Below are 57,671 nucleotides of genomic sequence, written 5' to 3' on the forward strand. Positions count from 1 at the left end.
GTGCCCCGTGTCGGTGGATGCGCATTATAGGGAAATCGAAACCCAGCGCAACCCCTTTTTTGAAGAAAAGTGAGAAAAACAGTGCGTTCGGACAAAAATAAGGCAAGATGCTCATTTATACACCTTTACTTATGTGTATTTCCTGATTTTCTGTACAAGCTCACTCTTTTTATAGAGAATTCCCGCCGAGTTATTTGATTAAAATAGGTAAATCATGAAAAAGTTCAGTTTGGCTGTATTGGCTGCACTCTCTACAACCACGTATGCATCAGAAGACATCACAAACCCACTATCCTTCTCAGCAATCGCTGGTTATACCTTCGGTGGTGACACACTAGGGACATTGGTGTACGAAGATGATAGTGACAACAGCGTAAAAGCAGGATCTGGATTAATTCTTGGTGGCGGATTCAACTATGCACTTAGCCAGACGTTCGATATTCGTCTGAATGCATCTATTCATCTTGATTCTGCAGACGCAGAAAATGGCGATCTCACATTTAGTCGCTTTGCATGGGAAGCTATCCCTTACTATAAAGCAAATGAACAAATCAAACTGGGGCTCGGTGTAGGCATAGATTCATCAGTTGAGCTAGAAAATGACTTCGGCAATGATATTGAATTTGACAATGCGGGTAAGTTCATCGTGTCAGGTATGTACACATTCGAAAACTGGAGTGCCAGCCTTGAATTAAGATACAGCGTAGTCGAATATGAAGTCTCAAAGATCGGCCGCTATTCTGTTGCAAACGAACTTGCACATGCCAACAAGATTGATGCGAATCACGTTGGTATTTTATTTCACTGGAACTTCTAAGTCAGTGGATAAGTCTGGTGAAATACTTTTCACCAGACGTAGAAAAGCCGGGCAATGCCCGGCTTTTCTGTGTCTTAACTAGTAAGACTTACTCTGCAGACTGCGCGTCTTCTTGAACTTCTTCAGTCGCAACTGGGCGATCTAGTAGTTCAATGTAAGCCATTGGCGCGTTGTCACCTGCACGGAAGCCACACTTCAGAATACGAGTGTAACCACCTGGACGATCCGCGAAACGAGGACCGATCTCAGAGAACAACTTACCAACTACTTCTTTATCACGCGTGCGAGCAAACGCTAAACGACGGTTTGCTACGCTGTCAGTCTTAGCCAGTGTGATTAAAGGCTCAATTACACGGCGCAACTCTTTCGCTTTAGGCAAAGTTGTTTTGATGATTTCGTGCTTCACCAAAGAACCAGCCATGTTGCTGAACATCGCTTTGCGATGGCTGCTGTTACGGTTTAATTGACGACCACTCTTACGATGGCGCATGACCCTATCCTTCTAACTAAACTAATATAGTAACTTAGATTACTCAGCCAGACTTGCAGGTGGCCAGTTTTCCAGGCGCATGCCCAGAGAAAGACCACGTGAAGCTAGCACGTCTTTAATTTCAGTCAGAGACTTCTTACCAAGGTTTGGTGTTTTCAGAAGCTCAACTTCAGTACGCTGTACTAAGTCACCGATATATTGAATTTGCTCGGCTTTCAGACAGTTCGCAGAACGTACAGTTAGCTCTAAGTCATCGACTGGACGAAGCAGAATAGGATCGAACTCTGGCTTCTCTTCTTTTTCTTCCGGCTCAGAAACATCACGTAGATCTACGAATGCTTCCAATTGCTCAGCAAGAATAGTAGACGCACGACGGATCGCTTCTTCAGGATCCAAAGTGCCGTTCGTTTCCATATCGATGATTAGTTTGTCTAAGTCTGTGCGTTGCTCAACACGAGCTGACTCAACCGAGTACGCAATACGCTCAACCGGGCTGAATGATGCATCAAGCAGCAAACGACCGATTGGGCGCTCATCGTCATCAGAGGATAAACGACTAGACGCCGGTACATAACCGCGACCACGCTCAACGCGAATGCGCATACTGATCTCACTATTGTCAGCCGTAAGGTGACAGATCACATGCTCAGGGTTGGCAATAGTCACGTCTCCGTCGTGCTGGATATCAGCCGCAGTCACAGGGCCTACACCAGACTTAGTCAGGGTAAGGAAAACTTCATCTTTACCTTCTAGAGATACTGCCAGACCTTTTAGGTTCAACAGGATTTCAATGATGTCTTCTTGTACGCCTTCTTTCGCGCTGTACTCGTGCAACACACCGTCAATTTCAACTTCTGTCACAGCACAACCAGGCATAGATGAAAGAAGTATACGACGTAGAGCATTGCCTAGTGTGTGGCCGAAACCACGCTCCAGAGGCTCTAAAACTACTTTAGAACGCGTTGAGCTTACAGCGTCGATATCGACTAATCTTGGTTTTAGGAATTCGGTTACAGAACCCTGCATTTTATCCTCTCTTAACTCTTAACTTTACTTCGAGTAAAGTTCGACGATTAGTTGTTCGTTAATGTCCGCAGACAGATCAGAACGCTCTGGTAGGCGCTTGAAAGTACCTTCCATTTTTGAACCGTCAACTTCAATCCAAGTTGGCTTTTCGCGTTGCTCAGCCAACTCTAGAGCAGCGATGATACGCGCTTGCTTTTTAGACTTCTCGCGAATTACTACCACGTCTTCTGGAGTAACTACGAAAGAAGGGATATTAACAACACGACCATTAACCATAATCGCTTTGTGGCTTACTAGCTGACGTGCTTCAGCACGTGTGCTTGCAAAACCCATGCGATATACAACATTGTCCAGACGTTGCTCTAGAAGCTGAAGCAGGTTTTCACCTGTGTTGCCTTTAAGGCGAGCAGCTTCTTTGTAGTAGTTACGGAATTGCTTTTCAAGTACACCGTAGATACGACGAACTTTTTGCTTTTCACGTAGCTGTAGACCGTAGTCAGATAGACGACCTTTACGTGCGCCGTGCTGACCAGGTGCTGTTTCTAGTTTACACTTAGAGTCAATTGCTCTTACGCCGCTTTTAAGGAACAGGTCAGTACCTTCACGACGACTCAGCTTGAGCTTAGGGCCCAAATATCTTGCCATGTTCTTTCTCCTAACCTATTAATTATACGCGACGTTTCTTCGGTGGACGACAACCATTATGTGGGATTGGCGTCACGTCAGTGATGTTTGTGATACGGAAACCAGCAGCATTCAATGCACGAACAGCAGACTCACGGCCTGGACCTGGACCTTTGATGAATACTTCTAGGTTCTTAAGACCGTACTCTTGAGCAGCAGTACCTGCGCGCTCTGCAGCAACCTGTGCAGCGAAAGGAGTAGACTTACGAGAACCACGGAAACCTGAACCACCTGCAGTCGCCCAAGAAAGAGCATTGCCTTGACGGTCAGTGATGGTCACAATCGTGTTGTTGAAAGATGCATGAACGTGAGCCATGCCGTCAACAACCTGCTTTTTGACCTTTTTACGACGAATTGGTGCTTTTGCCATAACTTACCCCACCTTATTTCTTGATAGGCTTGCGAGGACCCTTGCGAGTACGCGCGTTAGTCTTAGTACGCTGACCACGTAGTGGAAGCGAACGACGGTGACGTAAGCCACGGAAACAACCAAGGTCCATAAGACGCTTGATGTTTAGTGTAACTTCACGACGAAGATCACCTTCAACGGTGTACTTGCCAACTTCTTCACGAAGAATATCAAGAGTTTCGTCGTTTAAATCGCCGATTTTAGTAGTTTCAGCGATACCAGTCGCAGCTAAGATAGCCTTAGCGCGAGTTTTACCTACACCATAGATGCTTGTTAAACCGATAACAGCATGCTTATGATCAGGAACGTTAATGCCTGCGATACGGGCCACTAACATATCTCCTATAAATAAACCTGATTATCATCTTGCTGGAAAGCCCGTATAGGATACCCAACCGACATTCAGGTTTTACCAATGAAACAGGCTAAGTAAACTACTTAGCCTGCACGACTAGATTTCTTAGCCTTGCCTTTGCTTGTGCTTAGGCTCACTGCAGATCACACGTACCACACCGGCACGTTTGATAACTTTACAGTTACGGCAGATTTTCTTAACGGAAGCACGTACTTTCATTACTCAACTCCGTAAACAGACCTTAGCGGCCGTAGCCTTTAAGGTTCGCTTTTTTCAGCACAGAATCATACTGATGAGACATCAGATGGGTCTGTACTTGTGCCATAAAGTCCATGATAACCACAACGATAATCAAGATTGATGTACCGCCGAAGTAGAACGGCGTTTGCCACGCCATGGTCATAAACTCGGGCACCAGACAGATAAAGGTAATATACAACGCACCGGCCAAAGTCAGGCGTGTCATTACTTTATCAATGTATTTAGATGTCTGCTCACCTGGGCGAATGCCTGGAATAAATGCGCCAGATTTCTTCAGGTTGTCTGCTGTCTCACGCGGGTTAAATACCAACGCAGTGTAGAAAAAGCAGAAGAAGATAATCGCTGCTGCAAGTACCATCGCATACAGAGGTTGACCGGGAGTCAACACTGCAGAGACAGCCTGCAAGAAGTCAGCAACTGGACCTTCACCTTGACCGAACCAGCTTGCAATTGTACCAGGGAACAAAATGATGCTGCTAGCAAAGATTGGTGGAATAACACCCGCCATGTTAACTTTCAATGGTAAATGCGTGCTCTGCGCTGCGAAGACCTGACGACCTTGCTGACGTTTTGCGTAGTTAACAACGATACGACGCTGACCACGCTCAAAGAACACTACCAAATAAGTAACTGCGAATACGATTACCGAAATTACAACCAAAGCTAATACATTCAGATCACCTTGACGCGCCATTTCTGCTGTCGAACCGATTGCAGACGGCAGGTTAGCTACAATACCAACAAAAATCAGAACAGAGATACCGTTACCAATACCACGCTCTGTGATTTGTTCGCCCAGCCACATCAGGAACATAGTACCGGTCACTAAACTCACCACAGCGGTGAAGTAGAAACCGAAACCAGGATTGACGACCAACCCATCCATCATATTAGGAAGGTTAGTTGCAATACCGATAGACTGGAATGTAGCAAGCACAAGCGTACCATAACGCGTGTACTGACTGATCTTCTTACGACCTTGCTCACCTTCTTTCTTAAGCTCTATCATCGCAGGATGTATGTGCGTTAATAGCTGCATAATAATTGAAGCTGAGATATAGGGCATAATACCCAGCGCGAGTACCGAGGCACGCTCAAGCGCACCACCGCTGAACATGTTGAACATTTCAACAATGGTGCCCTTTTGTTGCTCGAAGAATTCGGCAAGTACGGCGGCATCAATCCCAGGGATCGGCACGAACGAACCTAAACGGTAAATAATGATAGCACCCAATACGAACAGTAGTCGGCGCTTCAGTTCCGCTAGCCCACTCTGTGCGCTTTGCATATCTTGACCTGGTTTAGCCATAGTGTACTTCCTTAGTCTTCTACCTTGCCTCCGGCAGCTTCGATAGCTTCGCGAGCACCTTTAGACACTTTAATGCCTTTAACGGTAACTGCGCGTGAAACTTCGCCAGATTTAACAACTTTTACGAACTGGATGTTCTTTTTAACAATACCAGCTGCTTGTAACGCGCTTACATCTACCGTATCGCCTTCAACTTTAGCGATTTCGTACAGGTTTACTTCAGCAGATACTAGAGATTTGCGAGAAGTGAAACCGAACTTAGGCAGACGACGTTGCATAGGCATTTGACCGCCTTCGAAACCAACGCGTACTTTACCGCCTGAGCGTGATTTTTGACCTTTGTGACCACGACCACCAGTCTTACCAAGACCAGAACCGATACCACGGCCAACACGCTTACCAGCTGTCTTTGCACCAGCAGCAGGTGAAAGTGTATTCAAATGCATCGAATTAACCCTCTACCTTAACCATGTAAGAAACTTGGTTGATCATACCGCGAACTGCTGGCGTATCTTCTAGCTCAACAGTGTGGTTGATACGACGTAAACCAAGGCCACGTAATGTAGCTTTATGCTTCGGTAAACGACCGATTGAGCTACGTACTTGAGTTACTTTTACTGTGTTTGCCATGGTGTCTTACCCCAAAATTTCGTCAACGCTAAGACCACGTTTAGCAGCAATACCCTCTGGAGAATTCATGTTCTCTAGAGCTGAAACTGTTGCACGAACGATGTTGATCGGGTTAGTAGAACCGTATGCTTTTGAAAGTACGTTCTGTACACCAGCAACTTCTAGTACTGCACGCATCGCACCACCGGCGATGATACCTGTACCTTCTGATGCAGGCTGCATGTATACTTTAGAACCAGCATGGCGACCCTTGATAGGGTGCTGCAAAGTATGACCGTTAAGGTCTACTGAGATCATGTTACGACGTGCTTTTTCCATTGCTTTTTGAATAGCAGCTGGAACTTCACGTGCTTTACCGTAACCGAAACCTACTTTACCTGCGCCGTCACCAACTACAGTCAGTGCTGTGAAGCTAAAGATACGACCACCTTTAACTACTTTAGACACACGGTTTACCGCGATTAGCTTTTCAGCCAATTCAGGCTGTTGTGCTTTTGCTTCTACGTTAGCCATTGTCTACTCCTAGAATTGCAGACCGGCTTCACGCGCTGCATCAGCAAGCGCCTTCACACGGCCGTGATATTTAAAGCCACTGCGATCAAAAGCGATTTTTTCAACGCCTTTGTCAGCTACGCGCTCAGCGATTGCTTTACCAACTGCTTGAGCCGCTTCGATGTTGCCTGTGCCTTTAACTGTTTCAGCAATTGCTTTTTCAACAGTAGAAGCAGCAGCCAGTACACTACCCTCAGCGTTGATCACTTGAGCGTAAATGTGACGTGGCGTGCGGTGGATAACAAGGCGAGTTGTGCCCTGTTCGATAATATTTCTACGAGTGCGCTTAGCACGACGTAGACGAGCTGTTTTCTTATCCATCGTCTTACCTTACTTCTTCTTAGCCTCTTTACGACGCACGTATTCGTCAGCATAACGTACACCTTTACCTTTATAAGGCTCTGGCTCACGGTATGAACGAATGTTCGCAGCAGTTTGACCAACAAGCTGCTTGTCTGCGCCCTTAACAACAATTTCAGTTTGGCTTGGAGCTTCGATAGTGATACCCGCTGGGATCTCGAAGTTCACTGGGTGAGAGAAGCCAAGAGTCAAGTCTAATACTTTACCCTTAACTGCTGCACGGTAACCAACACCTACTAGTTGTAGTTTCTTCTCAAAACCTTCGTTAGCACCAATGATCATGTTATTGATCAACGCACGTGCAGTACCCGCTTGAGCCCAAGCGTTAGCAACTTCACGTGGAGTTGTAGTGATAACGTTGTCGTTAAGTGAAACTTCAACCGCAGCATTGATAGTGCGCGTTAATTCACCGTTTTTGCCTTTAACTTTGATGTCCTGGCCGTTAACTGTAACTTCAACACCGGCAGGAACAGTAATAGGAGCCTTCGCTATACGAGACATAGTTCCCCTCCGATTAAGCTACAAAGCCAATGATTTCACCACCAACACCAGCGTTACGCGCAGCGCGGTCTGTCATCAGGCCTTTAGAAGTTGATACGATAGCGATACCTAGACCACCCATTACCTTTGGTAATTCGTCACGTCTCTTATAGATACGTAGACCAGGGCGGCTAACACGCTGGATGTTTTCGATAACAGCTTTGCCTTCGAAGTACTTAAGTTCGATAGTCAATTCTGCTTTAACGTCACCAGATACTGCGAAGTCACCGATGTAACCTTCGTCTTTTAGTACCTTAGCAATAGCTACTTTCAGCTTTGAAGTTGGCATAGTTACAGATACCTTCTTCGCAGTCTGACCGTTACGGATGCGTGTAAACAAATCCGCAATTGGATCTTGCAAGCTCATGTCTTACTCCCGTGATTCTATTACCAACTAGCCTTTTTAAGGCCAGGAATTTCACCGCGCATAGCAGCTTCGCGAACTTTGATACGGCTCATGCCGAACTTGCGAAGGTAACCATGTGGGCGGCCCGTGATGTTACAACGATTACGTTGACGTGAAGGGCTAGAATCGCGTGGTAAAGACTGTAGCTTTAACACTGCATCCCAACGCTCATCATCAGATGCGTTAACATCGCTGATGATAGCTTTTAACGCAGCACGCTTTTCAGCATACTGAGCAACTAATTTAGCACGTTTTACGTCACGTGCTTTCATTGAATTCTTTGCCATAACCCTACCCTTACTTTTTGAATGGGAAGTTGAACGCTTCTAACAACGCACGGCCTTCGTCATCTGTTTTCGCAGAAGTAGTGATTGTGATGTCCATACCGCGAACACGGTCGACTTTATCATAATCGATTTCTGGGAAGATGATTTGCTCACGTACGCCCATAGAATAGTTACCGCGACCGTCGAAAGACTTTGCGCTAACACCGCGGAAGTCACGAATACGTGGCATCGCGATAGAGACTAGACGCTCTAGGAAATCCCACATACGCTCGCCGCGTAGGGTTACTTTACAGCCAATTGGGTAACCTTCACGGATCTTAAAGCCAGCAACAGATTTGCGTGCTTTAGTTACCAGAGGCTTCTGACCAGAGATAGCTTCCAGATCTGCTACTGCATTCTCTAGAATTTTCTTGTCAGCTAGGGCTTCGCCCACACCCATGTTTAGTGTGATCTTTTCGATCTGAGGGACTTGCATGACAGAGCTGTAACCGAACTTTTCGAAAAGTTCTTTTACTACTTTGTCTTTGTACACTTCATGCAGTTTCGCCATCGTCTACTCCAACTATTAGATAGTTTTACCAGTAGACTTGAAGAAACGGACTTTTTTACCGTCTTCAAATCTAAAACCTACACGATCTGCTTTGCCAGTTTCGGCATTAAAGATCGCGACATTAGATACGTCGATAGACGCTTCTTTCTCAACAATGCCGCCAGCTTGCTGTAGTTGTGGTACAGGCTTCTGGTGCTTTTTGATGATATTGATGCCTTCGACAAATACTCGACCAGTTTCAGTTACAAGTGAAAGCACTTTACCGCGCTTACCTTTGTCTTTACCGGCTAGTACGATTACTTCGTCATCACGACGGATTTTTGCTGCCATGATCGACTCCTTATAGTACTTCTGGTGCTAGTGAAACGATCTTCATGAACTTTTCGTTACGTAGTTCACGAGTCACAGGGCCGAAGATACGAGTTCCGATCGGCTGTAGGCTATCGTTAAGGATAACAGCAGCATTACTGTCGAAACGGATCAAAGAACCGTCTGGACGACGAACGCCTTTTTTGGTGCGCACAACTACTGCGTTTTTAACATCACCTTTCTTCACTTTACCGCGAGGAATCGCTTCTTTAACAGAAACTTTAATGATGTCGCCAACCGCTGCGTAGCGACGGTGCGAACCACCTAAGACTTTAATACACTGCACTTTGCGAGCGCCGCTGTTATCAGCAACGTCCAGCTGAGTTTGCATTTGGATCATCTTGATGAGCTCCGGTGTAATATACAACACGCCTAGATTTTGTTTAAAACCCAAGCATTTAGATTAATTTCCACTCAAATTACGAACGTGTCGTGCTTCAAGGGCGGGCAATTGTAACAGCAAAGCAGCGCTAAAGATAGTTCAATTTTTAATTAATTTGAGCAGGCTGCTGTGCCGAACTTGCTGTAAAACAGGGATATGGGGACAAACCAAATCTTCACAAGTCACACTGCCAAACTAATTATGCAAAACGATTACAAAGGCTATCTACATAACCTCTTATCTGCGAACAAAAAATAGACTAACCAGGTCGTTTGCGATGCATTTTTATGTAACTGGCGACCTTTTCGACAGTGTCTACCCAATAACCGTTTTCAGGTGTATTTAAATATTGAATTAATTGTGACAGCACCCTCGCATCGACACTGTAACGGCCGTTTTCGCCCACCTCGTGTCCAGCCAGGATAATCCATTTGTTGTTTTCCCGCAGCGCTTCGAGGGTTGCTTTTAGCTCCTCAAAGGTCAGTCCATCCATTCTTATCCCGGTGAGTTGAGCGAAATCGGTATAAACGGGGTTGTTTGCAGTTTCATCCAGCCAGGTGCGGCCAGTCTCAAAATGCCGGGCAATCAGCGGGACATAGCTTTTTACCTGTGCGCCCCGGCCAACAAAGGTATTACCACATGGGTAGGCAAAGCTCTTAGGCTCAACACCCAGCTGGGTTTTCAGATACTGGTTGGTGGTTAGAATATCCTGTTCCAGCCAGGCAAGATTAACCTGCTCCAGCCCCTTATCCTGTGCTCTCAGCCAGTCGAAGTTACCGGTGCACAAATGAGACAACGTGTGATTGCCCAGCTCATGGCCCATTTTCACCACCTTGCGCCAGTCCTTAAGGCGTGCCCCCACCGGTTCTGGCATCACGTAGAAAGTCGCTTTAATACCGTATTGGTCAAGAATAGGGACGCCCACATCGAGTTGGCTCTCTCTGGCGTCATCAAAGGTCAGACTAACGGCATTACGTGCGCCGTGCGGGTATGGAAAAGTCGTCATGTGCATCTGCTCAGTCGCACTGTGTGTGTCTGCCAGGGCGCACGCATGGCTCAGTATGCCGCATAGCAAGATAACAAGTTGTCGCTTATTTATCATATATCACTCCGGGTAAAAGGATCAGGCTCTCGACGAGTTTGATGTGAGTGTGGCAAAGCCGCGTGTGTGGTGGGACTGAAGGTTTTCTGAAGGATGCTTATGAAAGTGTTAAGGTTATGAATTAATAGCATAATACACCGGGCAGCAAGGCCCGATGTATTACCTGTGTGAGCGAGACTATCCGCCAAAAAAGCCCTTTAACTTGTCTTTGAGCTTCTCTTTCACTGCATCTTTGGCCTTGTCTTTGGCCGCACCACTTAAATCCAGCTTAGTCTCCACTTGATGGAATGGCCCCTTAATTCTGACCGGTATTTTAAAGCCCGTGCTGTCATCCTGACTCTGCTGGCCTTCAATAGTATCTACAATGCCAGTCACGACCCGATAGTTGACGTACGTTTTAGGCAAATCGACTTCACCTTCTCCGGTAATGCGGATTAACGGACTTGCCAGATTCAGGTCGCGGTTACGACCAACCCCGTTAAGGAACTGAAAACTTCCGGTCAACGCAGAGAAGTCTGTTTTCTGATCCGGGTCAAAATCGGCGTTCACCCCCTCAGAAACAGAAGAAAAATTCCCTTTGAGCATTTCTTTTCCTTTGCGCACCATCTCCGCCAGGTTCGCTCCTTTTACGCCACCATCTTTAAATTCAAACGCCAATTCGCCCGCCAGTGCCGCAACAAATTGTTTCTGACTGACACCTCGGGTTTCGAGATCCCAGTTCAGGCTCCCCTTACCCAATACCTTGTCAAACCCTATTGCATCGGTCAAAAGCGGCTCGGCATTAATGCCATTCAGGGCAAAATTGGTGGTCACCTGATAAGGTTTAGACGCGGCATTAACATGCACAACCCCTTTGCCCTGCCCTTCATAGGCTGCAAACTTATCCATCGACAGTTTTGCTTTACCTTTGTTGAGCGCGACTGAGAACTGATTAGCACCCAGTTTAATTTCTCTGGCACGTAAACCACTGGAGCGGATCACAACGTTGGCATCCAGCATATTCAACGCCGACAGATCAATTTCACTGTCATCCCAGACAATGGGCTGTGGTTCACCCGGTGCGCTTTTAGGCTGCTCAGGTGCCTCAACCGGCTCTGGTAAATACGGGTTGAGGTCCAGCATCCCTAAATCCACATCCGCATTCACACTCAGGCGTTCGCCTAATGTGATCTCACTGCGTCCCTGAACATCCAGCTTGTCCAGTTTGGCTTTTAAAGACTGCAGTGCAAATACGTTATTGGCAAAACGCATTTCTCCGGCTACTTCAAACTGATTAAACGCTTGAGGCTTCGCTTTCAGGTCAACCTTTTGCCACTGGGCAATGTCTTTCACTGAATCGCCAGATAACGTCAGTGCCCCGCCGAACACTTTGCCCTGCTCAGTGATCTGGCCATCAAAGGTCAGATTCACCAGGCGCGACTCCAACGCTTGAGAAAAGCTAAAGTCTTTACTTTCTATGGCTTTCGCGGGCGTATCTACCGTCATATTGAGCGCAAACGTTTCTCCCTGAAAGGCCACCTTGCCATTTAACTCCAGCGCCTTATACAAGGAGGGAAGTGTGATGGTCAGTGCCAGGTCTGAGACTGCGTGCCGTGTACCTGATGTGGCATCGGCGTAAATCAGCTCTCCCCCATAAATAGCAACCTCACCCAGCGCAATATCGAATCCTGTTGGCAGTACCACAGGACCCGACGCGCTCGGAGCCTGCTCTGCTGGCGCATCTGATGCGGTTCCTTTGCCTAACGCCATGACCCAGTTGGCCTGACCCGCAGCGTTCTTTTCAAGCAGAATTTTTGGGTTGCGGATCACAAACTGCTCTAACTGGAACTCCCCTGAAAACAGAGAAACCCAGGGAATGTGCACAGCCAACTGGTCCATCGTCAGCATATGTGGCTGACTGCCCCCAGGCATGTTCTCAAAGCGAACATCGTTGAGGACAATATTCAGGCGCGGCAGAATACTGAGCTCACTGTCGCCTGCAATGTCGAGCTTACGCCCGGTATTTGCTTCGACCTGTTGCTCCAGCTGCGCAATAATGGTCGAGGTCGGGATCAGCATAGGGGCGACCACAACAGCAATCACCAACACAAGTATCAGTGCGCCGACCAATTTGAGCACGCGTTTCATATCTCTTCCTTTATAAATCATCTATGACTCATTCTATGATAGCGATTTGGTTGATAAATTCACCTTCACCCCGGAAGATTTTTCAATCCGCCATATCTCGCATTGCACTTGTTGGAGATCCCGGTATGATCCACGCCCTTGTCAGTTTTACCGACCTTTCGCTAAACTGAATAGTCTGAATTAACCCTCTAGTTGGAGAACCGCTGCGACATGAAGAAGCTGCTCATTTCACCGTCGAATATGGCTTTGGGCGAACAAGAAAGTCAGATTTACCAGAACATCCTGAAACAGGCGACCGAGATCAGTCTCAACCTGATGGCCGTTAAGGTTGAAAATCATCCAGAAGACTTTCTGGGATGGTGCTATGAGCTATTGGATGTAGCTAAGAACCGCATTAATTTTGAGCTGCTGGACGATCATCAGTTGCCTATTGTGAAAAAACTTCAGGACATGCTGATCAGCGCTATCAGCTTTTTGCAGCTAAAAACACTGCGTATTGCGCCCTGGCCGATGATCTGCGAATTCATTCGTCAGCGAGAATCAGAGCTGGCACTGACAGAACAGCTCAAGCTCATTGACTACCTGGCTCCGTTACGTGCTACGCCGTTGCAGGATATGATCAACGAAGACCGCCTAGCATTCAGTGGTAAACATGCTGCCAGCCTGGATACCGGTGTATATCAATTCGATGTGGAGTGGTTTGCCTCAACCAAAAGTGCCAAAGGATTCCATCAACTCCTGGCTGACTTGCCCGGTGAGTTTGATACGGCACTGGCTCATATTCCGCTCGAAGGCGAAGTCACTCAGCAGCACTATCAGGAGTTTGTACTGGCTTACCTGATGGCATTCAGTCACAGCGACGAAAAACCGACTCTGGCGCCTGCCACTCGCCTGCTTGCGATGTGCCGCCCGGATGTATTTACTCCGCTGGTTAACAGCAAACTGGACGCCCTGTGTCAGGCGCTCGGCATTGCTAAGCTAACAAACCGAGATTTCGAACGTTACTGGCAGGATATTGTCGTGACCATTAATAAGATGCCTTGGTTTGCAACGGGCAATGCTGCAGACGAGTTTGAAGCCAGGTTGCGCGCCATTAAAGCCTTATTGCCATGCTTCTTTTTCTATGCGGACAAAGACACGCCACAAAGCTCCAACTACTATAAGCTGTTAAATAAGCCAAAACGGACAAGTTCTGGCAGCACCACCAGAACCACCCGCCGCAGCAAAGAGTCAGCAGAGACCTTAGTCGATCGGGCTCTGAGTGACGACAGCATTCCTGAACATATTCGTGCCAAGCGCGACTCTATCATCGCTGAAGTAGAAAAAGGCCGTAGCGTCGACGAAACCATTTCACTAATGCGTGCAATTTTCGGGTAACCGAACAATTTGTCCCTATGATCAGGTAGTTATAACCTGCCTGATCATTGTGCAACGGCGAACAAAAATGCACCAGCGGCGTGCATCCAGCCTTTTTCCCCTTATCTAAGCACGCTGCCTGCTTGAAAATATATTCATTTAAATCAAGACAGTAAATTAGAACTTCGCCTTTTCTTCAAGGCTGGCTTAGCCATTGCAACCTCCCGGGCGACAACCACTTTGTGCTCCAGAGGACTCTACATGAACAATAAATACTCATTAATCTGTGCAATCTCACTGCTACTCGCTCACCCACTGGCATTGGCCGATACGTCAGCTTCCGTTAGCGCCAATGTGGCCGCCAGCTCCAATTATTTCTGGCGCGGGATCACCCAATCGGATGATGGTGCCGCCGTCTCTGGCGGGCTGGACTATGACAGCGGGAAAGGATTTTATCTTGGTGCCTGGGCGTCCAACGTGGACTTTGGCGATACAGCCAGTACCAGCTATGAGCTGGATCTCTACGCGGGCTTCAGCGGCGAATTCAAACAGCTCAGTTATGATCTGGGTTACATTCATTATGCCTATCCGGATGCAGCTGGCGATATCGACTTTGGTGAACTCTATGCCTCGGTTGGCTGGCAGTATTTCACTGTCAAACTCAGTCACCTGACCACTGCACAGAGCGACTCAAGCACGGAAGAGGATATGCTATATCTGGAACTCAACGCGGCGTTTGCGGTGTTTTCTGAATCTGAATTGGGCTTACACCTCGGCCGTTCAAGTGGCGATACTGTCATGGAATGGACGGGTGAGGATGACAGCTACATGGATTATGGCGTCAGCCTGAGCACGGGCGGACTCACGCTGGGACTGGTGAAGACAGACCTTGATGCCGATGATGACATCAAGGCGTATGTGAGTTATGCGCTGGACTTTACACTCTAAGTCCGGCGATCTAACTCATTAAGGTACACTATGACCGGTCGATGCCTGCCAAATGCGATACCATTGCTCACGGGATAACGTCAACGTACGTGCCGCCACAGCGGTGCGCACTCGTTCGATGTTGCCGGTACCCAGCACCACGGACGGTTTGCTTGGGTGCATCAGCAACCAGGCATAGATCACCGCATCAATGCCGCTGGCCCCCACTTCCTCAGCCACTTCACTCAGGCACTCACGCAATCGCAGCGCTTTGGCATCTGCCTCGGCAAATATACGTCCGCCTGCCAGCGGTGACCACAGCATAGGATGTATACGCAACTGCTGACACTGGTCTAAAGTACCATCATCCAGTGCTTTCATTTCATAAGGTGAAAACTCGATCTGATTGGTCACAAGCTCAAAATCGAGACGAGACTGCAACAGGCTCAGCTGAGAAGGCGTAAAATTCGACACCCCAAAATGCAATACATCACCATTTTGTTTAAGCCGGGTAAACGCCTCAGCCACTTCATCGGCATCCATCAGATAATCCGGACGGTGGATCAACAAGGTATCAATGCGATCGGTGCCAAAATGCTGCAAAGACTGCTGCACTGAGGTGATAATGTGGGCCTGACTTGAGTCATAGTGATTCGCCTTACCCGCAAGCCCTTTGCTGGCAAGCGCAGGTCGAATACCGCATTTGGTGATGATGCTGATCTGATCCCGAACCGACGGCTGCAACGCCAGTGCACGGCCAAAAGCCGCTTCACATTCATACTGGCCGTAAATGTCAGCATGATCGGTATCTCGTACACCCAGCTCTGTCAGTTGCTTTACAAAATCCAGAGTCTGGGCTGGGCCTTGCTGCCAGTCCAGTAAACGCCAGAACCCGGCGACCAGATCGCCCATTACCTTGTTTGTCATAAAATCGTGCCTATGGTTGAACTTACTCTTTTTGCTTTCTCTACAGCCAGATCACAACTTGCATCGCGCGCCAGCGCCACACCCATCCGACGTTGACCCACCACTTCAGGTTTGCCAAATAAACGCAGGTCGGTATTTGTTTCACTCAACGCTTCGGCAACCTGAGTGAAGCTAAGCTGCTGTGATGTACCGTTGACCAGTATAACACTGGATGCCGAGGGGCCGTGACAATGAATGTTGGGAATTGGCAAGCCCAGGATCGCCCGCACATGTAAGGCAAATTCACTGAGGTCCTGAGAGATCAGGGTCACCATGCCAGTATCATGAGGCCGCGGTGAGACTTCGCTAAAATACACATCATCGTTTTTGATAAACAGTTCGACCCCAAACAGCCCGCGTCCGCCGAGTGCTTCTGTGATCTGCTCTGCCATCGCTTTGGCTCGCGACAATGCCACCTCAGACATTGCCTGTGGTTGCCAACTTTGCTGATAATCTCCGCCTTCCTGCACATGCCCAATCGGCTCACAGAAACTGGTGCCATCAATATGGCGAATTGTCAGCAGGGTAATTTCGTAGTCAAAATCAACAAACCCCTCCACAATCACCCTGCCCTGACCTGCGCGTCCACCTTGCTGCGCATAGGTCCAGGCGGCTTCCAGATCAGCCTCACTACGCACCACACTTTGCCCTTTGCCCGAGGAGCTCATAATAGGTTTAATAACACAGGGCATGCCAATCTCGGCAACAGCATGGACAAACTCCTGCTGTGTGTCGACAAATCGATACGGCGAAGTTGCCAGACCCAGTTCTTCGGCAGCAAGACGACGGATCCCTTCCCGGTTCATAGTGAGCTGTGTCGCTTTTGCAGAAGGCACCACAGTAAACCCCTGTTGCTCGAGCGCCACTAATGTATCGGTCGCAATTGCTTCGATCTCTGGCACAATATAGTCTGGTTGCTCCTGCTCAATAATTGCAGCCAGTTGATTACCGTCCAGCATAGATAAAGTGTAACTGCGATCAGCCACTTGCATCGCTGGCGCATTATCATACCTATCTAACACCACCACTTCTGCGCCCAGACGTTTGAACTCAATCACCACCTCTTTACCCAGCTCTCCGCCGCCACATAACAGCACCTTACACGCAGTCGCACTAAATGGCGTGCCCAATCGCTTAATTTTCATGATTTATTCCTAAGTAACGATGAATATCAAAAGTGACCGACAAAATAACACAAATTGCAATACCGCCAGCATAAAAAAAAGCGTCAAAATATCCAAAAAAAAACAATAAAGACACAATTTGTACACAGTTGGTGTACATAATTCACACGCAACCAAGTTGAACATGTTAGCGAAGGACTAGAAGACGTGAACACGAAGCATTTTTCAGACCGTGGTATGCCACCACTGGCGAAGACTCTCTCACAAGTTTATGGCAAATATGCGAATCGAACTGCGCTTATTTATGAAAATAATCATATCAGCTATCAGGAATTAGCACAGCGGGTTACTTTCCTTGCTGGGCACATTCGTCTGCAACTGTGTGAACAGGCAGAAACAGCCCCTTCTTCTCAATACATTGCACTTTATCACGAGCGCGGCATTGATATGGTTGTCAGTATGCTGGCGGCTGCGCATTGCGGGCTTGGCTATATTCCCATTTCTACCGATGCACCGGCGCAACGGACCCAGTTTATTTTACAAGATAGCCAGCCAGCTTTGATCCTAACCCACAGTCACCTCAGTAAGGTTGACGCCATTGCGGGTCGCCCGCAGCTGTGCGTGGACACCCTCAGCCCCCGTGAGGCACTCGACACAGCCCCCGCACAAACGCAAGACGCGATAGGGTACGTGATTTATACCTCAGGAACAACCGGGCAACCCAAAGGCGTGCAGATCCCGGCGCAAAATATTTTACACCTCGCTGACACCCATATTGACGCGTTCAACACGCCACAGTATCAGCGCGCCTTGCTATTTGCCTCTTACATTTTTGATGCCAGCGTATTCGAACTGTTCGTCCATTTATTACTAGGCCAAAGCGTGTATATTGCCAGCGAGCATGAGCGTAAAGATGCGCAAGCCTTGAGCACACTGGTACAGCAAAATGACATCGAGTTTGCCTCTATTCCGCCTGCACTGCTGGCATTAATTCCACCACAACAACTCAGCGCACTCAAATGTCTGATCGTGGCCGGTGAGACACCCAACGTAGCCATGCTCGAAGCTTACAGCCAGGTCACCGCGATCTATAATGGGTATGGCCCGACAGAAAACACCGTTGCAACCAGCTTGCATCGCTTTTCACCACAAGACAGTGAGCTGAATATTGGCCAGCCGCTCAATGATACGCGCTTATATGTGCTGGATCCCCAGCTTAATCCCTGTCCACCAAGTGAGGTCGGTGAATTATATATTAGTAGCCCGCGCCTGGCACTCGGGTATCTCAACCGTGATGAGCTGACCCAAAGTCGCTTTATCGCCAACCCGTTTTATGACCCCCAGTCCGATGCCAGCGGTTTCAGCCGCTTATATAAAACAGGCGACTTAGCCTCCTTTGATGGTCAGGAGTACCATTTTGCCGGCCGTGACGATGGTCAGGTCAAGCTACGCGGTTTTCGTATCGAGCTCGAGGAAATCGAACAAACCATCGCCACTTTAGACACAGTCAAACTGGTCAGTTGCGTTATCAAACAACAGGGCAATCGTCGCTTACTCGCTGCCTATGTCGTGACACAGCACGATGAAGCAACTCAGACTCAGGACATCGCCAACCACCTTAGCCGCACTCTGCCAGATTATATGCAGCCCGATCTGATCGTTCTGCTCAGTCAGCTGCCGATGACAGAAAATGGCAAAACGGACAAACGCGCACTGGCAGCATTACCTATTGAAGTTGAACACACCCATCAGGATGCTCAGTTATCGCATACGCAGCACGCCTTTTTGACCCTGATGCAGGGCTATTGCCCGGCAGAGCTACACTGGCACAGTGATTACTTTGAACAAGGCGGTGACTCCATCTCTGCTATCCGTATCGCCAATGAAGTTCAGCAACAGCTTAAATTGCATCTGGATACCCAACTGATTTACCGCTTGCGTACCCCGGCGCAGATCTGGCAGGCGTTACTGACTCACAACACCCGTCCGCCCGTCGACATTGCTCCGCGCGCAGCGCACTATCAACACACGGCGCCTCTGTCTGCACAACAAAGTGGGCTGTGGTTTTTAGCACGCCAGGCACCCGATAATCTCGCCTATCACTCGGTCAGCCGCCTGACGCTGAGCGGTGTACTAGACCCGGCGGCACTACAAGGTGCACTCAGTGCGTTAGTTCAGCGCCACGAAATTTATCGAACGTCATTTGACCTGCACGAGCCGCTTCAGCATATCCACCCGCATTGTGTCCCTGAACTGCCAGTCTTAGATTACAGCGATCTGAGTGAACAGGACGCCCAGGCGAAGATCACCCAGCATTTGGCCCGGCTTAATGCCCCATTCAAGCTAGACAGCCTGCCACTGGCACGCTGGACACTGGTTAAACTGGATACTGAAAAGCACGTCTTGCTGCAAGTAGAGCACCATTTGATCCATGACGGCTGGTCAGCCAATCAGTTTGCAACACAATTACTGGCCCTGTATGCCCAGCTCAACAATGGCGAATCTCTTGCCACAATGCCCGATGTCATCCAATATGCCGACTATGCCTGCCACCAGGCGCAGTGGCTGGACAGCGAGCAGGCACAGCAGCAACGTTTGTACTGGCAGGCTCAGTTACAATCCGCTTCGCCGCGTATCAATTTACCTGTTTCACAGCTAGCACAAGATGTGCCCGTCAGCGCCGATACCTTTCGTCTTGAACTACCCAGACGTGTCTGGCAACAGCTTCAGCAATTTTGTCAGCGCAATCAGATAACCCCCTTTTCGGCTACGTTGGCCACATTATATGTCGTACTGTCGCGCTTCAGTGGAGATGAGGATATCTGTATTGGTTCAGCCATGGCCAATCGCAACCACCCTCAGCTTGAAACCACCATGGGTATGCTGGTGAATACGGTGGTACACCGCTTACAAAGTGATCCGCAGACCACCATCAATGAACTTATCCAGCAGAGCTTTGAGGTATGCGCAGAAGCACAAGCGAACCAGGCTTTCCCCTTCCCGGCGCTGGTTGATGCACTCAATGTGCCACGTATTCCCGGCGTAAACCCGCTGTTTCAGGTATGTTTTACCTTCCAGGACACGCCACTGCCCGCAACCCCCCAGGATACATTCAAGGACATTCAACTTGATCAGGGGGCACCAGCACAGGATGCTAAATTCGAGCTGAATATTGCGATGCTGGACATGCACAGTCAGGATCCGGACCGCCCAGTCGTCATGCAATGGGAATATGACCGCAGTCGCTATGATCTGTGGTTTATTGAGTCTATGGCCAACAATTTTGCTCACCTGTTAGCGCAACTGGTGACATGCACGTCTCCATCCGCACTGTCTCAACCTTTGGCTGCACTGGCACCCGCGGCAACGCAGCCTGAACCGCTCACTACTCCGTTGCACTCCAGTGAAAGTCTGACTGCCTTATTCGAGCAACAGGCACAGCGCCAACCCGGCAATACCGCCTTGTTCACCTCAACAGGCTCCATGAGTTACGATCAGCTGACGCGTCGTGCGAACCGGCTGGCACACTGGTTGATGGCCCAAAATGTGGCTGGTCAGTTTGTCGGACTATATTTACCGCCGGGCCCGGATACCCTGATTGCGATTCTCGGCGTACTAAAAGCGGGGGCTGCCTATGTGCCGCTGTCTACACGTGCGCCCGTCAGTCGTAATGGCTTTATTCTCGAGGATGCTCAGGTACAGGTCGTTATCAGCTATCGTGAACTCATTGATGACCTGAATACACCGCAGCTGACTCCCCTTTTCCTTGAGGATGAGGCAACCCTGCTCAGCTATCCGGACACATCGCCCACCAGCTCCATCACAGGCGTAGATCCAGCCTATGTCATCTATACCTCTGGCACCACAGGCAAGCCCAAAGGCGTGGTTCAGACCCATGGCAATGTCGCCCGTTTGCTAAGCGCAGCCGAACAGCATTTTAGCTTTTCAACACAAGATACCTGGGTGCTATACCACGACTATATCTTTGATTTCAGTGTCTGGGAGATCTGGGGCGCACTGGCCTATGGTGGCAAGCTGTTTATTCCGGACTATCTGGAGATCCGCGACAGTATGCAATTTGTCGAGCAATGTCAGCAATTTGGCGTCACCGTACTCAACCAGACGCCCAGTGCGTTTTATACTTTTGCCGACATCGCCAGCACCGCTCAGATGCCGCTCAACACATTGCGCTATGTCATTTTTGGCGGTGAGCAACTGAACTATAGCAAGCTGGCGCCCTGGTGGCAGCAATATGGTGACCGCATCACTTTGGTCAATATGTATGGTATCACCGAGACCACAGTACACGTCACCGCGCTGACTCTGAGCGCTACTATGCCACGTCACATTGCCGACATCGGTCAGCCGCTTGCCGACATGCAGGCGCTGGTGCTGGACGAGCAACATCGCCCTGTCCCTGTAGGTTGCCCGGGTGAGCTCTATATCACCGGCGCAGGCCTGGCAGCGGGTTACTTGAACCGTGATACGCTAAGCGCAGAGCGCTTCTTTACCCTGACCCTGGGCGAGCGTGAATGTCGGGTGTACCGCACCGGTGACAAAGCACGCCAGCTCCCAACCGGACATCTGGAATATCTGGGTAGGCTGGACGATCAGGTCAAGATCCGGGGTCACCGGATAGAGCTGGGTGAGATAGAAACGCAGTTACTGACCTTCGGCGAAATTTCAAAAGCCTGCGTACTGACTTATGACAATCAGGGGCAAACAGCACTGGTGGGATACATAGTTCCTGCCGTGCATACCAGTGAGTGCGAAGCGCTGCGTCAACGCCTGGCGACACGTCTGCCTAATTATATGATCCCGGACCAGCTGATTGCGCTGGACGCATTTCCGCTCACCGTCAATGGCAAACTGGATAAAAAAGCATTGCCGGCGCCCAGCCTGACCAGTCAGAGTAACTATGTCGCCCCTCAGACACCATTACAACGGCAGCTTTGCCAGCTCTGGCAACAGATCCTGGGGGTGAGTCAGGTGGGGATCCAGGATGACTTTTTCCAGCTAGGTGGGAACTCTATTCTGGCCGTCAAGCTGGTACGCGAAGCGCAGGAGTCTATGCAGCTGGCAATGCCGCTATCAGCCCTGCTGAATTACCCAAATATTGCCACCCTGGCTGAGCACCTGAGCAGCACTCAGGTAAATACCATCGTTCGTTCACAGCGTGCAACACAGACCAGCGCAAAGCAGGTCATGGAGCTTTAATATGTTATCTTTTGTTCAAAAACTACATGCGCAAGGCCTGCGGGTCTGGCTGGGTGACAACAATTCGCTGGCACTGGGATATGAGGAAACCGTCGCAGCAGAATTGATTGCCGAGTTGAAAGCCAACAAGCCTTGCTTGCTGGCTTTGCTTGAAGAGCATCAGATACATTCGGAGCAGGCCTTTTTAAACTGGTCTGTGTTGCAGCTGTCTTCATTGTCGAATGCCCAGGCAAGACTCTTATTTGTTGACCGAATGCAGCCACAGCGCTGTGCCTATCATATTCCGATGCTGGTTGAGCACACGCATCCCGTTGATATTGCAGCACTGGATAACGCGATTCAATCCTTGACGGTGCGTCATCCGATCTTAAACAGCCAGATTGTAGAGCATGACGACCTGCTCTATTGCCAGCCTCGTAGCACGATATGGCGCTCAGAGCAGCATGAATGCGCAGATCACCAGACACTCAAAGCAGAGGTGAAAGCTCAGGTGCTGACACCGTTTGATCTAACTCAGGACGCCCCCATGCGAGTGGTGCATTATCACTGTGTATCAACCACTTACACGTTGTTTTTATGGCATCACATTGCCTTTGATGGCTGGTCAATGCAGCTGTTTTTTGCTGAGCTGGGCCAGGCCCTGGGTGATCCCCTATGGGCTGTGCAACAAACGTCACCCTTATCGTACTTTGACTACGCGGCCTGGCACCGAGATCTGGACCAACAAAAAGCCCATGATTACTGGCAAACATACTTAAAAGGCGCGCTACCAACCCGACTGCCAAAGACGCTGAGTGAGCCGCTGAGTACACCACTGACACGCGGCAGCAACCTATACTTCACTCTGCCCGACTCACTCGGCACGCAGATCCGTCAGCTGGCCAGCAACCTCAGTGCAACGCCATTTAGTGTGTTGCTCAGTGCCTATTATTACACTCTGATGCTCTTCACCAATCAGAATGATGTGCTGCTTGGCGTTCCATCTGACAACCGGGATCATCCTCAGACGCAGGATATTATTGGTTTTTTTGTCAACACCCTGGCCTTGCGGGCACAACTGGATAAACAAGCCAGCTTCGCGCAGCTGGTCTCGCAGGTGAAAGAAAACCTGCATCAGGCCAAGCAACATCAAGATCTGCCATTTGACGAAGTGGTTCAATATTTTGCCCAGGACGACCGCGAGCAAAGTGCGCTGCAAATCATGTTCAGTGTGCAAAAGCTGGCCAGTCAGCTCGACCCCGCGCTGTCATTGCCCTTTGCGCTCAGCCCGCTACTCAGTGATGAAGAATTGTATCAGCCTATTAAGGTTGACCTGTTGCTGGCATTGGATGACAGCGAAGAGATTATCTCAGGTCAGATTGATTACAACCCAAACCGCTTCAGTCATGCTTACATTGATGCCTTTCGTCAAACCTTTATTCACTTGCTTGAATCCTGTGTGGCCGCGCCCCACCAGCCTTTGCAGTTACACAATTATGTACCTGAGGCACAATCCATAAGCAACGTATTGAGTGCTGAAAAGCCGGTGTATGAGCACCTGTATGAACGCTTTATCGAGCAAGCAGAAAAGACCCCGGATGCCACAGCACTTATCTACCAGGAACAAACGGTGAGCTATCGAGCATTGGCTCGGGAAGTCAGGATATTGGCCACTCATCTGCGCGCTCAGATTGCCCATCATGACGACCCCAAAGTCGCGCTGATGTTTGTCCGTGGCCCACAGATGGTCATCGCTATTTTAGCCACCCTCGCCGCAGGCGCAGCGTATGTCCCCCTGAGCCCAACCCAGGCCAGTAGCCGTAATCAGTTTATTCTCAGCGACTGTGGCGCGGCGTTGCTACTGACACTTCCCCACCTGGCCACACAGGCACAGCAATTGGCGCAGCCGAGTGCCTTGCCTGTGGTCACAACAGAGGCCTTGCTAACAGGTCCGGCAGATGATGCGTTACCGCACCGCTGTACTGAGCAACTCGCCTATGTCATTTATACCTCAGGCAGTACCGGACAACCCAAGGGCGTCATGGTTGAGCATGGCCATGTTGACGCACTGGTGCGCAGTATCTCAGAGGTCTATCAATTTGACACAGACGAGCGGACCTATTGGTTACCGCCTTACTTTTTTGATGCCTCGGTCGAACCCCTATTTATGACTCTGCTCAATGGCGCCTGCCTGATCATTCCCAGCGAACGCAGCTGTAACGACCCGCTGGCAATGCGAGAAGAAATTCTCGACCGGGAAGTCACCCACCTGGTAGCGTCGCCATCGCATTTACAGACCATAGGTCACTGCGGTAAGGCCAGCGCCATCCGGCGTGTGATTTTTGGTGGAGAGTCTTGTAGTCAAAGTCTGATCGATACCTGGCAGCAGCGCTTGTTCAGTGAATATGGCCCCACTGAAGCCACGGTAACAGCAACAGTCCATACCCAGTTTGCCCAACAGCAAAACCTCAAAGCCATTGGCAAGCCCCTCGGCCATGTCACCATCGACATCGTCGATGACACTTTAAGTGCGCTGCCAGTGGGCTGTCCTGGTGAGATACTCATTTGGGGCCACAGTATTGCCCGCGGCTATCTCAATCTGCCAGAACAAACCGAAGCACGTTTTATCACCACCGCGGCCGGACGTGCCTACCGCACTGGTGATATGGCGCGTCGTCTGCCTTGTGGCAACCTCGAATTTATGGGCCGTAATGATGCGCAGGTCAAACTCCGGGGATATCGAATCGAGCTCAACGAAATTGAAGCCGTGCTGCTAAAACATGGCGACATTGAACAAGCCTGTGTGAAAGTACAGACACTGGCTCAGGGACCTGCACTGGTTGCGTATCTCGGCACCAACAGCACCCTAACGCTCGAGCAGTTATTACCCTGGCTGAGTGAGCGCCTGCCAGACTATATGCACCCGGCGGCAATACAATGTAGTGCGACCTTACCTCTGCTGCCATCTGGTAAAGTCGATGCCCGAGCCCTCACGCCACTGGACGTCAGCATCAGCACCACCTATGTCGCGCCGCAAAGCCCGCTGGAAAAAGATCTGTGTGCACTGTGGGCTGAGCATCTGGGAGTGGAGCAAGTGGGGATGTATGACAGCTTTTTTGCTCTGGGTGGCAATTCACTCAGTGCGATGACGCTGGTTGCCAAAATGCAGCGTACCTTATCACTGCCGGTCACACTCAAAGCACTGTTTACCCATAAGACACCCGCTGCGCTGCTGGCTAACTTGGATTCTCAACATAATATTGAGCCAATCCCCGTGCTCACTGATCCTACTGTGCGCGTCGCCGTCACCCCGCAACAGCAGGCCATGTTACTAAGTGAGCGCCTTGCCACCACCGCCGGTGCCTATCATATCCCACTCATGCTGGGTTGCGACTCCCTCGCTCATCAGCAGGCCCTGATGGAGGGGGTACAACAGGTGATCAGCCGACATTTGGTGTTACAACAAGGCTACGAACAGGATGAGCAAGGGCACTGGTACATTAGCCAAACTCGCTATCCCATCCCCTGTCAGGTACTGGCTGTGAGCGGCAATGATGACAGAGGGTTGCAGGAATTTGTCAATGCACCGTTTGCACTGGACACTTCTGCTCCGGTGAAAGTGGCACAGTTACGCGTTGGGCCTTTGCCTAGCTACAGACTGCTACTGGTGTTTCATCATATCGCCTTTGACGGCTGGTCAGTCGAACGCTTTATTCATGAGCTGGATCAGCAAATGGCTGGCAAAGTTATCACGCCTCCAGCACTGACCTATCGGGATTACGCGCACTGGCGCAGTCAACAAGATGAAAGCACTGAGCTGGCTTACTGGCAGCAGGCGTTTGCCGGTATAGACCTGACTCCCTGGGAAAGCGACTTTAGCCGCAGTGCCAGTTATGATCCGCAAGGCCGGGCGCTGACCTTCACATTACCCGATATCCTGACCCAGTCATTACGCACTCTGGCACAACAACAGGGCGTAAGTCTGTATGCGACACTGCTTAGCAGTTTTCAGCTCGCTGCTTGCTTCTGGGCTGACCGGGATGACATTGTCATTGGCACCCCCAGCGACAACCGCGCCCATCCGGATAGTCATGAGCTGATGGGCTACTTTGTTAATACCCTGGCGCTGCCTCTGCGCTTGGACAGCACGCTCAGCTTTACCGCACTCATGACACAAGTGCAGGGACAGGTTCATGAAGCCAAAAGTCATCAGGGTGTGTCAGCGGATGTATTGGCAGACGCACTGAACGTTGAACGACAAAGTGGCTTATCGCCGCTCTTCCAGCTGTTCTTCACTCTGGACCAGTTCAATCCCATGGATCAGGCATTTAATGGCTTTGAAGTGATCCAGGAAAACCCAGAGGATTACGCCTATACCCCGGCCAAGTTTGAATGGAATATGGTCTTTAAAGACGACGGCACTCAGCTGCAAGGGCAGTTCACCTATGCCACGACCCGCTTTGATGCTACTCGTTGCGAGCAATTCCTGACATTCTACCAGGTACTGTTAGAGAACCTGGTGAGTGCACCGGAACGCGCGGTGCGCGACTGTCCACTACTGAGTGACATACAGTTTCAGGCACTCGTTGCCCAACAGGCTCAGCAGTACAGTGAATCACAGACAAACTGGTTAGCCTGCTTTGCACAAGCCTGCCAACGTGCACCACACAACATCGCCCTGTCATTTGAAGACCAGCAACTGAGTTATGCTGAGCTGGATAGCTTGTCGTCACAACTGGCCGCTACACTGCATCAGCGTCTGGGTACACCGGGTGTTGAGCCAGCCCATGTCGCGCTGCATTTTCACAAAGGCTGCGATATGATCATCGCCATGCTGGCCACACTCAAGGCAGGTGCGGCATTCGTCGCGCTATCGCCTAATCACCCACAATCCCGGCGCGAAACCCTGTTGGAGCAGGCACAGTGTGCACTACTACTCAGTGATGATGCATTAAGCTGGTCAACGGTGCCCACTTTGCTGTATCACTGGCGTGACTGGCCAGAAACGCAATCCGACTCTTATTGTATCGACTTTAACCACAACGCTGATCGCCTCGCTTATCTCATTTATACCTCAGGTACTACTGGCACACCTAAAGGGGCCATGCTCAGCCATCGCGGCTTGATCAATCTCTCAGAACATATGATGTACAGCCACCGCTTAATTGGTCGATCACGTCAGGTGATTGCCAGCCAGTATGCAGAATACGTCTTCGATGCGTCCATCATAGAGATATTTCCTGCGCTTGCTGCAGGCGCGAGACTCGAGATCATGCCTGAGGCGATCCGTCGTGACGTGCCCAGATTATGTGATTTCCTGCGTCGTCAGCAGGTCGATGTCGCGTTCGTGCCCACCGTACTGGTCAATCAATTTCCGGATCTGCTGGCGGCGTGCGAGTTAGACGTGCTGTTTGTCGGCGGCGCGCCACTGAATCCGGTGCACATACCGCTGGCAAAAACCTTGTACAACGAATACGGACTCAGTGAAACCAGTGTCTGTATCAGCCAGGCCGAGGTGCTCCCGCAGCAGCCTGTCACTATAGGACGTGCTATTCGCAACAGCCGTTTGTATGTACTGGACAAATACCAGCGACCTGTGCCACCAGGTGGCAGTGGCGAGCTGCACAGTGCAGGGAGTAGTACCGGACTGGGTTACTGGCAAAATGCCGATAAAACAGCGGCTCACTTCTTCGAACTCACACTGCACCACGACTCACAACGCCTCCATGAGCAGGTGTATCGGACCGGTGATTTAGTACGCCGGGTCGATAAAGACACCCTGCAGTTTGTGGCACGTACCGATCAGCAGTTGGAGATTAATGGCTACCGCATAGAGCCGGGCGAGATTGAAGCAAAACTGCTGGCGCATCCCGATATAGCTCAGGCCGTCGTCTGTCAGGTGCAAGGTCATGCACAACAACTGATCGCTTACTGTGTGTTGAATCAGGACGACACAGTACAAGTGGCAGAGTCACAGTCTCGCACCTTGCTCAACTGGCTGAACGCACAGCTGCCGCCTTATATGCGACCAAAACACCTGCTGTTTGTGAGTCACTTCCCGCTGACCTTAAATGGCAAGCTGGATCTGAAACAACTGCCACAACCTGAACTGGATCAGTTTCAGGTCGAACAACGGGCACCACAAACCCCAACAGAGCAAACCGTGCTCGAACTCTGCCAGCGACTGCTCGGCGTGTCTGAGCTGAATATCAATCATGACTTTTTCGAGCTAGGTGGCTCTTCCGTACAAGCTGCCCGATTAATCGCCGAGTGCGAAAAAGCATTTGTGGTCAGTATTGAACTGGCCACCCTACTGACGCATCCGGTGCTGGCCGAATTTGCCGCCGCCGTAGATCGGCTGCTGGCTGAACAAGCCATCCCTGACGCCGAATTTGAAATGGAATTATAATGAGGTTCTCCATGCACCAGTTAATGTACACCCTGAAAAGCCAACAGATCAGCGTCTGGCAAGACCAGGGCAAGCTAAAACTTGCCAGCCAGAGTGATGTAAGCCAGTCGGACATAGTTGCGACAATCCGCGCTCATAAAACCCAGTTGCTGGACTATTTGCAACGCCATAACATCAACAGCAGACTGTGCTTTGAGCAAACACAGATCTTTGCAGCCGAAAGCCACGCTGCGCCGCTGACGCTGGGACAGACACAAATGATGTTTTCTCAGCAAATCAGCGAGCAAACCCATACCTATCATATTCCCTGCTTGTTGAAGCTCGCCAAAGACTGCGACAGAGACGCGATGGAGCAAGCGTTACAGCGTCTGAGTCAACGACACAGTGCACTCAGTGTCTGCTTTGTCTCCAATGCACAAGGTCAGATACAGCAACAGCGGGTTGATACTCCTTTTGAACTGACACAGCAAGACTGCGATGAGGCCACGCTGGATGAAACCTGTCAGCAGCTATTTACCCGGCCTTTTGCACTGAGCGAGGAACGCCCGTTTCGTGCCACCTGGCTGAGCACAGAATCAGACAGTTATCTTTATCTATTGTGGCACCACATTGCCTTTGACGGCTGGTCTTTGGGTGTGTTCTTAACTGAATTGCAGGCCAGTTATCAGGATACGGCGCTTGCCCCTGCATTACAGTTTAATGATTACGCTCACTGGCAGGCACAACGCCTGAGTGCACAGCGTATTGCGACACTGAAAGACTACTGGCTAACCCAACTTGATGCCCATTCTGCGTTACATTTACCCTGCGCCCACACCAGACCCAAAGTGTTTGACCACACTGGGGCTAATGCCACGCTGACCCTGCCTGACGGCAGCAGCGAACAACTTCAGGCCCTGGCAAAACGTCACAAGATCAGCACCAATACGCTGGGACTGGCAGCCTGGTTCCATACTCTGAGCTTATACAGCGGCCAGCAGGATCTGACCATAGGATTACCCAGCGACAACCGCCCTAATCAGGCTTGTCAGCAGATCCTGGGTTACTTTGTAAACTCTTTGCCAATCCGCCTTCAGACTGAGCTGAGCCACACGCTGGCCGACTGGCTGGCGTTGGTACAACGTCAGGTGAATGAAGCAAAGGCGCATCAGGATTTACCTTTTGAGGAAATTAAATCTGCACTGGATGTGACCATGGACACCAGTCGTCACCCGGTATTTCAGACCATGTTTACCTCCAGTCAGTTTCAGCACGCCACTGAACATGCGTTGTGGCAGCAGCATATGACCGACACAAATGCACATGTAACCGCTAAGTTTGACCTGACTATGCATTTGGAACTGGCCCCTGATCAAGCTCAGGTCAACCTCAACTATGCCAGCGCACTATATAGTAAAGAGCATGCCCAGCGTATCGCTGCACTCTATACCCAGATCTTAACCGCCTATGCACAGAGTATGGAGACAGAACGCGATACGCTATTTAGCTTACCGCTACTTAGCCAGTCAGATTTAGACGTACAACACCTGCTCAGTGGTCATTCTGACGCCTTCCCACCTCCCCTGACTATCACGGAACGATTTGCGCACATCGCTGCCAAATACCCGCAACACATCGCCCTGCAAAGCGCCGAACGACACTGGACCTATCAGCAGCTAGATCAGGAAACCAACCGTCTGGCAGCCCAAATCCAGGCATTTGCCCCGGGCGTTCAGGTAGTTGCACTACATTTGCCCGGAAATGCTCCGTTAGTCATCGCCATGCTGGCGACCCTTAAGGCTGGTGCAGCGTACACCACTTTGCCGTATAAAGACCCGCTGCCACGGCGGGCCTATCAGCTTGAAGACAGTCAGGCAGAGCTGCTACTGACGCAAAACAGTTTAATTGAAGAAGCCGGGATCCTGGCTGACTCTGCGCAATTGCCACTGCTTAATGTCGATGACATCCTGGGTAATACATCTTTGAGTACTGAGCCCGTGCAATGTGAAACGACCCCACACAGCCCGGCCAATATCATCTATACCTCAGGGACAACCGGCAAACCAAAAGGCGCCTTACTGACGCATTACGGCTGCACGTCTTTCACGGCTGATTGTCAGTACATCAAAATCACGTCTCAATCACGCATGATGCAGCTGGCCAATCCCGCTTTTGATGCCACGACCATTGAGACCTGGATGTGTTTACTCAATGGTGCAACCCTCTATTGCGGTTACAGCGACTTACTCAGTCAGATCACTGAGTTCAAAAAGATGTTGTGTGAGGAGCAGATCTCAACCTTGTTCCTGACCCGGGCATTATTCGACACCCTGTTCCAGCAAGACCCCACACTGTTTGCTTCTTTGGAGCATCTGCTTTCGGGCGGGGAAGCACTGACCCCGGAGCTGGTTAATCAGCTGGTCAATTCACAGTACGCACCTAAACACTTTTATAACCTCTATGGCCCGACGGAATGCTCCAGTTGTACAACCAGTCATGAGATCACTGGTCAGGATACCCGTATCCCCATAGGCAAACCCATCCAGGGCCGGGCCGTTGCTGTCATTGGTCAATATGGCCAGCTGCTGCCGCTGGGCTGTCCCGGCGAATTGTACATTGGCGGCGCAGGCCTCGCGCTGGGGTATTTGAATCGCGATACACTCAGTGCTGAAAAATTCGTCACGCTCAAAGTGTTTGGTCAACCTCAGTCTTATTACCGAAGCGGAGATCTGGTTTACTGGCAACCAGATGGCACACTGGCTTATCTTGGCCGCAATGATGAGCAGGTCAAGATCCGCGGTCACCGCGTTGAACTAGGAGAAATCGAACAACATCTCAATGCCCTCCCCGAAGTCAGCAATTGTGCCTTAGTGGTACGCAAACACCAAGGCCACAGCCAGCTTGATGGCTATGTGGTGCTGGCAGAGGCAGGTGACATCAACACGCAGCTTGATACACTACGCGATACACTCAATCAGCGGCTGCCCGACTATATGCAGCCACATACCTTAAGCGCCATCGAGCAGCTGCCACTGACCACCAGCGGGAAACTCGACAAGCGTCGATTACCTGAGCCGCAACGGGTGTCGGATACCGTGGTAGAACCTGAGAGCGCAACAGAGAGAAAGCTCTTGGCACTGTGGCAATCCCTGCTGGGCATCGACAGCATGTGTGTCACGCAACCTGTGATGCATTATGGCGCTGACTCTATTCGACTGTTGCACTTTTGCAGTGCAGCAAGCAAAGAAGGTTGGCAGCTGACGCCTAAACTCTTGATAGAGCACAACACCATTCGCACCCAGGCGGCACTGCTGGAGCAGCAAAATCGAGATCTGTTCAACGGCATGACTGATGATGAGGCGCTACAGGCCGTGTTAACGTTGCCACATTTCGAACCCGGGCTAATCCGCCCCGCAGAAATAGCGGATGCGGCCATTGTGCATCTGTTCCCCGCAGCGGCCAGTGCAGATAGCTTTAATCCCCTGGTGGAAAAATTAAGCACGCAGTTTGAGGTACATGCGCTGGAGAACGTGAAAATATTCACCGGTCGCCACCTCAACCAACTGAGCCTGGTGCGTTATTATGCCGAACGCATTGTTGCGCATCAAAGCGAGGGACCCTACTACCTGGGTGGTTTCTGTGAAGGCGCAGCCCTGAGCCTTGAAGTTGCCAGACATCTGGAGTCTATGGGTCATGAGGTAGCACACAGCTTCCTGATTGACCCCATCCTGCCGCAACTGAGCGCAACCCAACTGGCCGACGCAGAGCAACGTGTACAGGACAGCGACCCAAGCCTGGAAACCTGGCCAATCGGTCGTGCTTTTGTGGACTTTGTACGTCACTTCCGGACTGCCCACCCTTACGCCTACCCGGTGAGCTTTTTTACCGCCAATCGGGTCAACGATGAAGCAATGCCAACAGAGGCGTTAGGCCTGTTCGAACCGGTGTTTGATGTCGCGACGGTATATAAAGCCACTTTTGCGTTACCCGACAATGGCTTTGCAACCTTGCTGCCACAGGCCGAGTACATTGACTTGCACAGCGCCCATGACGAAATAATGACCGATGAAGAAGATTTGAATTGCATTGCCACACGCTTCAATCAAGTGTTGTCTTCAGCACAATCTCACCTGGTCCAGGAGCGACGCGCATGACCAAACAACAATTGTGTAAGCGTTACGGTATTCATCTCGGTCTGACCATGTTTGCTGCCATGTTGCTGCTGCCGATCCTGACCCCTTACCTGCTCGCGCAGGGCTTTGTGGTCAGCCAGATAGCCATTGCCATGGTCGTCATGAGTGCCGTGATCATCATCTGTGAAGTACCCAGTGGGGCGTTGGCCGATCATTTCGGCCGTCGCCGACTATTTTGCTGTTCATTGATATTTGCTTTACTGACCAACCTGTTATTGCTGATCGCCACGGATTTTGTGACTTTACTGATTGCTGTCAGTTGCTGGGGGCTTAACCAGGCCACCCTGAGCGGGACACTCAACGCCTGGTTTGTGGAGCGCTTTCATGAAGCAGAAGGCGAACAAACCCTGAATCAGGGGTTCGCCGCGACCTATGGCCTGGCGTATGGGATTGGTGCCTCCTCCGCGGTGCTCTCCGCTTTGTTTCTGGCGTTTGGCGATCACCTTGCGCTGTCGACCTTGCAGATGTATCAGCTGATCTTTGTGGTGTCGAGCATCGGCTTTATCTTGCTGCTGCCGCTGACCTTTCACTGGGTCAAAGAGGTCAAATCTCCGGCTCAGCAGCGCTTTAAACAGGCACTGAGCCAACATGTTGGCACCACTCTCAGCACAGTGCGTCAACCAGCACTGGCTAAACTGCTCATTGCGCTGGTAATCGTGATCCCGGTCAGCGCCAGTATTGAAAAATTCTGGCCGATCTTTGTTCACCAGCTGGAGCAAGTCGATATGGATTCAGTGGCCTGGTTATTTCCAGCCGTCATGGCTGCAACCTTTGCTCTGAACGGTGTCGCCGCGGTACTCAGTGCTAAGCTGTGTACACTGCTCAAGCAAAAGCTGGGGCAGGCAATGGCTGTTGCCCACTTACTTAAGCTGGTGGCTTTGGTTGCCATGGCACTGGCACCTGATCTCAGTTGGTTTGTGGCAGCGTTACTGCTGTTCTTCCTGTGCTTTGGCCTGACCCAGCCGGCACAATTACAGCTGCAGCATCAACTGTGCGACGACAGTGTGCGAGCTACTATAGAATCACTGGGCTCACTAACGACCCGCATGGGTGGCATGCTGGGTGCCGCACTGACAGGCGCTTTACTGAATCTGGTTTCGCTGCCGGTGAGCTGGTTACTGCTTGGCGCCTTGTCGCTACTGGGCATCGTGCTGCTGTTCAGCCCATCGCTCAACCAGCAAGACCCGCCTGCAGTAACAGAGCCAGAGGCTGAACCCGCTTCCGCGGACCTTAACGCCTGACAGTAACCATCGCGCTATACAGAGGGGCATCCTGGAGCTGTAACGCCAGGGTGTCGCCTTCGTTTAATGCCCCCACCCCCTGTGGGGTGCCAGTCATAACGATATCACCCGGGTTCAGGGTAAAATATCGGCTGATCTCAGTCAGCAAGCTCGTCAGTGAAAAAATCATCAAGCTGCTGTCTCCGTGCTGCTTAAGCGCGTCATTTTGCCAAAACCGATAGTGCAGCACACTGTTTTCATCCAGGCCATTTACGGCTCTGAATGGGGTGACACTGCAACTGTTATCAAACGCCTTGGCACACTCCCAAGGGTGCCCCTGTTGTTTTAATTTGCTCTGTAACTCCCTGAGTGTCAGGTCCAGCCCGGTCGCAATCCCACAGATGTGTTGCAACGGCTCACGGGTGTGATTATCTATGGTCTCTCCCACCAGCAGTACGAGCTCAGCTTCATAATGGTGCTCACCCAGCGTGGTATTGAGTACCAGTGGCGACTGAAAATGGCAAAATGCCGAGGCTGGTTTGATAAAAAGCAGGGGGTTATCGGGTATTGGGTTGTTTAGCTCTTTGGCATGTGCCACGTAATTGCGACCCACACATACCGCTTTACCAACCTCCAGAGCGACTGCGTCACCTGATTCCCATAAGTGCTGATACATAATGACCTCCGTTCAGAAATGGGTCACTATTATAACGGATCCTGACCGAGCGACAGAGTCCTGACGGTTGATGTTCAATATAACCAATAAGAATAACAGTCGCCTTTTTACTCTAGTCATTAAAGGTAAAGTAAAATTGCCGTCAGCTCACAGTTAGCTTTACATTGCTCAGCCCCCTGAATTGCCTGCTGGTTGCAAGGGATAGACAGTCAGGATATAACAAAATATAAACAAAAAAGACAAAGGTAAATCATGAAACAACATGCGAACGTGCCTCTCAACGATTTTATTGAGTACCCACAGGAAGAAATGCTCAGCCGCGCCACGGCATTTCTGGATGAAGCAAAACGCCGCCACACTATCCGCAGCTTTAGCGACCGTCCGGTGCCCAAAGAGATCATCGAAGCCTGCATCAAAACGGCTGGCTCAGCGCCCAGTGGCGCTAACCATCAGCCCTGGCATTTTGTGGCTATTCACAGTCAGGACGTAAAGCAACAGATCCGTGCAGCGGCAGAGCAGCAAGAACAGGCTTTCTATGAAGGCCGTGCTGGCGAAGAATGGCTTGATGCTTTAAAACCGTTAGGCACCGATGCAGATAAGCCTTATCTGGAGCATGCTCCTTGGTTAATCGCCATCTTTAGCCAGAAAAAAGGGGGTATCCACACCGAAGATAAAAATACCAACTACTATGTCCATGAATCCGTTGGGATTGCGACTGGCTTTTTGATCCAGGCGCTGCACCATGCCGGACTGGCGACCCTGACCCATACACCAAAGCCCATGAGCTTCCTGACCGAGATCTGTCAGCGAGATAAAGAAAACGAGCGACCCTATATGTTACTGATCGCCGGTTATCCAGCAGAAGACGCAACCGTTCCGGAGCACGCCCTGGTTAAAAAGCCGCTTGAGGAGATTGCGACTTTTCTGTAGTCGTTGTTAACGCTGTCGGTGATCCCGTCACCAGGTGTTCACCGGCACGCAAACCACTGATGACTTCAACCTGCTCACCATACTCTCTGCCGAGACGAATAAAGCGACTCTGCACCTGCCCGTTATGTAACACAGCGACTTTACTGAGCTGACCATAATGCTGTACCAATGATGTTGGGATCAATATCGCCTGACGTCCGTTACCAGGCAGTTTCAATACAGCATACATGCCCGGTATCACCCCTTGCATCCACTGCATATCCAGCTTTACGGTAAAACTGCGCGCATCGCGATCTGCGACTGGCACCAGCTCGCTGATGGTGGCATATTGCGTGGCTTCCGCGGCCGGGATACTGATCTGATAACGCTCCCCCACCGCCAGCTCCGGCAACAACCGCTCTCGTACAGACACCTCTACCTGCAACTGTGCCGGATTGTAAATAGAGACTAGCGGCGTGCCCGGGTTAAGCATTGCACCGGGCTCTTGCAGACGCGCTACCAGTGTCCCTGAGATAGGTGCCCTGACCTGAGTATAGCCTAAGGCCACCTCTGCCCCAGCCTGCTGTTGCACCAGGGCGGCTTTTCTGGCTGACAGCTCATTGACCTGAGTCTGCCATTCATCGACCTGGTTATGCGCTACCAAACCTTTTTGCTGCAAGGTCAGAGCACGCTCAAGCTGTTTTTGTGCCTGGCTTAGCTGTGCCAGATTAGCCTGTTGCTCCGCTTTAACTGCACGTAATTGTGCTCGCAGATCGGCATCATCCAGTGTGGCAATCAACTGACCAGCCTGGATCGTATCACCAGAACGCACCGTCAAACTTTTGAGCTGTGCCAGCACACGGCTGGCGACAACCGTATTGTGTTTGGCAATCACACTCCCGGGGATCTGCTCTACGTCATAAACCAGTTGCTGCTCCACCTCATACAACTGAGGGAGTGGCCTGTTATCCAGGGTCTTATCTCCGGGTGTCACAGTGTCGTTAAATAATCCAGCCATCCAGGCAACCGCCAACAGCAATAAGGCGATCGCCAGCAACGGACGTACCCATCGAATATCAGACATGCGCAGTCTCCAAATCATCAGAAATCGGGGCTGGTGTATTGTCATCGTCGGGCGTTTTGAACACCAGGTAATAGACAACCGGCACAACCAGTAAAGAAAATAGGGTTGAGGCAACAATGCCAAACATGATTGACAGCGCCAGGCCACTGAATACGGGGTCCAAAATGATCACCAGATTGCCCAGCAAAGTGGTCCCCGCAGTCAGTAATACGGGCCGCATACGCACACTGCCAGCACGGATCAAGGCAGCCTCCAGTGGCATGCCTGCCTGTCGGGCCTGGGTAATAAACTCCACCAGGATCAGTGAGTTTCTCACCACGATACCGGCCAGTGCAATCATGCCGATCATCGCGGTGGCGGTAAACAGGACAGGATCGGGTGACCCAGCTATGGTGCGTTCACCCAACTGATTAAGCACCCAAAAGCCCGGCATAATCCCTATCATGGTTAAAGGAATGGCAGACATGATGATCAGTGCCACCGCACTGGATGCCGTCTGCCAGCGTAAAATCAAGAATATAGCCGCCAGTGCAAAAGCAAAGGCAATGCCCATATCCCGAAACACCCTGATGGTGATACGCCACTCTCCTTCACCGCTGAAGCGATATTGTGTGCCTTCAGGCAGCTGCCACGATAACCCGCTACCACTGCTAAGAAAAGTGCGTTGCTGCCAGGGCGTTACCTGTGCTTCATGCTGCACAAGGGAACCCGCTTGTTGCTCATCGGCCACCACATCAGCGATTACCTCAGCCGGAGTGCGGCCATTTAATTCCGCAAACACATAAATGACTGGTGCTAAATCTTTACGGTAAATCGCAGGCTCAGCCATCAAAGTGTGCATATCCCCGACTTCAGACAAGGCCACCATAGGCCGGGCAGCCCGGCTAAGACCAAAATTATCTTGCGCCTGAGTCACGTCGCTGCTGCCACGGATCTGAGTTGCGAGTAAGTCCGACCAATGCTGACGGTCCGAATAAGCCAGCTGTAACGTGATCGGCACCGGCTGAGCCTCACGAGGCTGATATAACAATCCGGCCTGCATGCCACCACTGACCAACGCCAGAGTATGGTTTATTTCTATGCTGCTCACTCCGGAGAGCGCCGCTTTTTGTTTATCAGTCACAAATCGCTGTAATGTAACCGGGGCGGACAAAGAGGTATCAACTTCCGCCACATGAGGCTCCTGGCGCAAGCGTGCCGCCAGCCTCAGCGCTGCATCGCGGTGCGTATCCGTGGCAATAAAGGGATCAGCATAAACCTCGGCAGTTAGTGTGCTCATAACAGGGGGACCCGGTGGCACTTCCACCACTTTGATCACCGTGCCATCACGATTAAACTCCGCCAACGCTTTGCGCAGCCGCAACACCACAGCATGAGACTGGTGTGCGCGCTCACGCTTGTCTAGTAACACCACCCGTAGCTCCGCCAGGTTGTCACTGTGACGACGATAATATCCCCGCACCATACCGTTGAAATCCATACTGGAAGGCTGGCCCACATAGGCGGCAATCGCACTCACCTCATTCATTTGCCAAACGCGTTGCTGCACTGCGCGCGTGATACGCGCGGTGGCTTCCAATGTGCTGCCCTCCGGTAAATCAATCAGCACCTGAACTTCATTTTTATTGTCATAAGGTAACAGCTTGAGTGGGACAGCCCGAAACACAGGTAAACTGGCACTCAACACAAACAGCACTAACATCACCCACAACACCCCTTTAGCCTTGCGTGGCGAGCGCAGCAAAGGCGTGAGTAATGCCGCATACCAGCCATTATCCACGCTCACTACTGATGATGGTTTGGCGCTCAGCAGGCGGCTCGCCAGCCAGGGCGTAATAAACAAAGCCACCCCGGTTGACACAATCACACTCACGGGCACATTAAAGGCCATAGGGGCCATGTAAGGACCCATCATCCCGGTGATGTAAGCAAGCGGTAGAAACGCCATCATAATGGTCAATGTCGACATCAGTAACGCGGTGCGGATCTCCATCATCGCGCTCACAACCTGCTGCTGACGCGGTTTACCGGGCACCAGCATTCGGCTGATGTTGTCGATGCCCGTGATAGGATCGTCCACCAACAGACCCAGCGAGAGGATCAGGGCAAACAGGGTCACCCGGTTAATGGTGTAACCAAACGCCCAGTCCAGCGCCAGCGTCACCCCGTAACACACCGGGATCGCCAGCCCGACCACAATCGCCGGTCGCCAGCCAAGAAAGACACCGACAAAGATCACCACAGTCAGCACCGCAAAGAGTAGGCTGGCCATCAAATCATTGACCTTTTCATCGGCTGTCTGGCCGTAGTCGCGCAATACCTTAATCTCGACTTCCGGTGGCAATAGCTGAGTTTGCAGCTGGCCCATCAGCGCGTGAACCTGCTCAGCAACGGATACCGCATTGCTGCCTTTTTGCTTAGCTACACTGAGGGTCACCAGTGGCAGATCCTGGCTGCTATCACTGATCGCCAGCCACTGGTACTGTTCGGGCTCACCCGGCCCATCTTCAATGCGCGCGACATCTTTGAGTTTCACGGCGCGCCCGTTGACCACAGTGATCACTAACGCGCGCAACGCCGCGGCAGTGCGCAACACGTCGCCAGACTCAAGTACAATCTGTTTGCTGCCCGCGATGCGCTTGCCAACCTGTTGCAACTGATTGCTGTTTTGAATCGCGGTTAACACGTCCAGCGGCGTGCTCTGGTGTGCCGCTAATGCCGTGGCATCCAGCCAGACATTCAGCTGGCGCTGTCGTCCAGCCACCACCTTGACCTCGCTGGTGTCGGGTAACCGCTGCAGCTGCGTTGAGATCTCCTGAGCAAATCGGGTTAAGTCATAATCGTTGTATTGTTGAGGTGCGGTACTATATAAGCCCAGCATAACAATCGGCACATCGTCGACTTCGATGGGCCGGATCTGCCAGTCGCTGACCACAGCGGCCATCTGGTGCTCATTGGCATACAGTTTCGTGTAGGTATTTAGGATGGCCTGCTCACGACTCTCTCCAACATGAAATCGCAGTGTAACCACGGCGGAGCCACTGTTGGTGATCGAATAAACATGTTCTACACCCGGAATTTGCAGCAGCAGCTTCTCAAGCGGCGTGGTGACAAGACGCACTACTTCGGGTGCGGCGGTATTGGGCACCGTGACATGAATATCTAACATCGGCACCACTATCTGAGGCTCTTCCTCCCGCGGCATGAACTGTAAAGCCAGTACACCCAGCACCATAGCAAAGAAGAAAAACAGCGCAGGCAAGCGACCAGTCAGACTCTGGCGTATCGCTCGCTCAGTAAAGCCCACAGTGCCATTCATGGTGTATCCTTGTCGGCACAGAAGAGCTGATAAAGCTGCTGCAGGATCACCAGCACCTTGTCATCCGCAATGCGGTAATACACAGTAGCACCAGCGCGTCGTGAAGCAACGACCCCAGTTTTCCGCATTGCAGCCAGGTGCTGAGACAGTGCAGATTGAGCCAGTGGAACCCGCTCATTCAACTCACCGACACTGAGTTCTGTACTTTGCAAACTGCATAAGATCATCAACCGATTCCGATTCGCGAGCATCTTAAGTAATGCTTCAGCCTGTGCGGCGCTGTCGGCCATTGCGTGTAAATCCATATTTTTCCCCACCTCAATGATGTGGCGAGTATAGAACATAACATTAGAAATTTCTAATATTAGATCTTGCTAATGTTAAATCTTGCCATATACTTGAAGTTGGGAGGTACACTTATGAGACTGGAAGCCGCTATCAGATTGATCGCCGGCAGTATGTTGATACTGTCATTGTTACTTACCTGGTTTATGGATCCGCGCTGGGTGTGGTTGAGTGTGTTTATCGCATTAAACCTGATCCAATCCGCCTTTACAGGCTGGTGTCCAATGATGACCTTACTCAAAAAACTTGGAATGGAGAATTAACGGATGCTGACATCCCCACAGGACATTTTAAAAACCGTCAGGCCTAATCAACGCTGTATCAGCGCACAACAGGCCAAAGCAGAAATGGCCACCAATCAGGGCTTATTGATTGACGTGCGAGAGCCTCAGGAACATCAGGAAAAAGCTGCCCCGGGGGCAATGAATATTCCCCGTGGCGTGCTGGAGTTTCAGTTACCCTCTGTCGAGAAAGATCCAGGTCGACCTCTGTACTTGCACTGTGCCGCTGGCGGCCGGGCGGTGTTTGCCGCAGAGCAACTCACCCGCATTGGCTACCAGAATGTCAGCGTGATCACCTGTAAAGTCGATGAGGTGTGTCAGGTCTTTGCCTGACGCGCCGCTATTTCGGCATCTGTGCGGGCCACACTCTGATACAGCCAGACCATCCGATCAAGAAACCAGGTCTTGCTCAGGATCACCCCCAGTGCGCCGACGCTGGTACTGATGGCCTCCTGAAACCACAGGCCAATACCACATACCAGGGTACTCAGTGTTAGCAGCGCCATGATGATTTTAATCACCTGATAATGCACCAGTGGCACTCGCTCCAACTGATAAATTAAGATCTGCTCTCCCAATACGGCTTGCGACGCCCAATTATGGGTGTCTCTGGGTTTACTGAAACACCTTGGGTTCAACCACACCCAAAGTAACAGTCCTACCAGCAGCGGCCAAAAAGCCACTCCCAGCCAGTCGCGCCACCACAGACACGCAATCAACAAAGGCAAACAAGAATAACGACTCCAGACACTCCAGGGGTTGGCATGGCGCGCCCACACTTCTTCGCTCATGGCGAAATACTTCGCAGCAGTTCGTTGCATCACTTCAACCTCATACGATCAGTTTAGTTCTCCTCCAGTGTAGCCAGAGTCGGCGTTACCCTCTGTTTAAAAATGTCAATGGCCGGGTACATTTTCTGACCCTTTGGCGCAACTCGCTTACAGCGCCGGCATCCCTCAGCCCCTACACTGGCCACACTACAACAACACATTTGGGTTATTCAGTTAAGGACACAGTCATGTTCAAAGGCTTTTCTCTGCTCACCTCAGGATTGATTGTCAGCGCCGTGCTCAGTGGCTGCGGCGACAGCAAGGATCATCGCGGGGCATTACAAAAGCACCCGGGGGTCTGGCAGAAAACCGCCTATGGTGAAATACTTGATATCCGCGCAGATCGCATGCAACGTTATGAATTTAACACTCATGCCTGTATCAAAGTGGCACAACGTACCCTGCCACTGAGCTCTGCTCCTGAGGTAACCCAGGCTAAGCTCAGGAACACGGGACAGCTACAACTGACTTATGCGGGCGAAGTCTATCCGCATATCTATGATCCACAGGCGTCACTCCCCGATGCCTGTCAGTCGCCCTTATCCGTTGATACACAAGCCAGCCCTACGGAGGTGTTTGAATACTTCTGGCATGCGTTTAACGATTATTACGCCTTTTTTGCGCTGCGCGACATGGACTGGCAGGCGCAATACAACCATTACCGCCCACGAATCCATGATGCGATGTCTGACGATGATTTATTTGAGGCGTTAACAGAAATGATTGCCCCCCTTGCCGATGGTCATGTGTCGGTTGCCAGAACCCCTAGCCGCCCCTATTTTGTGATGAAAGATGCGCCTATTTTGCGCGCAGCGCGGGGCACAGCCAGTTACTACCTACGCTATAACATGCAACTGACCGATGAACAGGTCTTTTCAGAGCTGGTTCTGGACTCACTGCAAGTTACTCAGCAATATCTGGAGCCTGGCAGTATGGGCAGCTTTCCGGCTGAGCAAGAGGAAAAAACCCTGCTATGGGGTAAGACCAAAAACAACATTGGTGTACTGGTGATCAATAACCTCGCGCACTTCAGTAGCAACGCAGAGGCGGATGAAACTGAGCATCTCGACGCAGCTAATGTGCTGATTGATGGCATTATGGCAGAGCTGGCCGATACTGAGGGGTTGATCCTGGACATTCGCAACAACACTGGCGGCGATGATGCCATTGCTCTGGCTATTGCTTCCCGCTTCAATACCAGCAAACGCCTGGCATTTAATAAACAGGCTCTGAACCAGGCAGGCCAGGGCGTATTGTTCAGCCAGTCTTTGCAAACTCACCCCGATGCGTATACCAAGCCCATTTATTTGCTCACCAGCCAACTGACCATCAACGCTGGCGAAATTCTGGCTATGGCCATGATGCATCTGCCACACGTGACCTTGCTCGGAGAAGAAACATCTGGCGCCTTGTCGGATAAACGCTTTTTCACCTTACCCAATGGCTGGCAAATATCGCTCTCAAATGAAGTCTACCGGGATGCACAGGGTAATTTATATGAACAACGCGGTATCCAGCCTGATATCGCAGTACCTGCATTTTCCATGCATGCACTCGAAAGCGGCCGGTTTGAAAGCTATGATCATGCACTGACTTTACTGGGTAAAGACCCCAAACCTCAACTCACCATTAGAGAATTTGAACGTCAGCTCAGGGCGCTTCAGCAACAGGGGAATATTCCCGCCGTGGCCGTTAATATTATTCACGACGGCCAGTCGGTCTATCAGCAGGGGTTTGGCAATGTGGATGAACAGGGCACGGAGGTTAACGTACATAGTCGCTTCTATCTGGGTTCGGTGAGTAAAACACTGCTGGGGGCGACCCTGGCCCAAGCCGTTGAGCAACAACAGGTTGATCTCGATGCGCCTGTGGAGCATTACCTGAATTTCTCTATCGACTTTGGCGTACCACTAGCTCAGCCCATTACGTTACGGCAGTTGATCACCCACACCAGCGGCATCATGGACGTCGAGGCAGTCTATCGCTGTAATTACTTTGTGCATGCCGACGGTAGCAGTTTGTACAATCGCTTCAGCCAGCAGTCTGTGTGTGAAGAACCTGCAAACACCAACCTCGACCGTTTCTTCGCCGCTTACCTGACACAATCCGGCAGCCACTATCACACTGACAATTTTGTCAGTCGCTTTGGTCTGCGCAATAATGAAGCCGCCGTATACTCCAATATCGGTGCTGCACTGGCAGCTTATGTCACAGAGCAGGCAAGTGAACAAACCCTGTCGGAGTTAACCCAGGAATATGTCTTCACCCCACTGGCGATGCAGCGTAGTGAATGGGGCATTGCACAACCAACAACATCTGTGGTGCACCGCTACATTCACCACCCAGACACGCAACAGCTGCTCCCTTTGCCTGATTATGGCAACATCACCTACAGTGAAGGCAGTGCGATTTCTACCGCACACGATCTGGGCAATTTTCTAATTGCCACCATGCAACAGGGCAAACTCAATGGAGAACAGCGCATCCCAGCACGTGCCATAGCAGCCATGTTGAGCCCACAAACCAATGTCCCGAGTATCTCGGTAGAGCGAGGTTTCTTCTGGGGGCTCGATGGCGACAAAATCTACCACAGCGGGGAAGATCCGGGTGTACTCACCCAGATATATGGAGATATGCGCCATCAGCGCGGTTTTGTGCTGCTGACCAATGCAGATTCAGGGAACGACACCAGTGCTCAGGCTTATGACGACATCGCGCAGCTGGTGCAGGCATTCAGTTACAGCTTCATGAAGGAGCCGCATACCGCACGTTAAAAGGTATTTTTTGGTGTACTCCCCGTCTCTTCTGATAACAGCTGAGGCGGGATAGCTGGCAATTGATAAGGCGCAACCAACTTGTCCAGGATTTTGTTTTTTGCCATTCGCTGCATATGTTCAGTGAACTCGCGCCCCACATGGCTTTGTGCAAATGCACGACTCATCGCCATGTGCCCATAAATCACCTGAGTATGACGATAGTCCATTTTTCTTAGCTGGTGCGCGGGCTGAGCAAGCACATTCATGGCCAGATCAGCCGTATCCTCTACTGCAATCACGAGATCAACCCGACCTTTTAGCACCAAATCTACAGCAGTACGTTCAGAAGGTACTTCAACCTTATCGAGACGACTGTCCTGATCAAAACGAGGGAAAAACGCTGCACCGCGCATTACTGCAATCCGCTTACCAATGAGATCTTCATAGCGACGTACTTCAATCTGACTATGTTGATGACTGTAAAAAACAAAGGAAGAAGATAAAGCCATATAAGGAGGCGTCACAAATGCCATTTGACGTTCACGATCTGGCGTTCTGATCAGTCCACCCATCACATCGACTTCCCCCTGTGCCAGCATTCGAATACAACGAGAAAAAGGACAAGGAACGGCTTTGACAGCGATGTCTTCATCACTGTGGTGTTTAATGTAATTAAGAATATCGAGAATTAACCCTCGTGCGTTACCCTTATCATCCAGGGCACTGTAAGGGGGAGCGTGGTCGATCGCTACCAGAATTTGTTCATGGTCTGCCAAGGCCTGTTTTGTTGAACACAAGCTCATCACCAGCATGATTGCTACAAAATACTTCATTGCACTACCTACCTCTTGGGCAATTCAGCAACCTAACTCGTCTCCATGTCACAAATATGTCATAAAAAGATAAAGTCTGAATCGTTAAGATAACACAAGGATTTGCAGCTTACTCTGGTTTTTTGTGATTTATTTCGTTTTGATGACTTGAAATAACCTGGTAGGGTCGCAGCCCAAAATATGGCATCACCGTCAAGACGTGGTCCAGCACATCAGCCTGTAAATGCTCATACTGCACCCAGCGTTTGTCCCTGCTGAAACAATATAATTCTACCGGCAGACCATATTGTGTCGGTGCCAGCTCTCGTACCATACAAAGACAATCCGAATTTACCTGAGGATGTGCCTTCAGGTAGGTTTCGGCATAACGACGAAACACAGAGACATTGCTCCACCGCTGCGCAGTAGTGTCTTGTATCAGCGCAGCAACCTCAGGTAACGCCTGACCAAGCGCAGTCAGCTCATCCTGACTTAGTAAGCGAATAGAATCAAAATCAAGGTAGATTGCGCGCTTGATCCGTCGCCCACTGGACTCTTGCATGGCGCGCCAGTTTTTAAACGAGTCAGAGATAATTTTATAGGTTGGAATTGTTGTGACCGTATTATCCCAGTTACGTACGCGCACTGTATTCAGGCCAACCTCAATGACCTCACCGTCCGCACCAAATGCATCCACCTGGATCCAGTCACCCGTTGCCAGCAAGCGGTTGGCTGCAATTTGAATACTGGCCACCAGCCCAAGAATGGTGTCCTTAAACACCAACAGCGTGACCGCAGCGATGGCACCAAATCCAGACAAAATATAGGTTGGCGATTTATCGATGGCCAAGCTGATCACCAAAATGGCACAAACAATAAAAATCAGTAATTTACTAACCTGCACTAAGCTCTGAATCGGCACACTTTTAGCGAATGGCTGTTGCTCATAAATCGCGTTCACAATGTTGACCAGGCTACTTAGCAAAAAACCAATACTGATGATTAGGAGCCCCTGAGACACCACACTCAATACATTGAATAAACCTTGTGGCGCCAGAAACAAGGCTTCTTTGAAGGCGATAAACAATAGCGTACACACCACCATTGAAAAGCGACCGCTGAATTTACTTAGCTGAGGTGCCAAAAAGCCGATTTTTGAGTTGGAGTAGGCACCCAGAAACTGCTGTACTCGTGGCAAGAGCCATTGGCGGATCAACCAAAATACCAGCAGCAATATCACCAGCGCCAGTAAGTTGGTACTCCATATCAACAGCCCACTGTGCGACGTTACACCAAGCCAGGGCGTGAGCGCTTCACTAAGGTGTGTCACCTTCATAACTGTTTCACCTCTTCGCCACACACAGCCCCTTGGGCTTGCTGCTGCTCCCAGTACGCTATCAGCTGTGCATCTTTGTTGAGCCACAACTGGTTGAGATAAGCCTGAAAAGCAATCCGATATTGTTTGTCTGTCTGATAGTTCCCTTGAGGTACGGTTGTCATAGACAACAACTGGATCCGCACCTCAATACGTTGCAACTTACCGGACATAAAGCTCCGGCAAATATGCTGATCCGGGCTTTGATAAATCACGGTGGCATCGAGCAGGCCGTCCAGTTGCTGTGCCAACACCTCCAAGGCAAACGCAACGCCACCGGCTTTGGGCTTAAGCAAATAATGAAAAGCCTCTCCCTGACGTAGATGCTTTTGCGCAGTAAAGCGCGTACCTTCCACAAAGTTGATAACCGTTGTCGGGTGCTGTCGAAAATGGCGACAACTGTGTCGGGTTCGCTCAACATCCATGCCTTTGAGCTTGGGGTTTTTGGCAATTTTCGCCTTGCTTGCCCGTTTCATAAAAGGCATGCCCAGTGCCCATGCACCGGTGCCAATCAGAGGCACGTATTTGAGCTCGTCTTTAAGAAAAAATTTCGGAGCAGGTAACCGGTCGAGCGCACTCAGCACCACAATATCCAACCAGCTGATATGGTTCGCAACCAGTAAATACCAGGCCTGATTGCTCATGTGATCGGGTATACTCAGGGTGATATCAGGACAGCCCAGCTGGAGCCCCAAACGGTTGCCCCGACACCAGCCTTTATAAGCCCAATGTAGGATGTCTGAAACACCACGTAGTGGCAAAACGCACTTCACCAACCCCAGCGCAAACACGATGATACCCCACAATAGCGTATTCGCCAGTAGTATCATCGTTGCAGTTCCCCCGGCTAACCAGGCTGGTAAAAACTTTCTCAACATGCCACCTCCTTCACCCGCTTTTTATCAGGACTGCTGCGACTTTTCGTGATGTTCGGCGGACACCTGATGACTGCCATGGCGCGCAACTAAGTCGACTAACTGTTGGTCTTTTTGCCCCCACAGCCGATTCAATTCGCTTTGGAAGCGTACCCGGAACTCGCTGTCATTGCTGTAGTCGCCAATCAGATCTGCACTCACTGGCATCAGCTCAACCAGTACATTGACCTCGCCAACGCGACCCGCGACAAAGTCCATAAAACTGGGGGTCCCCTGCGGATAATGAATGGTAACATTCACCACCTGATTGATCTGCTCTCCCATTGCCTGCATCACAAACGCAATCCCGCCGGCTTTGGGTTTTAGCAAATGCTGGAATGGACTGCGCTGCTGTGCGTGTTTTTGTTCGGTAAAACGCGTCCCTTCCACAAAGTTTACAATACTTACAGGCATGGTTTTAAATTTCTCACACGCCTTTCGGGTCGTTTCAACGTCTTTGCCTCGCAGCTTAGGGTTTTTCTTCAACTGACTTTTACTGGTGCGCTTCATAAACGGGAAATCCAGGGCCCACCAGGCCAACCCAAGTACAGGTACATACAGTAATTCTTTTTTCAGAAAAAAGTTCAGAAAAGGGATCTTACGATGTAATACCCGCTGCAAGATCAATATATCAACCCAGCTCTGGTGATTGGCAATCACCAGGTACCAGTCTTTGGCTTTCATCGTCTCTGGCATTGACACATTAAGACGATACGGTGAAATAACAGACTGGTTAAGATTATTACCGGCAACCCATAAACTGGCGCACCCTTTGGCGATGCGACTGGCCACTTTTTGCAGTGGCGCAATAGGTAATAGTTTGATCACGCCCATCAGAAAAATGGGGATAAACCAAACCAGTGTATTAATGGCGTATAACAATAACCCCAGCACCTGGCGGATTAGCGACATGCAATGTTCCTTTACTACGACTGATGATGGTCCGTATGACAGTGCACTCAGACCATATGATTAGAATAACGAACTGGCCCTATTACATCATACCGAGGCCTTGGCTGCCAAGCATCGCTAGGCAGCCCGCGCTGACTTGCAGATCGATTCAAACTCAATCTTCAAAATAGGTATAGCCGCTAAGTCCGGCGTGTAACTGGGCCAGGTAATCGGCTTTCGTTGCTTCATCAACCTCAAGAGCGGAGATTTGCGTGGTAAAGTTTTCCGCCAGCGCCGCTTTGTCATAATGAACAAACCTCAGCACGTCCTCAACGCTGTCACCTTTAATGGCATTGCTCAACTCATACCCTGTCTGAGTGAGTTCAACGTGAACCGAATCCGTATCGCCAAACAGGTTATGTAAATCGCCAAGAATTTCCTGATAGGCGCCCACCATGAACATCGCAATATGATATTGCTCACCCGGCTGATAAGGCGGAATAGGCAAGCTGGACTCAATCCCTGCACCTTCTACATATTCTCGGATCTGCCCATCTGAATCACACGTGATATCCTGGATCACCGCACGCTGAGTCAACGGCTGATCCAATGCCGCAATGGGCATCACCGGAAACAGTTGCTGGATCCCCCAAACATCTGGCAGAGACTGGAATAGCGAGAAATTCACAAACAACTTATCGGCCAGTTTTTCATTGAGCTCATCCAACACCTCGCGGTGAGAACGCGAATGCACATTCAGGCACTCTCGGACTCGTTGCAGGGTGGTAAAATAAAGTTGCTCAATTTGCGCCCACTGCTGCATGTCTATCAGACCATGGACATATTGATCATGACCATCACCAAACAGATGCATCGCATCATGATAGGTTTCTATTGCGAGCCTGGGTGTCAGTCGTTGCAGTGACAACCATAACTCCTGCTGGATATGGTGTGCAGAGGACGTTGGGGCGCTCGGCGTGGTCTGAAAAGGCGCTTGCTCTACATCAATCACGTCGGTGATCAGTACAGCATGGTGTGCAGTCAGTGCCCGGCCAGATTCAGTAATAATATCGGGGTGACGCAGTCCATGCTGCTCAGCTACTTCGGCAAAAGCCCCTACCACATTACGGGCGTATTCAGCCACTGTGTAGTTCATTGAGCACGCACTGCGAGAGCCTGATCCTTCGTAATCCACCCCTAGGCCACCACCTACATCTACTGTTTTTAGTGGTACACCCAACTGTGACAGCTCCGCATAATGACGGGCGCATTCACGCAGTGCGCGTTGAATATCACGGATGTTGGCGATCTGCGAGCCAATATGAAAATGCACCAGCTGCATCAGATGCAGTTTGCCCTGAGCGGTTAGCTTGTCTACCACACTCAGTACCTGACTGGCTGTCAGACCAAATTTGCCTTTTTCACCGCCGGTGTTTTGCCATTTCCCTTTGCCAATGGAGTTCAGACGGATACGAATACCTATGGTAGGCTCAATGCCCAACACGGAGATCTCCTTAAGCAAAGTATCCAGCTCAGACAGCTTCTCAATAACGATGTGCACTTTATGTCCCATGGCCTGGCCTATCATCGCCAAACGCAAAAACTCGCTGTCTTTGTAGCCATTACACACTATGGTGATGGGGTCTTTGGCAATCCCTAAAATCGCCATAAGCTCGGGCTTAGAGCCCGCTTCCAGTCCAACCAAGCCACTCGGGTGTGCCAGTAATTTGCTCACCACAGAGCGCTGTTGATTCACTTTGATGGGGTAAACACAGGTATACTGCCCCTGATAGGATTTTGCAGCTGTCGCATGTGAAAAAGCCTGTGTCATGGTTTCAACGCGACTATTTAGAATATCGGTAAAACGCACCAGCACCGGCAAGGTCAGGCCTTGCTCTTTAAAGCGCTCGGTTAATTCAACCAGAGAAATGGCCGGCTTTGCGCGATCACCATCGGGATAGGCGACTAACTCCCCCTGATCATTGATGTCAAAATACCCTTCACTCCAGTGCGTAACATTATAAGTGGCTCGTGCGGTTTGCAAACCCCAGGTCATGGCAATCTCAATTAACTAGCTTTACAGATCGCATATTTTAATACTTAAGGCCAAGATGTGACAATCTTTTGCCACCCCATCTGCAAAACCAGGCATGATTTATCTGTCGTGCAGGCAACCTGAGCCAACCTGCGGTATTTTGTCCCTAACCGAGTCGGTGTTTATACGCTAAAATAGATTGAGCTGGGGCGAAAGCGCTGGCAAAATCTCTGAAAATTACATCTGCATGAAGGCAACAATGTCAAATTTAGAAGCAAACCGCTGGTTTACTGAGATCAGCGACCGTGATGGTAGCGCGTTTTCTTTACGCGTCACTCGTAAACTGGACGAGATCCAGTCGCCATTTCAGAATGTTGAAATGTATGAGACCACAGATTTTGGCAATCTGATGATCATTGACGGCTGTACTATGGTCAGCACCCGGGAGAACTTTTTCTATCATGAAATGATGAGCCACCCGGCTTTGTTTTCTCACCCAGCCCCTAAAAATGTTGTGATCATTGGTGGTGGTGATTGTGGCACACTGCGCGAAGTACTTAAGCATCCGGATGTAGAAACCGTGACCCAAATCGACATTGACGAAGTCGTTACGCAAATGTCGCTAAAATATTTTCCAGAGCTCTGTGCCTCGAATGACGACCCACGTGCAACCGTCATGTTTGACGATGGCATCAAGTATATGCACGATGCTGCACCAGAATCAGTCGATGTGGTCATTGTGGATGGCACCGATCCAGTGGGCCCAGGCGAAGGCCTGTTCAACCATGCATTTTATACCAGCTGCCTCAAAGCATTGCGCCCGGGCGGTATTTTAGTGCAGCAAAGTGAGTCTCCTCTGATGCACATGAACCTGCTCAAAGCCATGCGTCAGGCAATGCTGGACGTGGGGTTTGTGGACTTGCAAACGCTGCCTTTCCCACAGCCTATCTACCCGAGCGGCTTGTGGTCGGCGACACTGGCACGTAAAGGGGAATCGTTTAACGGCTTCCGTGAGCAAGATGCCGAGCAGGCCAGCTTTGAAACTGAGTATTACAACACCGGCGTACACAAAGGCGCACTGGCAACCCCAGGTTTTATGCGTCGCGCTTTTGAAAGTCAGGACTAATCGGTCATCACGGTATCCTTTTCATAAAAAAACCCGGCAACAGCCGGGTTTTTTTATTAAGTACATCAAGCTATCAGTTAATCCTGATGGTACTGACGGCTAAACTCATGCACTGCATTAATAAACACGCCGGCATTTTCCGGGTCAACATCTGGAGTAATACCATGCCCCAGGTTGAACACATGCCCCGACCCCTGACCATAGCCAGACAGAATGTGCTGTACTTCTTCGCGAATACGCTCTGGCGTACCATGCAACATAGACGGATCCATATTGCCCTGCAAAGCGACTTTATCACCAACACGACGTCTGGCATCCGCAATATCAATCGTCCAGTCCAGACCAACCGCGTCACAACCCGTTGCTGCAATGGCTTCAATCCACTGGCCGCCATTTTTAGTAAAGAGTGTAACTGGCACTTTACGGCCGTCATTTTCACGGATCAGACCGTCAACGATTTTGTGCATATATTGCAACGAGAATTCTTTGTAATCACGCGGGCTCAGTACCCCACCCCATGAGTCGAAGATCATCAGCGACTGAGCACCGGCTTTCACCTGCGCATTCAGATAGTCAATGACAGAATCCGCAACTTTATCCAGTAACAGGTGCAACGTCTTAGGCTCAGCAAAGGCCATCTTCTTGATCTTGCCGAAGGTCTTGCTGCTGCCGCCTTCAATCATGTAAGTCGCCAATGTCCAGGGTGAACCAGAGAATCCGATCAGTGGCACTTCACCTTTCAATTCACGGCGAATGGTGCTCACAGCATTCATCACATAACCCAGCTCATCGGTTGGGTCCAGCTTAGGCAGTTTTTGTACATCGCTCAGCGAGCTGATTGGACGCTCAAACTTAGGTCCTTCACCGGTTTCAAAATACAAGCCCAGACCCATCGCATCCGGGATCGTCAGGATATCGCTGAATAAGATCGCCGCATCAAGCGGGTAACGACGCAACGGCTGAAGCGTAACTTCACATGCCAACTCTGCGTTCTTACACAGGCTCATAAAGTCTCCGGCCTGCGCTCGGGTCGCTCGGTATTCAGGAAGATAGCGGCCTGCCTGACGCATCATCCAAACGGGCGTAACATCTACGGGTTGTTTCATCAACGCGCGCAGGTAACGATCATTTTTCAACTCGCTCATAGCGTAATTTCATTCCAATGCTGTAAAAATTGCTCAGATTGTATCATTAACTTCAATACGTCACTATTGAAACAGCACGCAAATTCCCACCAGCATGATCTGGATTAATCCTCTCCCCCAGGTCCGGTCACTTTTTATTCGAACGGCATAAAATTAAAACCCTTTTACTTCAACACATTACAAACCAGATTAAAAACACCCGATTAAACTGTTTGCAACAAGGGTAAAAGCTTGCTATAAATTTGCTGCGCTAAGAAGAATAAAAACACCTTTAAAACCAATAAAAATAAAGCTCTATTGCTAAACTGCATTGATAGCCGCTCAGGAATACCCCCTGACGCGGCTTTTTTGTTTAACTAATTTTCAACATTTTAAGCCGCCTCACTCTTCAGTTTATACAATCCGCTCGTAAACAAGAGTTATTCCCGCACCTACATCAGAGACACACCCTGTTATTTGCTCACTTGGCTAAAAAAGAGGTTGACCTTTTCATCAGATTTCCTTTTTATAGAAGACAGATAAACATAATCGGCATCACCGCTTTTAGGTGGTCACTATCAAGTTTTGACCCCACTTTGGGTCACACTGTGCCGATGTTTTTGGCAAGCCACGGGCAGATGATGACCCGCTAAGGAGATAACTATGCTGTCACGCTTAGAACAAGCCCAACAAAGGTGGGGAGGTAGCCATAGCGTTATCGACAACTGGTTAGCTGAACGACAGGAGCTTTTGCTGCTGTATTGTAAGGTTGCAGGCCTGTCTCCATTTGAACAGGATGACCGGGCACTGCCTGATCAGCTACAAATTCAGACTTTTTGTCAGATCCTGATGGATTACCTGTCCGCCGGACACTTTGAGATTTATGACAACCTGGTCGCAGCGTGTAAAGAGAAGGGCCCGCAAAGCCTGAAACTGGCTCAGTCATTGTACCCTAGGATCACTGACACGACCGACCTGGCACTGGATTTTAACGACAAATATGCAGAAATGCAGTCGGAAACTCTGATGACAAACTTTGACAAAGATCTGTCGGAGCTCGGTGAAGCCCTAGAATTACGCTTCGCACTCGAAGATGAGCTCATCGATAACCTCTATGCCAACCACAGCGAAGATTAATATCAGCTGTGCTTGACCTCGAAAATTGATATAAAAAAAGGACCTGACGGTCCTTTTTTATATCTGCTTTCAGTTGCCTCACCTTTAGATGAGGCATCAGCAGGCATTACTCTGAGTCGTGCGCGTGATCGTGGCCGTGCTCTTTCTCTTCCTGAATTTCCAGCAGCTCTACTTCAAACACTAAGGTTGAGTTAGCAGGGATTTTACCCAGGTTGCGCTCACCGTAGCCCAGTTCTGAAGGAATAGTGAACTTGTACTTAGAGCCAACCGCCATCAGCTGCAGACCTTCAGTCCAACCCGCGATAACCTGGTTCAGTGGGAAAGTAGCAGGCTGGTTACGTGCATAAGAGCTGTCGAACTCAGAACCGTCAAGCAAAGTACCTTTGTAGTGTACTTTCACGATGTCAGTTGCAACTGGCTTTTTACCTTCACCTTCGCTCAGTACTTCATACTGCAGACCCGAGTCAGTGACGTTTACGCCATCTTTCTTCGCGTTTTCAGCCAGGTACTCAGCACCTTCAACTTTGTTCTTCTCAGCATCAGCTTGCGCTTTCGCCGCTTGCTTTTCACGTACAGAAGAATCCAATGCAGTCAGTACTTCACGAATTTTCGCTTCGTCCAGTTTTGCATTTCCATCTAGTGCGTCTTTAAAACCGCGCATGATCAGTGCCTGGTCCAGCTCAATACCAAGCTCTTTTTTATCTGCCATATCTTTTTGCAGGAAGTTACCAACGGATGCACCGATACCATAAGCTTGCTGCTGAACTTCAGTCTCCAGCTTTACTTCTGCAACTTGCGCTGTTTTTTCTTCTGCTTTTTGGTTACAAGCGGTCAGTGCCAGAACCGAGGCAGCCACTAAAGATAACTTAATTGTGTGTTTCATGTTTTCTCTCCGACAAACCCAGGCTCAGAGTCAAATATCACTATCCTGGTTGGGTGTCTTTGTTAAAATTATATTAATCTTAAAAAAGGGTGGATGTCACATTACCATCCGTAGCGCATAAAGCCAAATTTCTCTTTTTGACGCAAAATTCATTTCGAGATCGGCGACATTGATATACCGATAGGCTAATATCAGTTTTGTGACCTCTACAAATTACCCATTAGTCTACTCGGTGCAAATCATGGAGTTAAGAGGAAATACCGATTTTATGCCCAAATTTTTATGGCGCAACGCTCAAACTGCTTTAATTATCACCGCATCACTGTTATCTGGTTGTTCAACAGACAGTTCAGATGCATTGCTGACCGTTGAACATGCCGCACGTGGTGCATTCGCCGCGGCTATTTCACACGATGGGCGTTACAGTTTAGTGTCATCCATCGAACATGGCGTGGTTTTATGGGATAACACCACCCATGGTTTAAAATATCAGTGGTCCCAGTCGCAACAAGCGGATGAACTGGTGCACTCTCTGGCCATCGCCCATGACAACTCCAGTGCCGTCACTGCAGCCAACGATCGCTTTGCAATCTGGCGCTTGTCCGATGGACAAAATGTTGGTTATTACCAGATTGAACAAGGCACCATTCGCGACATCGCCATCAGCAACGAAGGCCGTTATGTCTTATATGGACGCAGCGACAATGTGGTTGTGCATCTCGACTTAGAAAGCGGCAGACGCATAGAGTTCCTTGGCCACCAAGAAAAAATTAACAGTATTGCTTTATCACCCAATGGCCACTTTGCGTTAACCGGCGCAAATGATTACAGCGCTTACTTTTGGGATACCCGGACTGGCCAGGTTATCCATAGATTCAATCACCCCAGCCGGGTCACTAAAGTCGCCTTGGATCCCCAGGGACGTTACGCGTTTACAGCAGACAGTATGAAAAAGGCCAGCATCTGGCAACTCACATCAGGTGAAATCAAAGCGCAATTACAGTATATTGCGCGGCAGAAAATATTCAGTGCCGTGCGCTTTAATCAGGATGGGCAATTAATTGCAACGGGCTCGCCAAACAGACAACTGACCCTGTGGCAGGTTGATAGTGGTGAAAAGCTGGCGACCTGGCGCGTCAAGCCACGCGAGGGAAGCCGGCCTAAGTCTGCTGTTGTCTTTGATGTGGCGTTTACCGGGAATGATGAAACCCTGTTGACAGAGAGCTCCAGCGGCCTGTTAGAACAATTTGCAAGAGAGTAATCATGACAGACCTCGAAGATCGCATTAACGAACTGGAAGCCAAAGTAGCATTTCAGGACGAAACCATAGAAATTTTAAACAACGAACTGAGTGCGCATCAGGCACGTCTGGCAATCATGCAGCGGCAGATTGAGTTACTGGCAGAAAAAATCAAAGAAGGCAAAGATCCGGGCATGATGCCCCAGCATCAGGAGCCGCCTCCACCACATTATTAGCCTGACTACGGAGCCAAGCCATTTGAGCTCCGGTTATTCTGGCCTGAATACCCCGATAACCTGCTCAAACTGACGTGTTGAGGCCTGAACAGCTTCTTTCGGCTGTGTCATGATGTGACCACACTTCACACATTCCACCTTTTCCACGTCATGCTCTTTGTACAACATCATGACATCAGCTTCGTGACACTCAGGACAAGATGCCCCTGCAATAAAGCGTTTTTTCTTTCTCACCTTTAGTTACCTCAGGTTAGCTGATCCGTAAACGGTTCAGTTGACGATTCATATCACGGGCTGCGCGCCCTGGTTGGCTATTTTATCCTATATTCTCCGCTGTTGATACGCTTGGAGTGTCCGTAGGGATCCGTGTTATGATGGGCGCATTAGTAAACAGTGATGTAACGGTATGATCCAGCTTTCGAATATTGAACTTATGCGCGGTGGTAAAACGCTGCTTAAAAATGCCAGCGCCACCTTATTTCCACAACACAAAGTGGGTCTGGTCGGTGCCAATGGGTGTGGCAAATCCTCCTTGTTTGCGTTGCTCAAATCAGAATTACATCTGGATGCGGGCGAGCTGCAAATTCCGAAAGACTGGTCCATTGCATCCGTAAAGCAGGAAACGCCTGCACTGGCTATCAGTGCGCTGGAATACGTGCTACAGGGTCACCCCGAATATTATGCACTGCGCAGTGCGCTGCACAGTGCCGAGGCGTCGGGCGACGGTGCCGAGCAGGCTCGCCTGCATCAGCAGATAGAAGTAGTTGGCGGCTATGGAATAGAAGCCAAAGCCGGTGAGTTATTGCATGGTCTGGGATTTAGCAATACACAATTGGGTGATGCGGTCAGTGCCTTTTCTGGTGGCTGGCGAATGCGCCTGAACCTCGCCCAGGCACTGATCCGTGATGCCGACCTGTTACTGCTGGATGAGCCAACCAACCACCTCGATCTTGACGCCGTTTACTGGCTGGAACGTTTCTTAAAAGCCTATCAAGGTACGTTAGTACTGATCTCACACGACCGGGAGTTTCTCGATGCAGTGGTCGATCAAATCTGGCACGTAGATCAACAGCAGCTCAACGTGTATAAAGGCCACTACTCCCAGTTTGAACGCCAAAAAGCCGAGCGCATGGCGCAGCAACAGGCATTATACGAAAAACAGCAAGCCACCATTGCCCATCTGGAACAGTTTATCACCCGGTTTAAAGCCAAAGCCAGTAAAGCCAAGCAAGCGCAAAGCCGGGTTAAGGCCCTGGAGCGCATGGAAAAGCTGGCGCCCGCCCATGCTGATTCACCGTTTAGCTTTGAATTCAGTAATCCGGATAGCATGCCTAACCCACTGATGACATTAGATCAGGCTCAGGCCGGATATGGTGAGGTGACTATCTTACACAAAATAAAACTCAATCTGGTGCCGGGTAGCCGTATCGCCCTGCTGGGCCGCAATGGTGCAGGTAAGTCTACGCTGATTAAACTGCTTGCCGGTGAGCTATCACCTCAGGCGGGAGAGGTATTCCAGCATCAGGGGCTGAAAATTGGCTATTTCGCCCAGCATCAATTGGAATCGCTCGATCTTTCTGCCAGCGCGGTTACCCACATACAACGCCTCGACCCACAAGCGAGTGAGCAGTCACTACGTGACTTTCTGGGCGGCTTCGCCTTTAACGGCGAC

General features: G+C 50.3%; 50 protein-coding genes (1 of these 50 running past the window's edge). 16 read left to right on the forward strand and 34 right to left on the reverse strand.

Annotated elements, in window-relative coordinates; all coding sequences use genetic code 11:
* Positions 1 to 214: 214 nt before the first annotated feature.
* On the forward strand, positions 215 to 817 hold the full coding sequence (locus tag MHN31_RS19705) for a hypothetical protein (protein ID WP_239445131.1): 603 nt from the start codon (positions 215 to 217) through the stop codon (positions 815 to 817).
* Between the two features lie 88 nt (positions 818 to 905).
* Here the strand turns inward: MHN31_RS19705 and rplQ are convergent, their stop codons facing one another.
* The 19 genes from rplQ to MHN31_RS19800 form a co-directional block, all read right to left on the reverse strand.
* The gene (rplQ, locus tag MHN31_RS19710; RefSeq protein WP_010386932.1) at positions 906 to 1,307 is read right to left on the reverse strand and encodes a 50S ribosomal protein L17; all 402 of its coding nucleotides are present in this window, start codon (positions 1,305 to 1,307) and stop codon (positions 906 to 908) included.
* A 39-nt stretch (positions 1,308 to 1,346) separates the two neighbouring features.
* Complete coding sequence (gene rpoA / locus MHN31_RS19715) at positions 1,347 to 2,333, reverse strand: DNA-directed RNA polymerase subunit alpha (protein ID WP_010386933.1); 987 nt, start codon at positions 2,331 to 2,333, stop codon at positions 1,347 to 1,349.
* A 24-nt stretch (positions 2,334 to 2,357) separates the two neighbouring features.
* The gene (gene rpsD / locus MHN31_RS19720) at positions 2,358 to 2,978 is read right to left on the reverse strand and encodes a 30S ribosomal protein S4 (RefSeq protein WP_046006900.1); all 621 of its coding nucleotides are present in this window, start codon (positions 2,976 to 2,978) and stop codon (positions 2,358 to 2,360) included.
* Positions 2,979 to 3,000: 22 nt separating this feature from the next.
* The gene (gene rpsK, locus MHN31_RS19725; protein ID WP_010386935.1) at positions 3,001 to 3,387 is read right to left on the reverse strand and encodes a 30S ribosomal protein S11; all 387 of its coding nucleotides are present in this window, start codon (positions 3,385 to 3,387) and stop codon (positions 3,001 to 3,003) included.
* 13 nt (positions 3,388 to 3,400) lie between these two features.
* Complete coding sequence (rpsM, locus tag MHN31_RS19730; protein WP_010386936.1) at positions 3,401 to 3,757, reverse strand: 30S ribosomal protein S13; 357 nt, start codon at positions 3,755 to 3,757, stop codon at positions 3,401 to 3,403.
* 129 nt (positions 3,758 to 3,886) lie between these two features.
* Positions 3,887 to 4,000, reverse strand: a complete 114-nt coding sequence (gene rpmJ / locus MHN31_RS19735; protein ID WP_002959476.1) for a 50S ribosomal protein L36 — start codon at positions 3,998 to 4,000, stop codon at positions 3,887 to 3,889.
* 22 nt (positions 4,001 to 4,022) lie between these two features.
* On the reverse strand, positions 4,023 to 5,351 hold the full coding sequence (gene secY / locus MHN31_RS19740; protein ID WP_010386937.1) for a preprotein translocase subunit SecY: 1,329 nt from the start codon (positions 5,349 to 5,351) through the stop codon (positions 4,023 to 4,025).
* A gap of 11 nt (positions 5,352 to 5,362) precedes the next feature.
* On the reverse strand, positions 5,363 to 5,797 hold the full coding sequence (gene rplO, locus MHN31_RS19745; protein WP_010386938.1) for a 50S ribosomal protein L15: 435 nt from the start codon (positions 5,795 to 5,797) through the stop codon (positions 5,363 to 5,365).
* A gap of 4 nt (positions 5,798 to 5,801) precedes the next feature.
* Positions 5,802 to 5,981 carry a 50S ribosomal protein L30 gene (gene rpmD, locus MHN31_RS19750; protein WP_010378276.1) on the reverse strand — a complete coding sequence of 60 codons (180 nt, stop codon included), beginning with the start codon at positions 5,979 to 5,981 and terminating at the stop codon, positions 5,802 to 5,804.
* A 6-nt stretch (positions 5,982 to 5,987) separates the two neighbouring features.
* On the reverse strand, positions 5,988 to 6,494 hold the full coding sequence (rpsE, locus tag MHN31_RS19755) for a 30S ribosomal protein S5 (RefSeq protein WP_010386940.1): 507 nt from the start codon (positions 6,492 to 6,494) through the stop codon (positions 5,988 to 5,990).
* Positions 6,495 to 6,503: 9 nt separating this feature from the next.
* Positions 6,504 to 6,854, reverse strand: a complete 351-nt coding sequence (rplR, locus tag MHN31_RS19760) for a 50S ribosomal protein L18 (RefSeq protein ID WP_049865984.1) — start codon at positions 6,852 to 6,854, stop codon at positions 6,504 to 6,506.
* 9 nt (positions 6,855 to 6,863) lie between these two features.
* The gene (rplF, locus tag MHN31_RS19765; protein ID WP_010386942.1) at positions 6,864 to 7,394 is read right to left on the reverse strand and encodes a 50S ribosomal protein L6; all 531 of its coding nucleotides are present in this window, start codon (positions 7,392 to 7,394) and stop codon (positions 6,864 to 6,866) included.
* Positions 7,395 to 7,407: 13 nt separating this feature from the next.
* A complete protein-coding gene (gene rpsH / locus MHN31_RS19770) occupies positions 7,408 to 7,800 on the reverse strand; it encodes a 30S ribosomal protein S8 (protein WP_010386943.1) in 393 nt (130 codons plus the stop codon).
* Positions 7,801 to 7,820: 20 nt separating this feature from the next.
* Positions 7,821 to 8,126, reverse strand: coding sequence for a 30S ribosomal protein S14 (rpsN, locus tag MHN31_RS19775; RefSeq protein WP_010386944.1), 306 nt, complete (start codon positions 8,124 to 8,126; stop codon positions 7,821 to 7,823).
* 10 nt (positions 8,127 to 8,136) lie between these two features.
* Entirely contained in the window at positions 8,137 to 8,676 is a 540-nt protein-coding gene (gene rplE / locus MHN31_RS19780; protein WP_010386945.1) for a 50S ribosomal protein L5, read from the reverse strand.
* Positions 8,677 to 8,691: 15 nt separating this feature from the next.
* Complete coding sequence (gene rplX, locus MHN31_RS19785) at positions 8,692 to 9,006, reverse strand: 50S ribosomal protein L24 (RefSeq protein WP_010386946.1); 315 nt, start codon at positions 9,004 to 9,006, stop codon at positions 8,692 to 8,694.
* Between the two features lie 10 nt (positions 9,007 to 9,016).
* A complete protein-coding gene (gene rplN, locus MHN31_RS19790) occupies positions 9,017 to 9,385 on the reverse strand; it encodes a 50S ribosomal protein L14 (protein ID WP_010386947.1) in 369 nt (122 codons plus the stop codon).
* Positions 9,386 to 9,686: 301 nt separating this feature from the next.
* Positions 9,687 to 10,529, reverse strand: a complete 843-nt coding sequence (locus MHN31_RS19795; RefSeq protein WP_239445132.1) for a polysaccharide deacetylase family protein — start codon at positions 10,527 to 10,529, stop codon at positions 9,687 to 9,689.
* A 177-nt stretch (positions 10,530 to 10,706) separates the two neighbouring features.
* Positions 10,707 to 12,656, reverse strand: coding sequence for an AsmA family protein (locus MHN31_RS19800; RefSeq protein ID WP_125564358.1), 1,950 nt, complete (start codon positions 12,654 to 12,656; stop codon positions 10,707 to 10,709).
* A gap of 210 nt (positions 12,657 to 12,866) precedes the next feature.
* Here MHN31_RS19800 and MHN31_RS19805 point away from each other — a divergent pair, with 210 nt between their 5' ends.
* Positions 12,867 to 14,033, forward strand: coding sequence for a hypothetical protein (locus MHN31_RS19805; protein ID WP_239445133.1), 1,167 nt, complete (start codon positions 12,867 to 12,869; stop codon positions 14,031 to 14,033).
* A gap of 240 nt (positions 14,034 to 14,273) precedes the next feature.
* Positions 14,274 to 14,960, forward strand: coding sequence for a TorF family putative porin (locus MHN31_RS19810; protein ID WP_125564354.1), 687 nt, complete (start codon positions 14,274 to 14,276; stop codon positions 14,958 to 14,960).
* A gap of 18 nt (positions 14,961 to 14,978) precedes the next feature.
* Here MHN31_RS19810 and MHN31_RS19815 read toward each other — a convergent pair whose 3' ends face one another.
* Together MHN31_RS19815 and purT are read right to left on the reverse strand one after the other, a co-directional pair.
* The gene (locus MHN31_RS19815; RefSeq protein WP_138537699.1) at positions 14,979 to 15,866 is read right to left on the reverse strand and encodes an aldo/keto reductase; all 888 of its coding nucleotides are present in this window, start codon (positions 15,864 to 15,866) and stop codon (positions 14,979 to 14,981) included.
* Positions 15,863 to 17,050 (reverse strand): formate-dependent phosphoribosylglycinamide formyltransferase, encoded by a 1,188-nt coding sequence (gene purT, locus MHN31_RS19820; RefSeq protein WP_239445134.1) that lies wholly within the window; start codon positions 17,048 to 17,050, stop codon positions 15,863 to 15,865. The genes MHN31_RS19815 and purT overlap by 4 nt, the downstream gene beginning before the upstream one ends.
* A gap of 186 nt (positions 17,051 to 17,236) precedes the next feature.
* Between purT and MHN31_RS19825 the strand changes: the two genes are divergently transcribed.
* Genes MHN31_RS19825 through MHN31_RS19840 form a run of 4 tightly spaced genes read left to right on the forward strand, consistent with a single transcriptional unit; the run spans position 17,237 to position 34,047 of the window.
* A complete protein-coding gene (locus MHN31_RS19825; protein ID WP_239445135.1) occupies positions 17,237 to 22,246 on the forward strand; it encodes a non-ribosomal peptide synthetase in 5,010 nt (1,669 codons plus the stop codon).
* Between the two features lies 1 nt (position 22,247).
* Complete coding sequence (locus MHN31_RS19830; protein WP_239445136.1) at positions 22,248 to 28,634, forward strand: non-ribosomal peptide synthetase; 6,387 nt, start codon at positions 22,248 to 22,250, stop codon at positions 28,632 to 28,634.
* 11 nt (positions 28,635 to 28,645) lie between these two features.
* On the forward strand, positions 28,646 to 32,767 hold the full coding sequence (locus MHN31_RS19835; RefSeq protein ID WP_239445137.1) for an amino acid adenylation domain-containing protein: 4,122 nt from the start codon (positions 28,646 to 28,648) through the stop codon (positions 32,765 to 32,767).
* Positions 32,764 to 34,047 carry an MFS transporter gene (locus tag MHN31_RS19840; RefSeq protein ID WP_239445138.1) on the forward strand — a complete coding sequence of 428 codons (1,284 nt, stop codon included), beginning with the start codon at positions 32,764 to 32,766 and terminating at the stop codon, positions 34,045 to 34,047. The genes MHN31_RS19835 and MHN31_RS19840 overlap by 4 nt, the downstream gene beginning before the upstream one ends.
* Here the strand turns inward: MHN31_RS19840 and MHN31_RS19845 are convergent.
* Positions 34,037 to 34,702, reverse strand: a complete 666-nt coding sequence (locus MHN31_RS19845) for a fumarylacetoacetate hydrolase family protein (RefSeq protein WP_239445139.1) — start codon at positions 34,700 to 34,702, stop codon at positions 34,037 to 34,039. The two genes, MHN31_RS19840 and MHN31_RS19845, sit on opposite strands and share 11 nt — an antisense overlap.
* Before the next feature lie 252 nt (positions 34,703 to 34,954).
* Between MHN31_RS19845 and MHN31_RS19850 the strand changes: the two genes are divergently transcribed.
* Entirely contained in the window at positions 34,955 to 35,632 is a 678-nt protein-coding gene (locus MHN31_RS19850) for a nitroreductase family protein (protein ID WP_010386962.1), read from the forward strand.
* Here MHN31_RS19850 and MHN31_RS19855 read toward each other — a convergent pair.
* The 3 genes from MHN31_RS19855 to MHN31_RS19865 are packed head-to-tail and all read right to left on the reverse strand — an operon-like array spanning position 35,595 to position 40,319.
* Complete coding sequence (locus MHN31_RS19855) at positions 35,595 to 36,695, reverse strand: efflux RND transporter periplasmic adaptor subunit (RefSeq protein WP_125564338.1); 1,101 nt, start codon at positions 36,693 to 36,695, stop codon at positions 35,595 to 35,597. The genes MHN31_RS19850 and MHN31_RS19855 overlap by 38 nt on opposite strands.
* Positions 36,688 to 40,014: an efflux RND transporter permease subunit gene (locus MHN31_RS19860; protein WP_239445140.1), complete on the reverse strand. Its 3,327-nt coding sequence runs from the start codon at positions 40,012 to 40,014 to the stop codon at positions 36,688 to 36,690. Before MHN31_RS19860 ends, MHN31_RS19855 begins: the two co-directional genes overlap by 8 nt.
* Positions 40,011 to 40,319 carry a metalloregulator ArsR/SmtB family transcription factor gene (locus MHN31_RS19865; RefSeq protein WP_010386968.1) on the reverse strand — a complete coding sequence of 103 codons (309 nt, stop codon included), beginning with the start codon at positions 40,317 to 40,319 and terminating at the stop codon, positions 40,011 to 40,013. Before MHN31_RS19865 ends, MHN31_RS19860 begins: the two co-directional genes overlap by 4 nt.
* Before the next feature lie 114 nt (positions 40,320 to 40,433).
* Here MHN31_RS19865 and MHN31_RS19870 point away from each other — a divergent pair, with 114 nt between their 5' ends.
* Entirely contained in the window at positions 40,434 to 40,622 is a 189-nt protein-coding gene (locus MHN31_RS19870) for a DUF2892 domain-containing protein (RefSeq protein ID WP_010386970.1), read from the forward strand.
* A 3-nt stretch (positions 40,623 to 40,625) separates the two neighbouring features.
* Positions 40,626 to 40,973: a rhodanese-like domain-containing protein gene (locus tag MHN31_RS19875; protein ID WP_125564334.1), complete on the forward strand. Its 348-nt coding sequence runs from the start codon at positions 40,626 to 40,628 to the stop codon at positions 40,971 to 40,973.
* Here the strand turns inward: MHN31_RS19875 and MHN31_RS19880 are convergent.
* Positions 40,958 to 41,461 carry a DUF6653 family protein gene (locus tag MHN31_RS19880; RefSeq protein WP_125564332.1) on the reverse strand — a complete coding sequence of 168 codons (504 nt, stop codon included), beginning with the start codon at positions 41,459 to 41,461 and terminating at the stop codon, positions 40,958 to 40,960. The genes MHN31_RS19875 and MHN31_RS19880 overlap by 16 nt on opposite strands.
* A 197-nt stretch (positions 41,462 to 41,658) precedes the next feature.
* On the opposite strand from MHN31_RS19880, the gene MHN31_RS19885 reads away from it, so the two are divergent.
* Positions 41,659 to 44,244, forward strand: a complete 2,586-nt coding sequence (locus MHN31_RS19885; RefSeq protein WP_239445141.1) for a serine hydrolase — start codon at positions 41,659 to 41,661, stop codon at positions 44,242 to 44,244.
* Here MHN31_RS19885 and MHN31_RS19890 read toward each other — a convergent pair.
* The 5 genes from MHN31_RS19890 to speA all read right to left on the reverse strand — a co-directional run bounded on the left by MHN31_RS19890 (position 44,241) and on the right by speA (position 50,274).
* The gene (locus MHN31_RS19890) at positions 44,241 to 45,059 is read right to left on the reverse strand and encodes a transporter substrate-binding domain-containing protein (protein WP_125564328.1); all 819 of its coding nucleotides are present in this window, start codon (positions 45,057 to 45,059) and stop codon (positions 44,241 to 44,243) included. The two genes, MHN31_RS19885 and MHN31_RS19890, sit on opposite strands and share 4 nt — an antisense overlap.
* A 109-nt stretch (positions 45,060 to 45,168) precedes the next feature.
* A complete protein-coding gene (locus tag MHN31_RS19895) occupies positions 45,169 to 46,374 on the reverse strand; it encodes a mechanosensitive ion channel domain-containing protein (protein WP_239445142.1) in 1,206 nt (401 codons plus the stop codon).
* Complete coding sequence (locus tag MHN31_RS19900) at positions 46,371 to 47,291, reverse strand: acetyltransferase (RefSeq protein ID WP_239445143.1); 921 nt, start codon at positions 47,289 to 47,291, stop codon at positions 46,371 to 46,373. The genes MHN31_RS19895 and MHN31_RS19900 overlap by 4 nt, the downstream gene beginning before the upstream one ends.
* A gap of 24 nt (positions 47,292 to 47,315) precedes the next feature.
* Complete coding sequence (locus tag MHN31_RS19905) at positions 47,316 to 48,239, reverse strand: acyltransferase (RefSeq protein ID WP_239445144.1); 924 nt, start codon at positions 48,237 to 48,239, stop codon at positions 47,316 to 47,318.
* A gap of 154 nt (positions 48,240 to 48,393) precedes the next feature.
* Positions 48,394 to 50,274, reverse strand: a complete 1,881-nt coding sequence (gene speA / locus MHN31_RS19910; protein ID WP_239445145.1) for a biosynthetic arginine decarboxylase — start codon at positions 50,272 to 50,274, stop codon at positions 48,394 to 48,396.
* 238 nt (positions 50,275 to 50,512) lie between these two features.
* On the opposite strand from speA, the gene speE reads away from it, so the two are divergent.
* Entirely contained in the window at positions 50,513 to 51,379 is an 867-nt protein-coding gene (gene speE, locus MHN31_RS19915) for a polyamine aminopropyltransferase (protein WP_010386985.1), read from the forward strand.
* A gap of 77 nt (positions 51,380 to 51,456) precedes the next feature.
* Here speE and hemE read toward each other — a convergent pair whose 3' ends face one another.
* Positions 51,457 to 52,524, reverse strand: a complete 1,068-nt coding sequence (gene hemE, locus MHN31_RS19920) for a uroporphyrinogen decarboxylase (RefSeq protein WP_010386986.1) — start codon at positions 52,522 to 52,524, stop codon at positions 51,457 to 51,459.
* Between the two features lie 642 nt (positions 52,525 to 53,166).
* On the opposite strand from hemE, the gene rsd reads away from it, so the two are divergent.
* Entirely contained in the window at positions 53,167 to 53,640 is a 474-nt protein-coding gene (gene rsd, locus MHN31_RS19925) for a sigma D regulator (RefSeq protein WP_125564318.1), read from the forward strand.
* A gap of 106 nt (positions 53,641 to 53,746) precedes the next feature.
* Here rsd and fkpA read toward each other — a convergent pair whose 3' ends face one another.
* Positions 53,747 to 54,523 (reverse strand): FKBP-type peptidyl-prolyl cis-trans isomerase, encoded by a 777-nt coding sequence (gene fkpA / locus MHN31_RS19930; protein ID WP_049863512.1) that lies wholly within the window; start codon positions 54,521 to 54,523, stop codon positions 53,747 to 53,749.
* Between the two features lie 268 nt (positions 54,524 to 54,791).
* On the opposite strand from fkpA, the gene MHN31_RS19935 reads away from it, so the two are divergent.
* A complete protein-coding gene (locus tag MHN31_RS19935) occupies positions 54,792 to 55,784 on the forward strand; it encodes a hypothetical protein (RefSeq protein ID WP_125564316.1) in 993 nt (330 codons plus the stop codon).
* A 2-nt stretch (positions 55,785 to 55,786) separates the two neighbouring features.
* A complete protein-coding gene (locus MHN31_RS19940; RefSeq protein ID WP_010386991.1) occupies positions 55,787 to 55,999 on the forward strand; it encodes a SlyX family protein in 213 nt (70 codons plus the stop codon).
* 33 nt (positions 56,000 to 56,032) lie between these two features.
* Here MHN31_RS19940 and MHN31_RS19945 read toward each other — a convergent pair whose 3' ends face one another.
* Entirely contained in the window at positions 56,033 to 56,233 is a 201-nt protein-coding gene (locus MHN31_RS19945; RefSeq protein WP_010386993.1) for a YheV family putative zinc ribbon protein, read from the reverse strand.
* Positions 56,234 to 56,405: 172 nt separating this feature from the next.
* On the opposite strand from MHN31_RS19945, the gene MHN31_RS19950 reads away from it, so the two are divergent.
* Positions 56,406 to 57,671, forward strand: the 5' portion of a protein-coding gene (locus MHN31_RS19950) for an ATP-binding cassette domain-containing protein (protein ID WP_125564315.1). Its footprint extends 657 nt past the window's final position; 1,266 of the gene's 1,923 nt are visible here — the first part of the coding sequence; the start codon lies at positions 56,406 to 56,408; its stop codon lies off the right edge, out of view.

The organism is Pseudoalteromonas sp. McH1-42, assembly GCF_022347845.1.
Taxonomy (GTDB): Bacteria; Pseudomonadota; Gammaproteobacteria; order Enterobacterales; family Alteromonadaceae; genus Pseudoalteromonas; species Pseudoalteromonas rubra_D.

Excerpts from the sequence above, each read along its gene's own strand:
- fkpA (WP_049863512.1), bottom strand. The coding sequence starts at position 54,523 with ATGAAACACACAATTAAGTTATCTTTAGTGGCTGCCTCGGTTCTGGCA.
- rpsN (WP_010386944.1), bottom strand. The coding sequence starts at position 8,126 with ATGGCAAAGAATTCAATGAAAGCACGTGACGTAAAACGTGCTAAATTA.
- MHN31_RS19855 (WP_125564338.1), bottom strand. The coding sequence starts at position 36,695 with ATGTCTGATATTCGATGGGTACGTCCGTTGCTGGCGATCGCCTTATTG.
- MHN31_RS19895 (WP_239445142.1), bottom strand. The coding sequence starts at position 46,374 with ATGAAGGTGACACACCTTAGTGAAGCGCTCACGCCCTGGCTTGGTGTA.
- MHN31_RS19835 (WP_239445137.1), top strand. The coding sequence starts at position 28,646 with ATGCACCAGTTAATGTACACCCTGAAAAGCCAACAGATCAGCGTCTGG.
- MHN31_RS19705 (WP_239445131.1), top strand. The coding sequence starts at position 215 with ATGAAAAAGTTCAGTTTGGCTGTATTGGCTGCACTCTCTACAACCACG.
- rplO (WP_010386938.1), bottom strand. The coding sequence starts at position 5,797 with ATGCATTTGAATACACTTTCACCTGCTGCTGGTGCAAAGACAGCTGGT.
- rpsH (WP_010386943.1), bottom strand. The coding sequence starts at position 7,800 with ATGAGCTTGCAAGATCCAATTGCGGATTTGTTTACACGCATCCGTAAC.
- MHN31_RS19885 (WP_239445141.1), top strand. The coding sequence starts at position 41,659 with ATGTTCAAAGGCTTTTCTCTGCTCACCTCAGGATTGATTGTCAGCGCC.
- MHN31_RS19905 (WP_239445144.1), bottom strand. The coding sequence starts at position 48,239 with ATGTCGCTAATCCGCCAGGTGCTGGGGTTATTGTTATACGCCATTAAT.
- rpsD (WP_046006900.1), bottom strand. The coding sequence starts at position 2,978 with ATGGCAAGATATTTGGGCCCTAAGCTCAAGCTGAGTCGTCGTGAAGGT.
- MHN31_RS19875 (WP_125564334.1), top strand. The coding sequence starts at position 40,626 with ATGCTGACATCCCCACAGGACATTTTAAAAACCGTCAGGCCTAATCAA.
- rplQ (WP_010386932.1), bottom strand. The coding sequence starts at position 1,307 with ATGCGCCATCGTAAGAGTGGTCGTCAATTAAACCGTAACAGCAGCCAT.
- rplE (WP_010386945.1), bottom strand. The coding sequence starts at position 8,676 with ATGGCGAAACTGCATGAAGTGTACAAAGACAAAGTAGTAAAAGAACTT.
- MHN31_RS19880 (WP_125564332.1), bottom strand. The coding sequence starts at position 41,461 with ATGCAACGAACTGCTGCGAAGTATTTCGCCATGAGCGAAGAAGTGTGG.
- MHN31_RS19870 (WP_010386970.1), top strand. The coding sequence starts at position 40,434 with ATGAGACTGGAAGCCGCTATCAGATTGATCGCCGGCAGTATGTTGATA.
- rpsE (WP_010386940.1), bottom strand. The coding sequence starts at position 6,494 with ATGGCTAACGTAGAAGCAAAAGCACAACAGCCTGAATTGGCTGAAAAG.
- rsd (WP_125564318.1), top strand. The coding sequence starts at position 53,167 with ATGCTGTCACGCTTAGAACAAGCCCAACAAAGGTGGGGAGGTAGCCAT.
- rpmJ (WP_002959476.1), bottom strand. The coding sequence starts at position 4,000 with ATGAAAGTACGTGCTTCCGTTAAGAAAATCTGCCGTAACTGTAAAGTT.
- rplF (WP_010386942.1), bottom strand. The coding sequence starts at position 7,394 with ATGTCTCGTATAGCGAAGGCTCCTATTACTGTTCCTGCCGGTGTTGAA.
- MHN31_RS19865 (WP_010386968.1), bottom strand. The coding sequence starts at position 40,319 with ATGGATTTACACGCAATGGCCGACAGCGCCGCACAGGCTGAAGCATTA.
- MHN31_RS19900 (WP_239445143.1), bottom strand. The coding sequence starts at position 47,291 with ATGTTGAGAAAGTTTTTACCAGCCTGGTTAGCCGGGGGAACTGCAACG.
- rpmD (WP_010378276.1), bottom strand. The coding sequence starts at position 5,981 with ATGGCAAACACAGTAAAAGTAACTCAAGTACGTAGCTCAATCGGTCGT.
- rpsK (WP_010386935.1), bottom strand. The coding sequence starts at position 3,387 with ATGGCAAAAGCACCAATTCGTCGTAAAAAGGTCAAAAAGCAGGTTGTT.
- hemE (WP_010386986.1), bottom strand. The coding sequence starts at position 52,524 with ATGAGCGAGTTGAAAAATGATCGTTACCTGCGCGCGTTGATGAAACAA.
- MHN31_RS19810 (WP_125564354.1), top strand. The coding sequence starts at position 14,274 with ATGAACAATAAATACTCATTAATCTGTGCAATCTCACTGCTACTCGCT.
- rplN (WP_010386947.1), bottom strand. The coding sequence starts at position 9,385 with ATGATCCAAATGCAAACTCAGCTGGACGTTGCTGATAACAGCGGCGCT.
- MHN31_RS19830 (WP_239445136.1), top strand. The coding sequence starts at position 22,248 with ATGTTATCTTTTGTTCAAAAACTACATGCGCAAGGCCTGCGGGTCTGG.
- MHN31_RS19890 (WP_125564328.1), bottom strand. The coding sequence starts at position 45,059 with ATGAAGTATTTTGTAGCAATCATGCTGGTGATGAGCTTGTGTTCAACA.
- secY (WP_010386937.1), bottom strand. The coding sequence starts at position 5,351 with ATGGCTAAACCAGGTCAAGATATGCAAAGCGCACAGAGTGGGCTAGCG.
- purT (WP_239445134.1), bottom strand. The coding sequence starts at position 17,050 with ATGAAAATTAAGCGATTGGGCACGCCATTTAGTGCGACTGCGTGTAAG.
- rplR (WP_049865984.1), bottom strand. The coding sequence starts at position 6,854 with ATGGATAAGAAAACAGCTCGTCTACGTCGTGCTAAGCGCACTCGTAGA.
- speA (WP_239445145.1), bottom strand. The coding sequence starts at position 50,274 with ATGACCTGGGGTTTGCAAACCGCACGAGCCACTTATAATGTTACGCAC.
- MHN31_RS19850 (WP_010386962.1), top strand. The coding sequence starts at position 34,955 with ATGAAACAACATGCGAACGTGCCTCTCAACGATTTTATTGAGTACCCA.
- MHN31_RS19845 (WP_239445139.1), bottom strand. The coding sequence starts at position 34,702 with ATGTATCAGCACTTATGGGAATCAGGTGACGCAGTCGCTCTGGAGGTT.
- rplX (WP_010386946.1), bottom strand. The coding sequence starts at position 9,006 with ATGGCAGCAAAAATCCGTCGTGATGACGAAGTAATCGTACTAGCCGGT.
- MHN31_RS19800 (WP_125564358.1), bottom strand. The coding sequence starts at position 12,656 with ATGAAACGCGTGCTCAAATTGGTCGGCGCACTGATACTTGTGTTGGTG.
- MHN31_RS19840 (WP_239445138.1), top strand. The coding sequence starts at position 32,764 with ATGACCAAACAACAATTGTGTAAGCGTTACGGTATTCATCTCGGTCTG.
- MHN31_RS19815 (WP_138537699.1), bottom strand. The coding sequence starts at position 15,866 with ATGACAAACAAGGTAATGGGCGATCTGGTCGCCGGGTTCTGGCGTTTA.
- MHN31_RS19940 (WP_010386991.1), top strand. The coding sequence starts at position 55,787 with ATGACAGACCTCGAAGATCGCATTAACGAACTGGAAGCCAAAGTAGCA.
- MHN31_RS19860 (WP_239445140.1), bottom strand. The coding sequence starts at position 40,014 with ATGAATGGCACTGTGGGCTTTACTGAGCGAGCGATACGCCAGAGTCTG.
- MHN31_RS19935 (WP_125564316.1), top strand. The coding sequence starts at position 54,792 with ATGCCCAAATTTTTATGGCGCAACGCTCAAACTGCTTTAATTATCACC.
- speE (WP_010386985.1), top strand. The coding sequence starts at position 50,513 with ATGTCAAATTTAGAAGCAAACCGCTGGTTTACTGAGATCAGCGACCGT.
- MHN31_RS19795 (WP_239445132.1), bottom strand. The coding sequence starts at position 10,529 with ATGATAAATAAGCGACAACTTGTTATCTTGCTATGCGGCATACTGAGC.
- MHN31_RS19805 (WP_239445133.1), top strand. The coding sequence starts at position 12,867 with ATGAAGAAGCTGCTCATTTCACCGTCGAATATGGCTTTGGGCGAACAA.
- rpoA (WP_010386933.1), bottom strand. The coding sequence starts at position 2,333 with ATGCAGGGTTCTGTAACCGAATTCCTAAAACCAAGATTAGTCGATATC.